The sequence below is a fragment of the Paenibacillus sp. Paensp38 genome (assembly GCF_059491915.1).
Map to the genome: position 1 here is coordinate 2,250,663 of NZ_CP168516.1, position 57,671 is coordinate 2,308,333.

The window sequence follows — 57,671 nt, forward strand, 5'->3', positions numbered from 1 at the left end:
CATCGGAACATAGCTGAATACCAGTAAAAATAAAATCCCCGGAAGCATCATCAAATGATACATGGCACCCGTGCCCAACCGACCTTTTGCTCTATCATTTCCCTGTTTCATGGATGGACCCCTTTCCTGAAGAAAGGCTGCTTATCGCAGCCCTTCTAGCAGTTCATGATTGTTTATTTTTCGGATGCAGCTTCGTCTTCAATTTCCTGAATTACCTGGTCACCACCTTGTTTCTTCCAATTGCTAACGAAAGTATCGAAGTAATCCAGAGATTCTGCACCAGTCACGATTTTGATGAAAGATTCCTGCTCCATCTTGGTCAGATTAGCCCATGTCTGTTTCATGCTTGGTGTAGTGCCAGAGAAGGCGGGTGTCATCCAAACGAATTTGTTTTCCCGTGTCAGTTTGTCGATGAGTCCCACTCCGTTGATACGCGAGTGATATTTCGCCCAGGATGTTACGTTATCCGTATCCATATCGCTCAAGTAGGTTTGAATACTTTTAATATTGTTCTTTGATTCTGTTGTCCGGACCTGTTCCAAACTAATCTCCCCTTTAATTCCGCGAACAATGTCAGAGTAATCATCCAGCAGCGAGGTAGCCGAGTTGACTTCAATATTAAAAGGTCTGGTAGAACCGTCTACGCCGTTCTCTTGATACTTGGCGGCTTCTGGCATAGATGTTTCCACATTTTTATCATTTGCCAATTTATCATAGAAAAGGTTTACTATTTTAACGGCGAGTTCCGGGTGTTCATATCCTTTTCTCACAACGATAAACTGATTAGCTGGATTGGCGTGTGCCACGTTTACCTTTCCGTCTGCATCCTCCAAAGTGTAAGCCGTGAATTTCGCATTCTTATCCATCTGCTTCACGCTACTCAGACCCCAGTCAGGAATATGCCATGGTCCAAAAGCAATACCACTTTGGCCGTTGGTGTACAGTGCCGTAATATCATCAAATGTGCGTGTTCCAAATTGCGGGTCGATGAGGCCTCTCTTGAACCAATCTGCCATGACGCCTAACATCTGCTTGGTTTCCTTTGTTGTCGAGCCATAAATAATGCTGCCGTCCTTCCCCTTCATCCAGTATTGAGGGAATGCACCCTTGGTGGAGGCAACTCCCAGCATGGTATAGGCAGAAGCATTATAGTCACTTGTATTCAGGGTGTTCACAAAGGGAATACCTACCGGTTTCCCGGATTGGCCAGGATCTCTTTTCAGGAATTCCTCAGCCGTTTTCTCCACATCATCCAGCTTGATGGCCCCGTCTCCGTCTGCGTCAAGTTGGATTCCCAGTAGATCCAGCCAATCCTGACGAACCCAGACCATGGTTGGCGCGGAATCTAGGGAAGTAGCCGGAAGTCCCATTAAACGTCCATCTATCGTTGCACTGTCTAATGCACGGCCCTCATAAGAGTCGTAAATGTTCTTGATGTTATCTGTGGCATATTGTTTGTAAATTTCCGTCATATCTTCAATCAGATCATTATCAACCAGTTCTTTGAGTTCATCCTTGGAATCAACACGCATCATGTCAGGCAGTTCCCCAGAGGCGATGGCGAGAGAAACCTGACGGCTGTAATCTTCTCCGTTGGCTTCAAATTGGTCTTTAATCTTAGCGTTAAACGTTTCTTTAACTAGCCGAGTATACGCGTTGTTCTCATACGTATCTCCAGCCGGCAGTTTCGGGTTGGCTGTAGTTACACGACCCATCGTTACGGTTATTTCGTCTTTATAGGCACTGAATGGGTCTCCCGGTGTTGCCTCATACTTGCCCGCTTCCTCCGCAGTGGGAGGGTTGGAGGAGCCCCCACAGGCTGCAAGGGTTGAAATCACCAGGGCAGACATCGACAGCGCAGCCAGACGTCTCGTCAACAATTTGCTTTTTATGAACCATTTAGTTCTCATCACATTCGATTCCCCTTCGTTCTGAATATTTCTCTATCATTGTTGTTTGCGCTTTCATTATAAAGCTCGGAGAAGACAAATCGAGATAGGGATTGAACGTCTGTTTGGATAGAGGAATGTATGCGGTTTCATTTGGGATCAAAAAGCCAATGTTGGCTTGTAAGCATTTATCCTACCTACCGACATACATTTGTCTATCCTTACTTACTAATCAAAGTGAAGAACAAAAAAACCGGCAGCTCCTGAAACAGGAATCGTCGGCTTGATTAATGGAATTATAAACGTGTCTTATAGAATTTATCGTATCACATTCATGATGGTCTTCAGCGATGGTTATGGAGTGCAGTCACCTCCACAGTCACTTGATCGCCCCCTTGTTTCTTCCATTCCTCGACAAATTGATCAAATGAATCGGTCGGTTCAGCGCCTAAAATAATTTTTAAAAATGTATCATGTTCCAGTTTTGATAGTTCACCCCAAGCCTTCTCCATCGTTGGAGTTCGTATATAGGTAAGGCTTCGAACTTTATGGATGTTTGGATCGAAAAAATTTCTTCCGCCTACTAGAAGCGAATAACCCCGCATAAAGCTGTTGCTGTGTTCATTCCAATAGGAAATACCATATTGATCATAAGGCTTCAATTTGGTTTGTTTTATTGTCGAAACCAAATTTTCCAGCAATTTGTATTCAGACTTGTCCTTGAAATCGGCGGGTGTTTTGGTTCCCATCAGAATATCCTGCGCGGCCTTTGTTTCAAATCGTGCTTCATCTGTCGGAGCTAAGAAATTGCGGCCCAGCATAAAACGCGTACCGTACTTGAACTCATCACGAAGGTACAGATTGTTAATTTTTATGATCGCTTCGGGATGAGCATATCCTTTTCGTACCACCAAGAATGAACTTGACGGATTATCCACCTTCACATGGTATGCACCGTTTGCATCCAGTGGGAGTGCGTATGCTTGCCAGTTCGCCTCCGGCTCGTTCTGCCAAGCGCTCGGAAGGGGCCAGTACCCAGCATAAAAACCTTGAAAGAACATCCCCGCCTGACCGTTAATAACTGTTTCTTCCGCTTCTTTGCGGAGACCCAGTTCTGGATCGAGAAGGCCTTTGGCGTACATTTCACGCAGTTTGACCAAGGCGTCCTTCGTTTCCGGTAGAACCGAACCGTATACAGGTTTTCCATCTTTGCTCAGCCAATATCCCGGAAAAGATCCATATGCTGCGAAGATTGGCGTTAGATCAAAAGAAAAAGCACTGTTGTTGAAATCGTTATACAGTCCAGTGCTTGAAGCAAGGCCAATCGTATCCCGCTTACTGTTTCCATCTGGGTCATTCTCCACAAAGGCCTTGGCGATAGCTTCCAGATCATCTACCGTTTTCGGCGGTTTCAGTCCAAGACGGTCCAGCCAATCCTGTCGAATCCAGAGCATGCTGAAGTCTTCCGCTGTCACAGAAGGAACAGCCATTATCTTGCCAGCGAAGGTCACTTGTTCCATAGCCAATCCGTTTGTGCTATCAATAATTTTTTTTATTTCCGGTGATGCGCTGCTATTGTATGCCTCGGTTAGATCTTCAATTTCACCAGCCTTGATCATCTCGTTCAGCTGCAGCTGATTTACAATCATGGCATCCGGCAGATCATTGCTGGCGATAGCCAGGTCGATTTTCTGACTCAGATTTTCCTTCGATACCTGCCATAATACCTGGACATCAATGTTAAGGTTTTGTTTAATCACCGTTTTCCATATATTCTTCTCAAGTGTTTCTCCTCCAGAGAGATCCGCGCCTGTTGGGTCTACCGCATATCCCAGTCGGATGGAAACGGGATGTTCATATTTCCCAAATGGATCGGCAGCGGCAGTGTCCGAGATTGTTTTCGTTGGTCCCATTGGCGATTCCCGGAAGTATGGTTTGCTGAAATATACGGTCACTGCAATTAAGCTGACGACAAGAACACATGCAGCCATCTTCTTAATCATCGCTTTCCCCTCTTTCGCCCGGTTTATTGGTCATCTGGGAGAGTACGCTATTTATCCCCTCTGCCGAGGTGTCGATATTCGCTTGGTAGCAGACCTGTCAATTCGCGAAAAATTCGGCTGAAATATTTTTCATCCGTATAACCCACTCGCTCCGCAATCCAGAAAATCGTGTTGTTTGTATTCAATAAATACTCTTTAGACTTCTCTATTCGTATAAATCGGGAGTATTCATTAAAGGTTTTCCCCATCAGATCCTTGAAGCATTGACTGAAATAGCTTCGGCTGATGTTCAGTTGCTGGGACAGACCTGAAGCTGTAAAAGCTTGGTCCAAATCATTGTGCATGATCATAATCGCTTTTTTCACGGCGTCTACAATTTCCTGTGAATACGAAGTCTGTTCATCTGACTTACGAATGCCCTCAGAGGTCTGCTTGATCCACTCTTCTACCTCGTACCAGGATTGAAAAGAATGGATCATTGAGATTCTACCCAGCGTAGTCTGGGCAAAAAGGTGATTCCATTCCATAACTATAGAGTATAGCAATCCCATCAGCTGGCCTTTATGCAGTCTTAGTGATTTGAGCTGTTCAATCAGTTGGTTGTAGTAACTATCGTTGTGGGTCCATGGTGATAGGAACCAACTTTGCTTAATACAATCCATGTCTTCATCCTTCGGTTCTATTGGAAAAGAGTCCTCCACATCCATCGAAACGGCAATGACAGGATCATAAGGGTTGTATGCATAGAATAAGGACGTTTCTGTATAATTCATAATCCAGTTTTGGATTTGCGACCATGTTCGGTCTTGTACATCGGATATAACCAGCAAGGCGCCTTGGGGAACTTGATCCAGGGATTCCTTCAGTTTATGGAACAGCTGATCCTCTACGTCCATGGGTGCCGTCCACATCCAACAGTTCCGTTCAACCTCCCATCGGATCTCGTCTACATTGGATGTCAGTTCAATCGGCCAGCTCTGTCCTGACTTGCGATCCAGTGAAACAAGTGCATACACATGGCGATAATGGACATTGGTCTCACTTAGCAGAGGCAGCTTTCGTCTTGTATTCGCCAGCTCGTCAATCCGAGCATGTATTCGATGCAGCACGTGTTCGAATTGCTCCTTCTCGAGCTGAACTTTGGCTATATAGTCGATGGCTCCAAGTCTGAGCGCTTCCTGGATATAATCGAAATCTTGATGCAGTGTTAATACGACAATATGTAGTTCTGGATAGAGCTGCCTTGCAGCTCGCATCAGTTCAATACCTGACATCACCGGCATCGCGAGATCCGTCAACATCAGATCGACCGGTTGGGCTTTCAGAAAATCCAGTGCTTTCAACCCGTTACTTGCTTCTCCTACAACCTCCATATTGAACTCGTTCCACGGCATCGCAGAGCTTATTCCTTTTCGTACTAATTTATCGTCATCCACTATCAATACCTTAATCATCCTCAAACATCTTCTCCTTTGATAGGAAGTATGAGCAGTATACTTGTCCCTGTACCCAATTCACTTTCGATCACCAGTTGTGCTTGATCTCCGTACTGTGCCCTCAACATGCGGTGGACATAATTGAGTCCAATGCCCATCCCTACTTTTTTATGTTCAGTTATACGATTATTCAGAAGTCTTTGAATCGCTTCCTCGGTCATGCCTGCTCCATTATCCTGTATTAAAATATTCAGCGTTTTAGCAAGTGTAACTTCAATTTGAATAAAACCTTCGTCACTCAGTCCATGATAAAGTGAATTTTCAACCAACGGTTGCAAAATAAAACGAGGCACAGGTATTTGAAGCACTTGATCATCCGCTGAAATACGTACGTCAAATTCAAAGTCATATCGAATTTGCTGCAAGATTAGGTACTGTCTTAGCGCATCAATTTCCTCTTCCATCGTGGATACTTGCCCTAATTTACCCAAATTGTAATACAACAGCTTGTTTAAGGATTGCACCAACTTGTCAATCTCCCCTTGTCCGTTCATGACGGCCAGCCAGTGCACAGTATCCAGCGTATTCATCAGAAAGTGAGGATTGATCTGATATAACAATTTTTCCACTTCCAAATCTGCACGAATCTTCTCTTTCTGCTGCACTTCCTTGAACAGGTCGCCGATTTGATGCTGCATATTTGAGAATTCCCCCAACAGAAAATCAAACTCGGGAATTTGAGTGCGGGTCTGGCTGCCTGCCTTTTGTGGATTCTGAGACATTCCGTTAATTTCCGAATGGAACAGACCTAATGGTTTGTAAACCATCTTCCACAGAAGCCAAGCCAGAAATACGGTAAAGCCGAGAAAAAATAAAGCGACCAGTAATATTTGAAGCAACCACTGGTTTTTCTCCTGTTGATACTTAGCCTGCGAAATTACCGATATGACGCTCCAGTTCTGACTGGAGTCCTCCTTAAACCAATGGTAATCACGGGATATTCCATCTTTTGCAGTACCTTTCGATATGCTGGAAAAATTCTCTCCGACCTTCATCGCTTCTGGAATTTCACTGTAAACAATGTTGCCCTCACCATTCAGGATTAAATGCGATAAAGCTCCTTTGTATTGATTGTAACCCAGTATATCCTGTGTAAGACGAAAGCCGGATTCGATGTAAATATATACATCGTCCCTTTGAGGCAGCTGTACCTTTCGCATAGCAGATAAAACAAGCTGATCATCAAATCGGTTCATACTCATATGGGGACCATAGTACGCAATGCCATATGATTTGGAAAGCACAGGCAAAGACTCGGGAGAAAAACGATCTTTGATGGGAAAGTTAGCGAACTGTGTAGTGCCTTCTTTCTGGAAATAGTATAAGGTCAGACCTATATTCGGATTAGTAAACGTTACGACATTTAACTCATTCTTTAATTCATCTCTAGCCTCAATCAATTCAAATATATTGGAGGAAGGCTTCAAGACTTCATCCAGTTTTTTGCCTAATGTACCACTATAGGATAATTGCTGAGTAACATGATTCAGGTTGGTAATTGAATTTTCCAGTGATGAAGTTACCTGCTGTAGATTGCTCCTAATTCCATCATTGATTTTATTCGCAAAAATGGAATCAATGGTATAGTAAGAAATTGCAAATATACTGATAAAGGGAATAAATGCGCTGAGAAAAAACAATAAAAAGATTCTTTTTTTAAGTGTCATTCCGACCCATTCTCCTTAGGTAAATGAAAGAGCAAGCCCCTGGTTATGAGCTTGCTGTTTATGAATAACAGCTCTATCAATTATCGTCTTCCTCATAGGCAGCGACCTATTTGAAAATTGGCGACATCTTAATCCGATTCAGATTGAAAAAATCAGGATACCTCCATCTCGGGGAGGTCCAATTCTGTTCATAATTATAGATTGATATTCAAATATGTCAAACGCTTTCATGGAATTCATAGAACTTATTCTCTCTTCCTCTTTGCATACAGCAACAAATAATTTCTCTCCTTCACTCAGCACTTGTAGAAATTGTTCTCTGGCCAAGTTGGGAGCAAACACCAGTAACGCGGCCTAACGATTCATATTTTTCCTTCTTACTAACGTTTAGCTGTAAACCTCTTGTTCCAGCACCCGATTTACAGCCTTGATAAAGGCAAGATAACCACCATCTGTATCGTGCCGATGAGGAAGAGCCAAAAGCATTGTCTCTTCAACCTGGTTATCGTCTAACTCATAGCTGTTTGTCAGGATTTCTCTGATCTCATCGACGGGTGTACCGAGAGCAAACTTCTGAGCTGCTTTATAGATATCATAGTTCTCATAGATATCCTTCCGTGTCACCTTCTGCAAATCGATAAAATCATATATTTTTTTAACGAAATACAGCACCGCCAGCACAATTGAGATCAGACCCGCAATTGTTAAAATTTCATTCATTCCCCATACCTCTTTCCCTTTCCACTCAGTTGACAGCTTAGCCGATGAAACAGACGAACATGGGAGTGCCCATCTCACATGCCAAACCTCCTTATCCTCTCTACTTCCGAATTCAGCGTAACATTTTCACCATTAGTTTAGGATTAGGGTTTTCATATAGGTATAAAGATCACCTTAAGATTTAGATGACAGATGAAAAATAAAGAGACCATGCTCCAAAAGAGCATGATCTCTAATTACATCATTATAATATGATTACCTAGCCATCATCTCCAACCTGAAGCATACGATAACCAACTCCGATATGTGTTTGAATAAACTTAGTTTGTGATGATGTTTTTTCTATTTTTTTTCTCAGCGTTGCCATAAACACACGCAGGGCAGGAATGTCATAGCTGTGGCTGCCCCAGATTTCATGCAGAATAAAATTATGGGTCAGTACTTTGCCTACATGTTTTGCCAGCAGGCAAAGCAGTTTATATTCGCTTGGGGTCAGGTGAATTTCTTCTTCTCCAATCCATACGCATCCTGCTGCATAATCAATTCTCAAATTTCCATTAATAAAGCTGGAAGCATCCTTCAGGAGCTTATCACTGTCATTTCGAATTCTTCGTAAACTGACTCGAAGTCTGGCCAGCAGTTCTTCTACACTGAAGGGCTTTGTTAGATAATCGTCCGCTCCGGCATCCAGCGCATCTATTTTATCCCGATCTTCGCTGCGTGCGCTGACCACGATAATAGGCATATTCGACCATGCACGAAGCTTTTTTATGATATCTACACCGTCCATATCCGGCAGCCCCAAATCCAGAATCATTAGGTCCGGCTGCTTGGATACTGCTTCTAAAATCGATGCTTCCCCTGTTTCAGCCGTATGGTATTTATAACCCTGTGTCTCCAGGGTTGTCGTAATCAGCTTGCGGATGGGTTTATCGTCCTCCACAACAAGGATAAAAGGTTTATTCATGAACATTCACTTCCTCAGCTTGCAGGGTAAAATAAAAAATCGTCCCTTTAGGGACATTGTCCTTAACACCAATAGTACCTCCATGAGCATTCACAATTGATTTGCACAGAGAAAGCCCCAGCCCTAATCCACGGCGTCCGTCCCCATGAATGTTGTCTGCCGTATAAAACATCTCAAACAGTCTGACCTTGACTTCTTCTGAAGAAATACCGGGGCCATCATCTGAGATTTCTACAACGACTATATGTCTTTCGTGTCTTGCGGAAATCGTGATGTGAGAGTCATCTTGGGTATACTTGATTGCATTATCAATCATATTGATCAATACCTGAACAATAAGTCGGGAGTCCATTCGAGCCATCATCAATTCATCATCCAATTCCGTCTGAATGACATGCTTCACACTGTTGCGATTCACATGAAGCAGAGCCTCCGAAATGACTTCCTCCATTAATTCTGCCTGAAAATTAAGATTTAGAGTACCACCTTCGATTCGACTAATGGACAGCAAATTTTCTACTAAATTGATCAGCCACATGGAATCGTCATATATATCCGTATATAGACCTTTTTTTTGTTCCTCGTTTAGTACCTCTGAGTTTCCAAGAAGAATCCCCGCATTGCCTGAGATGCTGGTAAGAGGAGTGCGTAAATCATGAGAAATGGACCGAAGCAGACTGGCACGGAGTTGCTCCTGCTGGATTTGCATGGAGATCTCTTGTTGTCTTTGGTTCAGTTTTTCTTTCTCCAGCGCCAGCGCGCATTCTCCCAGCATGGCAAGCATTAGGCTATTTTCAAAAACTTCTAAAGGTTCTTCCTTATCCATTACAATAGCTACCACCGCAAGAACCTGATCTCCTCCACGCACCGCATGATATAGACACTTAGCGCCAAAAAAAGTATCCGTCGTAGCTCCTGCACGCTTGTTGTTTTTATATACCCACTCTGCAACTGCACGTTCGTAGCCTCCTGTGTAGACCCCTGGATCAACTGCAGATTCTTTCTTTGGAAAAAACTGCGGCGCCAACAGTACCCCTTGGTCAACTGAATAGAAAATGACCATTCTGTCCAACAACTTCACCATTTGATGCGCCATTTCATTAATAATAGCCGGAGAGTCTTTGGCCTGTTGCAATTTCCGGCTTGTTTCCAGAAGCACCTCGGTACGGTAAGCTTTTTGCGCGGATTGCCGAGCCTGCTCTCTTACTCGCATAGTTAGTGTACTCGTCATGAAAGAAGCAGCCAGCATGACCAGAAAGGTGACCGGATAGCCTGAATCATAAGCCTGTAAAGAATAATAAGGCTCGGTAAAGAAATAATTAAACACAAGTACACTCATAACCGAAGAAATGGCGCTATACATTCTGCCCTTGGTCACAATTGCATTTAACAAAACCCCTAGAATGTACACGGTGATAATGTTAGCTTCTCGGAATTCCAAATACTTAAACCACAAGCCAATAATTGTGCACACAGCCAAGATAACAATGGTCTTGATAGTATCTGCCAACGACAGCATTGGGTATTTTTCGTAAAAAGGCAATCTTTTATATAAGGAGGACTGAGTATAGGGGATAATATAGATTTCAATATTAGGAAGCAAGGCCGTTAGTTTATCCATTACATTGGATTTTGCAAGCCCTCTCCTCTTGTAAGGGGAGCGTCCTAGGACAATTTTCGATACATGGCTTGTTTTGACATATTCGGCAATCTGTCCTGGAATATCGTCTCCATACATCGTTGCGATTTGTGCACCCATTTGCTCAGCCAGCCTAAGGTTTTCCCTTAACTCCGCTTTATTTTTTGATGTCAATTCTCTCACTTCTGGTGTTTCCACAAACAACGCGGTGAAATGACCATGAAAAGCTGCCGCCATTCTTGCTGCTGTTCGGATCACTTTCTTATTGGAAGCAGCCGAAGACAGGCAGACCAGAATATGTTCTTTCGTATCAGATTCATTTGTTATCGCCTGCTCACTGATTTGCTCCGCAATTCGGTTTAACTGACTTGCTGTATTACGCAAAGCAATTTCACGTAGAGCCGTCAGCTTCTCCTTGGTAAATAAATGAGCCTGTGTATTCTCCCCCTCAGGATAAATCTTTCCCCTATTCAAACGTCCTATTAAATCATCCGGTTCAATATCGACTAATTCCACCTGATCAGCACTGTCAAATACACTGTCCGGTATGCGTTCGTCAACGGAAATGCCAGTAATGGAGTAAACAATATCCGTTAGGCTTTCGAGCTGTTGAACATTCATCGTCGTATATACATGAATTCCTGCGCGAAGAAGCTCCTCGACATCTTGATATCTTTTTTTATGTCGGCATCCTGCCGCGTTGGTATGGGCCAAATCGTCCAATAATATAAGGTCAGGGCTTCTCTGGAGCGCTTGGTCCAGATCAAATTCCTTAGTTGAGGATTCTTTATTTGAAATTTTGATGTAAGGAAGAAGTTCAAGTCCTTCCAACAGCGCCGCAGTGTATGGCCGGGCATAATGTTCAATATATCCAACTACGATATCTATACCCTCTTTTTGCTCTTCGTGGGCGTCGCTAAGCATCGCACAGGTCTTCCCAACACCTGGTGCATATCCAACATAAACCTTCAATCTTCCTCTTCTTTTCCTTACCGGCAAGTCAGTAATTTGATCAAATATGGACTCGGCATCGTTCTGTTTTGCTGCCATCCTGTGCCCACCCTCTATTATATATCTCTCAATCCTTAGTATATCATGGGCAAAATCAGTACCGTATTACGAATTCGCCTACAGCATTAAGATTGTATTAAGATCCGTTCTTATGTAATAACATCCTTAAAGAAGCCTCAAAATCCTGATTCTATACTAGCTTTCTCAGTGGAAGGATAGCAGCAAAATAATATAAAAAACTTTCTCAAGCTGGCTAAGTGCGAACTTAAATAAGTTTCAGTTTTTTTGAAAAGCCTATACAACAAAAAAAGCCGCCAAAATAGCGACTTTCAATAGGACTATGTTCTTGTCCCTCGACAAATGCTGATCTGAACCGCCAAGCTCAATATTGCATTGCAAAACGACCGAGCCGTAACCTTGCATTAGCGGGTAAAAGAATTCATGCAATGAGATAGGTTTCCCAAAAGCAATTCATACAAGCCGCTCCCCTGGACCTCCCGACCAAGCTGTATTTTCTTTCTTGGAAGTCAACATCTCTTCGCCTGTGCTTTGTGCTTTGGGGAAAGTATAGCTATTGTTCGTTTTCCCTATAGCGTTGCTTGCTGTCACTTCCAGCGTATAGCGGGCACCGGGCAGATCACCCGTGCCTATCGTTAGTTTGTGGTCGGTAGTAAAAAACCGCCGTTCAGTCTCTAAGTACCACTGTCGACATCGGTGTAATTGAGCATCTCCTGACTATCCCCTTGGAATGTTCCTTCCGGTTTATCGATCGGAACCGTCGGTTTTGTCCCATTGGGATTTTGCGGAGTAATCCGTCCTTCCTTGATCCATCTCTCGCCACTTACGGCATATCCAGGCATTTGCGATCCGGGTATCTGATTTCCACTTGAGTTGAATATGACCTTCGCCTGCGTCCAGTCCGGGGCCCTATACACGAACCAGCCATTGCCTTCATCCTGCATGGCCACGCCCGGCCAAGCAGAGCCTTCCCTGAGCGGAGTCATGGAATCATCGTAGTAGTAGATGTTCGGTACTCCCCAGCCGGAAGGCTTGTAGAAATGAACGGTCATGCCCGAGCTCGGTTCCTCCTTCGTATACCTGAACATCTTCTCTGTTTGACCAGACAAATTCGCGGCGACTATTTTCAGAACAAACGTCGATCCGATTGGAGTTCCAGCGCCAATGCTGACCATATCTCCCGAACTGAACGGAGTCACCGGCCCCCCGTTCAAAGTGTAGGTTGCCGAGTCTGCATTGGAATAGTTCATTCTCACGTTAACAGAATCTGTGAAAAAGGCTCCTTCCCCAGGATCGACGGATACTGACGGAGTTTGTTGCGCTGCGCTATACAGTACGGCGATCCTGCCTCCGTCCAGATGGCCGGTAATTCTGCCGTTCGACACCGTAAACGATCCACCACCATTGGCCTTGTTCTGGTAAACGCCGTCCTCCAGTCTGGTAGGGGAGTTGATTTGAGCATTGCCTCCAAGATTCACAATCGTCATGCCTTTGGTTCCGCGTTCAACCTGCATAATTTGATTCCCTTGCGTCCTAATGTATTCGTCTTGACCTACCATGGCATTGTGGAACTTGTTAATGGCAACGACGTCCGGGTCCTTCCAGAGCGTATTCCCCGCATCGCCGAGCCGATTCGCAAATTTCCCACCTCCTGTCGGTCTGTTGAAGAACAGAGAGGTCGTCTCCGCCCGGGAGGCGATGATTGCCCAGCCCATTTTGATTTGCCAATCGTTCAACCCCGTCGATTCGCTGTTGTCGTTGGCATAAGTGTCATGCGATTCGACCCAGGTAACTAATTTGGAGGGGCTTACATTATTAGCGTTAAAAGATTTGGCCGCATCAACATTGATGCCACCGTGATAACCAACGGCGCTTCTGACACTGTCCCCATAGCTGGAGGCGGCCAAGCTGAGGTAATTGGCATAGCCGGCAAAGTTGTCAGCTCCACCTTGAAGCACTTCTCCGTAATTAAACAGTCTATCTTTATTGTTTAACGAACCCAGTACCCGGGGCCAGAAGTTGGAGCCCCCCGGATCGTTGGGCAACTCAATATGCTTGGCGGCGTCGAATCTGAAGCCGTCGGCGCCCAAGGAAATGGCGTCATTCAGGAAGCCGATAATGATATCTTGCAATTCCTGATTAGACGTGTTGAGGTCGGGCAGACCAATTCCCCACTGTGTGACTTGCCAACGGTCATTCCAGTTTTCCACACCTCTGGCCTCATGCCAGAAATAGCTGTTATTCTTGATTGCCGAATCAACATTATGCGCCGGCTGATACTGCTGATTTCCACCGCCCGCATTCCCCGTATGATTGGCGACAACATCAACAATGATACTTATGCCGTATTTATCCGCTTCCTGGCAAAGCTGTCTGAAATCATCCCTGCTTCCCAATTGAGAGTTGCCGATTTTAAAGTTGATGGGCTGGTACAAAATCCACCACTTGCTGCCTTCTGTCAACCCTTCCTTGCTGGCTTGGATTGGCGAAGTTTGCACCGCTTTAAATCCCGCCTGAGCCAGTTCCGGAAGGTTTCTGGTGATGTTGTCAAAAGACCAGTTCCACGCATGAAAAATAAGACCATCCTTCGTTCTTTCCGGGAGTTCGTAGTTTGCGACAGCCGATAGCTTCGCATCCGAACCTCCTAACTGCCGAACATCGGCATTCGCCTGTGCTTCGGGAGTAAAGCCATTCGTTTGCAACAACAATACGACAAAGAGAACGATACTCCAGGTACGCCTCAAGATGGGGCTTGTCTTCCTCCTCATACTAAACTCTCCTTTTAAATTTTATTTTACAACCAACCTCTCTTGAGAGATTAGGAGTAAATAAAAGAGGGCAAAACAACATGTATACGCTTCCAAAAAGGGCAATCGTTTGCACATAATTGAGCTCAACGACATGATTTCATTTATTTGACAATTTGTCAATGCTTATATTAAAGATAAATTTCCAACGGCCTTTTTTCCCCCTCATTATTATTCACTGTGCCTTCAAGACTTTTTGGACGTTGACTTCAATTACGAACTGGTTTTCTTAGATTTGAATAATGTCCCTGCAATTGCATTGACTAGTAAAAGTATGGTTGATATAATCATAAAAGGAAAAATCATTGGCATAGTGCCCTGTGGATGTTTTTTTCATATTTTCTTTTGTAAGCGCGTACAATGATTTATTTCCCTACATACCATGGAGGAGGCGATCAATGAATCTATTTTATCCAAATAAATGCCTTTCTTTTTTTTACTTTTAATGCAACCGGTTGCAAAATCCATTCCACTAAATATTATCAGGAGGTTGTTAACTTGCTAAGAAAAAAAACTGGGCGTTTTATTTCTTGGTTGATTATTTTATCGCTTTGCTTCAACTTCTTCGGCTTACCCGGCGTAGCTTCGAGTAACAACGATTATACAGCCACCTACACGAATTCCACAGCGACTGCTCTTCCATCGACAACCGCTTCGATCACGTCTACCGTTACCGCAACGTATGCACCTACCACAACAACTAAATCAACTCAAACTGGGTTAACGGTTCACTTTAAGAAACCTTCAAGCTGGAATTCAGCGATTCGAATCCATTACTGGAATCTGAATCCGGCAACCGTTCCGATAAGCGGGGCGTGGCCGGGAATCCTGATGAAGTCGGATGGAAATGACTGGTACAGCTACACCATTGCCGATGCCACAGGCTCAAGCCTCATTTTCAATGACAGTAGCGGCAAACAAACGGCCGACTTGTCCCGCAGTGTGAAAGAGGGCTGGTATTACACAGATAACACATGGTATGATGTCAGCCCGGAAATGCCTAAAATTCCGGCGATTTCCTCCTCTCCTGTACCCAAAACATATGATTCGTCCCAAACGGTGACGCTTTCCAGCACCAACAGTGACGATAAGATTTACTATACGATAGATGGTTCGACACCTACGACATCCTCGACCTTGTATACCTCTCCAATCCAAGTTGCTTCCTCTTTGACCATTAAGGCCTTCGGTATCAACTCAATCGGTCAAACTGGAAATGCATCCTCTTTTGATTATGTAATTGACCTGAATGCAGATCTGCAAGCTCCGACAATCACAGCGAATTTGCCTGCCGGGCATTCTGATTCCTCGGTGACTGTATCCTTTAACCTGAAAGATAACAAGGCGGCAACGACCAAGGCATACTATACGGAGGATGGTACAGAACCAACCACAAGCTCAAAAGTCTATATTCTCGGCAACGCACTGACCGGATTGACTGGACCGTCTATTCTTATCTCCAAGACTACGACATTAAAATTTCTCGTTATAGACGGCGCTGGTAATCAAACCAAGCAGAGCTTTGTTTATAATATTGGAAATAAGAAGGATTTTCGGGAAGACACCATCTATTTCGTGATTACTTCTCGGTTCTATGACGGTGATCCGAGCAACAACGTGCACGCATGGGATGATGGAAAGGCGCGCAATCCAGATTCGGACCCGGCTTGGAGAGGAGACTTTAAGGGGCTGATTCAAAAGCTCGATTATATCAAAGCCCTCGGATTCAGCGCCATCTGGATTACACCTGTTGTGCAAAATGCCAGCGGTTATGATTACCATGGTTACCATGCTTTAAATTTTGCCAAAGTAGACCCACGGTATGAATCGGCGGGAGCTTCTTATCAGGATTTGATCAATGCAGCCCATGCCAAAGGGCTGAAGGTTATTCAGGACATCGTCGTCAATCATACGGGTAATTTCGGTGAAGAGAATCTGTACCCCATGTTCAAGAAAGATCCGGCTAAACCGGATACTGCTAACAACTTGGTGAAAACTACGGATAAGCTGCCACCAAACTATGATACTATGACACCCGATCAGCAGTATCAGGCAAGGCTCGCCTTAATGAAGAACGAGGGAACGAACAATAACATTTACCATACAGAGAAAAGTCTTTCCTGGGAATCCTATACGGTTCAGACTGGTCAGATAGCGGGAGATTGCGTGGATTTGAACACGGAAAACCCTGCAGTTAACAAATATTTAATTGATACCTACAATCACTATATTGACATGGGTGTTGACGCTTTCCGTGTCGATACGGTGAAGCATGTGAGCCGGTATATTTTCAATAAATACTATATTCCTGCCTGGAAAACAAGAGGCGGCTCGGATTTCTATATTTTTGGAGAAGTAGCCACACGTTACAGAGATGTTTGGAACAGTGGAATTCCGGCGATCTCGACGCCATTCTATACTTGGAAAAGCTCGAAATCGTATCCGGGCGATGGAAAGAATGACTACGCCTCCAATAAAGCGTCAGTTGAACAAGAGTGGACGGACAACTCTACTACAGCAGGACAGCCAACCTCGAACAATGCTCTCTTAAACGGAAATACCTATCATACGCCTGACTATTCGATGAAATCGGGCATGGATGTGATTGATTTTCCAATGCATTGGGCATTCAAGACCGCGCATGAAGCATTCAATATGAGAAGTGGCGACCAATACTATAATGATGCTACGTGGAATGTAACCTATGTCGACTCGCATGACTATGCTCCTGACCAGGCTCCGGAAAATCAAAGATTCGCGGGCACACAGGACACTTGGGCTGAGAATCTCGATCTGATGTTCACCTTCCGCGGAATACCCGCTATCTTCTACGGCTCCGAAATCGAGTTTCAAAAAGGGGCAACTATTGATACAGGTCCAAACGCACCGCTAAGCAAAACGGGACGAGCATATTTCGGCGATCACGTGGAAGGCAATGTTACGGTACAAGATTACGGCAAATACACAAATGCTACTGGCACGCTTGCGGAATCGCTCAACCATCCTCTGGCGAAACATATCAGACAGCTTAATTTAATCAGAAGAGCTGTTCCCGCCTTGCAAAAAGGCCAGTATTCCACAGAGAATGTGTCGGGCAATCTGGCGTTTAAGAGAAGATATACCGACAGTGCCAAAGGCATTGACAGCTTTGCATTGGTCACGATTTCAGGAAACGCCACGTTTACCGGAATTCCGAACGGAACCTATGTGGATGCGGTGACCGGTGATTCCAAAACCGTTACTGATGGCAAGATTACCCTGACATGCTCCGGCAAAGGAAATGCAAGGGTATATGTATTGAATGGTAGAGGTGGAATTGGAGAAACGGGAACCTATCTGAAGTAAACGGTAGTATGTCTTAGATAACTGAAGCAACCTCAGTTCGGTATTGCACTGTGCTAAGGTTGCTTCCAATTAAAAAGTATATCTAAGAGAGAGAGTCAGGATATTGCTCTGAACTAAATTTTTAACGGATGGGAGTGAACCAAGATGCCCCAACGACAGCTTCTATGTGCGTAAATTCTTCCGTATATTTAATGACCAACAACCATCAAGTATTAGCGGTTATCCTGCCCCTAGAACTGATAAAGCGTGAGCACGTACCCTGCTCTCTTGTCCATTCCGTTGTTGTTTATCCCCCCTGCATTGCTCCCCGAAGGATAGAGGCTATCAGACGCTTAATGTATGAAAAAAATGATTTAGATGGTCGGCAAACAATTTAGGATTTTCCATAGCGGCGAAATGACCGCCTTTATTCGCTTTCTCCCAGTACGTAATATTATAGACGCGTTCTACCCAGCTTCGGGGAGGCGTGGGCAGCTCCTTGGGAAATAAGGAAACCCCTGTTGGAACAGTAACGCGCTGACCTTCGGTGAAATGCAGTGGCATTTGAGTACCTTCAGTATATATTCGTATGGAAGAAGCAAGCGAATTGGTAAACCAGTAAATCGATATGTTGGTGAGGATATGATCAAGTGAAAAAGACCTCTTCATATCTCCGTCACAGTCACTCCAACCTCGAAATTTTTCTACGATCCAGCTGGCAAGACCGGTCGGGGAATCACTTAATGCAAAAGCCAGGGTTTCCGGCTTCGTTCTATGAAGGGCGCTATAAGCACCTTCTCGCTCCAACCACTCATTGAGAGCATGAAGAAATCCATTCTGTACGAACTCACCCGTATGGCTCTTATTCCTTATTATTCACGCGATCCCGAGACCAACGACTGTTGGATAACAGCTTTGGTGTACGGGAAAGTTCAGTTAGTTGCACAGCATATGATCCAATTGCTACCGGATAGCCGCTGGATCGTATATCAGGGACGCATTGTATTTCTCATTTCCCTCGTTGATTCATCCTGTAAAATCATTGCTGAAGACAAACGATTTCTAGAATTTCTCCAAGTAAACGGTCTAACTGCTTCGCTGAGTAACTGCTTTAGTCATTTAACTTTTTTGCGAAAATATTATAAGCAATGCCTAACCGCCGTCGAGATTGATTTCCAACTTAATTCAAACAAGCCAGTGTATATGTATGAGGACTATCTCTGCGAGCATATTGGAAAGATCATATCGGAACAGAACGATCTCGCTGACTTCTGCCATCCAGTTATCCAAAAGTTAATTGCTTATGACAATGGCCACAAAACAAGTTTACTGCCCACCCTTGAAGCCTATCTTCAATATGTGGACACTCCAAATCTTGCTGCTAAAACACTTTTTATTCATAGAAATACTTTGTTCTATCGAATCAACAGGATACGTGAGCTTTTCGAGGTTGATCTAAGCGATGGTGATATTCGCCTGAAGCTTCAAATGACTCTTCATTTTCTAAAACTGAAAACACAACGCGGCGATCCTGAAGATCAGAGATAGAAGGCTAAGAGTATGCAAAAAAACATGCAGACAAAATTTCTTATCGATACTTTGTCTGCACGCTGGTCTTTTCTAGCTACCATAAGCATTCAGATAGTTCGCTGCTGTTCTAAGATGAGCAGCAGTTTTTCTAATTCCATCATTATTCAGCTTACCAGCTTTAGGCCAACTGCTGAACCGAGTACCATCGCGATGAACAGAATCCTCGCGGTATTACGCGGTTCACTGTAGAAGATCATGCCCAATATGGCTCCGCCAGAAGCTCCAATACCGGTCCAGACAGCGTAGGCCGTTCCCATTGGTAGTGTTTCCATGGCCAGGGATAGAAACAAAAAGCTCAATCCAAAGCCTGCAAGCAAGTAAAAAGCAGACAGGAAATTCCGGTCTTTATGGAGCTTATTAATCATGAGAACTCCCATCATCTCAAATACGCCTGCCAAAATAAGAAATACCCAGTTCATACGTCAGTGCACCTCTTTTCCTTGTTTCTTCTCTTTACTCTGTATTTTGAGTCCTACAACTCCGAGCAGAAGCACCCCGATTAGCAACAATTTAGATCCCTTTACCTCAGCACCAAACAACAAAATTTCTGCTAATACAGTGCCGGCCGTTCCCAATCCGACAAATACTGCATACACCGTACCTACCGGAAGCGTACGGGAAGTCATAATCATGAGTATGAAACTTACTAAAATGGCAACTAAAGTGCCCCCCCACTCTAACCAGCCGCTGGCATGTTTCAGGCCGATGACCCATCCAACTTCGAATAATGCCGCAACTACAACAGATAACCATGTCTTGTTCATTCTGTGCTTCCTCCTTTTAGATAATGCTGCAAATGTAGTATGAATTTATAGCAGCAATAAAAAAAAGCCTGAGAGAATACTGCATACAGCAGTTTTTCTCCCAGGCTTTTATCCCTCCGTGGCACAGTACGACGACTGTGAGTTTTCTCTCGGACCAGCCGATATTATCGCGGAACCCTAGAAAACATTTTTGAATTCAATTTTATAGTTAACATTATACATATTAGTGAATAAAACACAATATAAAATCAATAAAAATTCGTATATCTCCCTAAACTTATATCATTGTTTTGGTCATTATGAAATCAATTTGTTCTTCATCACCCATATAAAAAGAGTGTGCGCCAGTTTGAACAAACCCCATTTTCTTATAAAAAGCAATGGCGTTTTCATTTTTTTCCCATACACCGAGCCAGATTTTCTTTTTATTATGTTCCATTGCAATTTCCATAGCTTTATTTAGCAGATATTTACCAAGCCCATGTTTTTGAGATCTGTTTTTTATATAAACCCTCTCAATTTCGAGCGACTCATTACCCATTTTTTCGGATTGGGCATTGTTCATATTTACCTTTAAATATCCAGCAAGTTCTTCATTGAAATAGATGAAAAAGAATTCTGAAGAGACGTTGGACAATTCCTCCTCCAACTGTTTAAAGTTAAATGCTCTTTCCAGATAGGCCTTCATATTTTCAGGTGAATTCAGATCCTTAAAAGTATCGTTGAATGTTTCAATACTTATTTTTTGGAGTATTTGTAGATCTTCACGGCTGCACTTTATTATTTTTACAGTCACTTTAAATTATCGCTCCTTCATGTAAATCAATAATTTCTCTTGTTCCCTTTTTTTACAAATTCCCATTCATCACCTATATTTTTTCTTACTCTTTGAAGAAGATTAAAAATGGTGTTTACTTCACTTTCCGAAAATCCCGCTAATGCAACATTATCCGAATAATCATGTTCTCTTTTTATAAAAGGATAGACTTTATTCCCTTTTTCTGTTGGAAAGAGTTTATTAATTTTTTTGTTATGCTGATCCTCTTCCTTTTCAATAAATCCGTTGATAACAAGTTTTTTTATAGCACGAGATGCGGTTGTTCGATCTACTTTTATCATCTCAGCTAACTTTTCTTGAATGATTCCTGGGTTTTCACATATTCGTACAAGGTATAAATATTGTCCTTTTGTAAGGTCATATTCTTTGAATTCAATATTGCTTATAGAATCTAATGCTCTTGCGATCATTCCAATTTCACGAAGTACTTCCTTCATAATGGACTCCTTTACCCCTATTTTGTTGCAAATGCAATAAAAATGATATATATTGAATTTACCTTATTTTTATTGCATTTGCAACATAAAATTATATTAAAGAGGTCGAGTAAATTGAAATATATTTTTTTCGTATTAGGAATTTTTATATTATCCCTTGGAATTTCGTTCACTATACAATCAGACCTTGGGGCTTCACCTTTTGATGCACTTTTAGTAGGACTGTCTATAAATGTGGGGCTTACTGTGGGAAGTTGGGAAATCATAATAGCTATAATATTGATAGGTTGTAATTCGCTTTTAAAAAGACAAACACCAGAAGTTTTGGGGTTGTTAACAGCATTTATAACGGGTATTGGTATTGATATGTGGCTTTTTTTATTACACAATTTGATAACACCTGAACTATGGTACAGCAAAGTTGTTTGTTTTGGAATTGGTTTAGTTGTTGTAGGATTAGGAACTGCAACATATTTACAGACAAATTTTGCACCCATTCCAGTTGACCGATTAACATTAATCATACAAGAATTTACTAGAACAAATCTATTTTTTTCGAGAACATTCATCTACCTTATATTCTTGATCATAGCAGTCCTTTTAAACGGACCCATTGGCATTGGAACCTTGTTAACCGTTTGTTTAGGGGGGCTAATACTCAATTACTTTATGCCATTTACTAAAAAAATACTTGACCGCATATTAACACACTCTGCTACATCACCAAATCATGAGAAAGATAAAAGAGACTGAAGCTTGATGCTCATATCTCTTTGTTTCGATCTTAAGTTTGTCTTGGTCGAGCTTCAGTCATAGCATTTTTTTCGGGACTAACGCCTGCGCTTGTTATCCTGCTAGCTCCTTTGCTTTGGGAAGAGACGCCGTTTTAGTGCAGCTAGTCGGATTCTGTATCATTATCCTCTCTCTTATCGTTGTTAGATACAAGCGAGATCTGCAAGTAGGACAGTATCAAGACTGGCAATGGGGCATACTGGCCATCTTGTTTTATAGCCTTTGTAATTAAGATTAGACAAGTTCCTTCTTCAACAGATGTAACTTTTAATGAGCAAAACAAAAAAATCAAAAAAATGAAGGGACACTTTTAGAACGTGTCTCAATTCTATCTAAAAGAAAAAATGAGTCGTCAAGAGATATTCGGCTTAATTCTTGCATTGATTGGAATTATCGTAATTAAAATGATGGTTTAATCAAATTGGTCTTTAAACTGCATATGAATCAAACCAGCAATTTCTAACAAAAGAAGACCCGCGTTATTGAAACGCGGGTCAGATTGTCGAGAAACCCCGTCATTTTGAGACGTGGGTTTCTTTTTTACATCATAATGCTTTGGTCTCTGGAGAAGCAGGGGGGGTTACCCCTGTTTCTCCAGGCGATCTAGGTGGATCGCCATCTTCTTCATGTTCTGCACGGCTGCCGTCATAAGGGCTTGTTCCCTGACGTTTGGAAGACCGCGCAAACGGCAATAGCGAAACCCATGGAGCTCTTTGGCATCCGCGAAGCTTCGCTCAATCGTCTCTTTTCGTTTGCGGTACAGCTTTTTACCAGATGGGCTCAGCCGGTTGCTCCGTACCCACTCTTTGCTGTCTTCCCAGACATGCCGAGTCACCACTTTGCGGTGGTTTCGAGACTGGGTACACTGACTTAGCAGTGGGCAATGCTGGCACTGAGCTGGGTCAGAGGCATACTGCCGGTATCCCTTACGGTCCGTCGTTCGGTAGGGCAGTTCCTGTTGGGCTGGGCATCTATACGCATTGCGTTTGGCATCGTATTCAAACTTCCATTTCGGAAACAGTCCTTGTCTGGGATGGAATCTTCGGTGAGCAATCACGGCAAAAATCTTTCGGTTCTGCAACCCTCGGCAAATCGGCGTTGTTAAATAACCTGAATCTAGTGCAACAGCTTCTACTTGAAAACCAAAACGTTCTCTTTGGCGATCCAAACGGGACAAATAGGGGACAGAATCATGTACATTCCCCGGTGTCACATGCACGTCCGTAATCAGATTGTACTTCATATCCACCGTGCGGTGGTCCAGATAGAAGAAGCCTTCGGGCTTGCCATCACGGATCATATAGCCGCTGTCCGGGTCTGTTTTGCTCACTTTAATTTCTTTTTCTTCATTCACTTCCTCTCGGGATTTTAAGGCTTTTTTCCGTGGTTTCTCCGGTCATCCTTCACCGCTTCGTTCAGCTCGTCCATATAGTCTTTAGTATTCTGCGACACTTGTTCTTTGGTGTACTGGTGCCTGTTAGCATTGGCTTTGACGTGTGTGGAATCGGTGACGAGAACACGCCCACCCACCATTCGGTGAGAGATCGCCTGCAGCACAATTTCATCGAAGATATCTTGAAAGATCGTGGTGTCTTTAAAGCGAGTGCGACGATTCCAGCTCATCGTCGTATGGTCCGGAACTTTATCCGTTAAGCCCAACCCCAGAAACCAACGATAAGCTAGGTTCGTCTGAATTTCTCGCTCGAGTTGCCGTTCTGAGCGAATGCCATAGAAATAACCGAGAAAGATCATTTTAAACAATACGGTAGGATCAATGGCAGGACGCCCGTTGTCTGCACAATACAGTGGTCGAACTTTATCATCGATAAACGAAAAATCGATATACTTATCTACTTTGCGGAGCAAGTGATCTTGAGGAACCAGATCTTCGATGGAAACAAATTCGTAGGATTGTTGTTTTTCGCGGTTGGAGCGTAGCATATCAACACCATCCGTTCTACAATAGTTACCTATATTATACAACATTAACGCGGTGTCGTCTTAAACAAAATTAATATAAAATAGGCTGTCGAGACTTTCTCGACAGCCTGACCCGCGTTATTGAAACGCGGGTCTTCTTTTGTTAGAGTTCATTGAGCTTACTCAAAGTGGTACCTTTTATATAATCTAAACAATTCGGAATATAAAATGGAGCTAATCCATCTTATACTCTTCCCCTAATATATAATGTGCATAATCAACCTAAACTGACGAATTGTTTATAATACTTAAATTTTCAAAGGGAATTGTATTTTTTTTAATGTTAGTACATGAGCGTTGTGTCGGAAAAAGAATACTTTGCAGGCAAGGGCAGTCGGACAAGCCGCCACCCTCTGCACACGCAAAGTGAAATCATTGCATTTTAGAAAACGGATTTAGAAAACAAAGTCGATGGAATCCGGTGAGAAGCCTTCCGGCTGCTCGTCCGAGTTCACCTGAATATCGCTTAACAGCAAATCTGGATCGATTCCAATCTGGGACAGGATCGCTATCAAATCTCTGGTTAATCTCTCAATAGCGTCAGCCCCAAATAGCTTCGTGCAATATTCAAAGGAACCCTTCATCTCCCCATCTTCATCACTCATAGACAAAGTCAAATCGAATTTGGAAATACGATGCTCCCGAACATACGGGCTGAAGGACAGTGTTTCAAGCTTCGCTTCCGGCGACTCTGTGTTTTCCAGTACAAACATGGTGTCGAATAACGGGTTACGGCTTGCATCCCGTGTTACATCCAGCTTTTCCACCAACTCTTCCAGTGGATAATCCTGATGCTCGAAGGCTTGCAGTGTACGATCTCTGGCTTCCTGCAAGTAGCTGTGGAACGTTTGGTTGCCCTTCGGCTGATGCCGGATGGCTAGCGTATTGACGAACATTCCGATCAGTGGCTCCAGCTCAGGCAACAAGCGGCCTGCTACCGGCGTACCGATGATCAAATCGTCCTGACCGCTGTATTTGGACAGCAGAACGGTGTAGGCGCTCAACAGTACCATGTACAGTGTACTTCCGGTCTGTGCCGCAATTCGGTGCAGTTGCTCGGATACATTCGCGTCCACTGTAAATTCATACATCGCACCCTCGAAGCTGCGAACAGCAGGTCTAGGATAAGCAATTGGCAAATCCAGTACCGGCAATTCTCCGGCTAAATGCTCCAGCCAGAAGTGTTCCCGGCGTTGGTATGATTCACGCTGCATCTCCTGCTGCTGCCACACGGCGTAGTCCTTGTACTGAATTTGCAGCGGCTCCAATTCCTGCCCTTCGTACAGTTGTACCAGCTCCTGCACGATATTGTTCGACGATACACCGTCTGAAATAATATGGTGCATATCGTACATCAGGAGATGGCGCTCTGGTCCGGTTTGAAGAAGACGGACACGCAGCAGTGGTGCCTGACGAAGGTCAAAGCTGCGCACAAAGGACTCGATATAGGCATCGGCTTCGGACTCCCTGGCCTGCAGGTGCTCTACTGCAAACTCCACTTGATCGTACACCCGCTGAACGACCTCGCCTTCCACCATTTCAAAAGAAGTCCGCAGCGTTTCATGGCGGGCTATTAACTGACGGAACGCATCCTCCAGCCGATCGGCCTGAAGCGGCCCCTCCACGGTTAATACACCCGGCATATTGTAGCTGAGATCCCCACCTTCCAGATGGCTCAAAATGTACAGTCTTTTTTGAGCCGAGGAAACCGGGTAGTACGCCTGTTGCGCCGCCGCAGGAATCACCGTATAGGTGTCTGTGCCGTGCGTTGCGATGAGCTGGGCTTGCTGCTCAATCGTAAAGTGTTGGAACACCTCACGCAGCGTAATCCGGCTGTCCAGTTCCTGATGGATTTTGGCCACCAGCGTCGTTGCCCGCAGGGAGTGCCCACCCACGTCAAAGAATGAGTCGGTGACTCCTACGCTGGACAGCTTCAAAACATCCTGCCAGATTTGGGCTAGCTTGGCTTCCAGCGGCGTCCGCGGTGCAACGTACTCCAGGCCTCCTTCGAGGCGTGCTTCCGGCGCCGGCAGCGCCTTGCGGTCGATTTTCCCGTTCGGTGTCAGCGGGAAACGATCCAGTTGTACCACATACGTCGGGATCATGTAATCCGGCAGCTTCGGCTGCAGCGCATTGCGCAGCTCCGGCAAACTCAGGGACGCTGAAGCTATGATGTAGGCACACAGGTCCTTGTGTCCGTCTTCGTTTTCCCATGCTGTGACCACGGCTTTCTGAATGCCATCCACGGTCAGCAGCTGCGCTTCCACTTCGCCCAGCTCGATCCGGTACCCCCGGATTTTCACTTGGTGGTCAATCCGGCCCAAATACTCAATGCTGCCGTCTGGCAACCACCGGGCCAGGTCGCCCGTTCGGTACATTCGGTGTGCGTAAGTGCTGTCCGCTGGATCGGTTGCTGCCGCAACAGCGAACGGATTCAGGACAAACTTCTCTGCCGTCAGCTCTGGCAGATTCAGGTATCCTCGTCCGACACCTGCACCCCCGATATAGAGTTCACCTGCGATACCGATCGGTACCAGCTGTTGCTGGCTGTTCAGGATGTACACCGACTGGTTCGCGATCGGCGTTCCGATAGATACCGTATGCTCCCCTTTTTCCAGCAGTGCGTTCAGGGACTCCATATCTTCAATCGTATAAGCGGTCGCATCTACCGTCGTTTCGGTCGGACCGTACACGTTCGTAATCACCGGACGATACCCGGCCCATTTGTGTAGGAACACATGTACCAGCTGCACGGATAATGCTTCGCCACCGATCAGGTAATGCTTCACTTCCGGTGCTTCCGTCACACTGACGCTTTCGTTCAAAATATGCAGATGCGCAGGTGTGCCGTCCGACAGATCAATCCGGTGCGTGCGGTAGTAGGCGATCAAATGCTCTCCGCTCAGGCTGACGTCACGGGACACCACATGCAGGGTGTGGCCTAACAGCAAGCTGGCAAAGATTTGCTTCACCGAAGCGTCAAATACAAATGCTGACAGCCATGCGACATGAAGCGGCTGTTCGTAACGACTGTATACTCGTTTCCATAAAGCATCTACCAGATTGCTAACACTGCTCTGCTCAATCATGACCCCTTTCGGCTGACCGGTGGTGCCTGACGTATAAATCATATAGGCCAGGTTATGCGGGCCGGCGATAGGGATCAGGTTGCTCGCATCCTGTGCTCCCAGTTGAGCTTGAGCGTCCTCGTCATCCAAGACTACAGCTCGAACTGTGGATGGCAAGCTGAGCGACAGGTTGGCAACTCTACTTGTAATCACGACCTTGGCCCCACTGTTTTGGAGCATGTAGTCGATGCGCTCCTGTGGATACATCGTATCCATCGGCACATACGCGCCTCCGGCCTTCAGTACCCCCAGAATGCTCACCAGAATATCCGCAGAACGTTCCAGCAATACGCCCACCGGTTGATCTGCTTCGACCCCTTCCGCTCGTAACACACGAGCCAATTGGTTCGCACGCTCATTTAGCTCAGTGTAGGTCAGCGCGGTGGCCCCAGACACAACGGCTATCCGCTCAGGGTTGCGCTCAGCTTGCTCTTCAAAGCGTTCGCTGAGCGAATGGCCTTGCACCTGTCTGTGTTCAGCACAACGCACGCTATGTGCATTCGGATCATTGAACACCTTCAGAATCTGCTCGGTTTCTTCCGCCGTAATCAACTCCAGCTCTCCCAGCTTCGCATCCGGATTCGCCGCCACGGCTTCGACCAAGCGAACAAAGTGACGCGTCATCCGTTCTACCGTTTCGCGCTCGTACAACGCAGTTGCATACTGCAATCCAAACTGGATGCCTGCCTCTTCCTCTCTAGCTTCCATCATCAAATCAAACTTGACTGGCGTTTGTTCCAGGCCGTATGGACGGAAGCTCAGGTTTGCCAGTTGCAGTTCGCCTTCCTCAGTCGTTTGCAGCGTAAACATCGTATCGAACAGCGGATGGCGGCTCATATCCCGCTTCACGTTCAGCTTTTCCACTAGCTCCTCAAACGGATAGTCCTGGTGCTCGTAAGCTTGCAGGGCACGCGTCTTCACATCCTCCACATAGCTTCGGAAGCTTTGCTCTGACGTCGGATAGTTCCGCAATGCCAGCGTTCCGACGAACATCCCAATCATCGGCTCCAGATCGGCATGCGGTCGTCCGGCAATTGGTGTGCCGACTACGATATCTTCTTGCCCGCTGTATTGGTGTAGGAGTGCAGTGTACGCTGCCAGCAGCACCATATACAGCGTGGAGCCTGTGTACGCCGCCAGTTCTTTCAGCCGTTCGCTGACTTCACGTTCCAATCCGAACACCACCGTATCGCCTGCCGTACTTCGCACCGCCGGACGGGCAAAGTCCGTAGGTACATCCAGCACTGGCAGCTCACCCTGGAAGGTGCCCAGCCAGTACGCTTCCTGACGTTGCATCCACTCTTGATGGGCTTCGCTTTGCTGCCATACCGCATAATCCTTGTATTGTATCCGCAATGGTAATAGCTCTTCACCGTCGTACAAGCGGACAAATTCATCGGTCAGTACACCCATGGACACGCCATCCGAAACGATGTGGTGCATATCGAGCATGAGTAAATGCTGCGGTTCCTGCTCGGTTCCTTGTACGCCCAAATCTACCAAGCCTACTCGCAGCAGCGGAGCAGCTTGCAGATCGAACGGTCGTACAAACTGCCGCACCCGTTCTTGTACTTCCTGGCTGACCATCGTGTCCGCATCCGTGGTTGTGTCCTGGTCTGTACCCATAGTCGCAGCTTCTGCCTGTACCTTTGTATATTCCAATTCAAACGGCACAGTGTCCTCAATCCATTGCATTGGCTCACTGTCCACTAGTGCAAAGCGGGTACGCAAGGTCGCATGACGGGCGATTAATTGATGGAACGCGTTTTCTACCCGCTTCACATCCAGGGGTCCGCTCACTTGCAGCACCGACGGCATGTTGTAGTTCACATCATACGGGTCGAACTGATGCAGCACATACAGTCGTTTTTGCGCCGACGATAACGGGTAGAAGTTGCGTTCTTCCGTTACTGGAATGGACGCATATGTTACTTGATCCAGATATTCCAGTACGACTGCCAATTGCTCAATCGTTGGTGCTTCAAAAATACTGCGCAATGGAAGCGGCTTGTTCAGCTCCTTGTGAATCCTCGAGGCGAGCGTCGTCGCCCGCAGTGAATGTCCACCAATCTCGAAGAAGTTTTCCTTCACGCCGACCTGCGCCAGGCCCAGCACATCCTGCCAGATTTGCGCCAACTTCACTTCCACCCACGTCCGCGGTGCGACATAGTCGGCTACGCTTTGCAGGCTGTCTTCTGGTGCTGGTAGAGCCTTGCGGTCGATTTTACCGTTCGGTGTCAGCGGCATTTGTTCCAGCTGTACCAGATAGGAAGGGATCATGTAACCCGGCAGCTTCTGGCTCAAATCGCTGCGTAGCTCACTTGCGACAACTTCCTCATCGGCGACCACATAAGCGCAGAGCTGCTTCTGCCCTTGCTCATCTTCCCGTGCGATGACCACAGCTTCTCGCACTGCCTCCAGCTTCAACAGCTGCGTTTCTACCTCGCCCAGTTCGATCCGGTAGCCCCGAATTTTCACCTGCGCATCGATCCGCCCCTTATATTCAAGCGTACCGTCCACATTTAAGCGTACCGTGTCACCTGTGCGATAGCAGCGTTCTCCGCTGCGGAACGGGCTATCAATGAACTTTTCGGATGTCAGGTCCGGACGGTTGCGGTATCCACGTGCCACCCCGTCACCGCCTACCAGCAGTTCACCCCATACCCCGACGGGTTGAAGCCGCATCGAACGGTCCACGACGTACGCTGTTGAATTATGGATCGGTCTACCAATTGGCACCGATTCCGATTGCACACCGGTGATCGCATGCACTGTGGAAAAAGTCGTATTTTCAGTCGGGCCATAGATGTTACTGATTCGAAGGGACGGATGGGCCTCCAGCACCCGGTTCATATGTGGTACGGACATCACATCACCGCCGACCAGCAGTTCCCGTATCCCCTCGAACAGCGCCAAATCCTGCTGAGACAACTGGTTAAAGAGCGGTGTGGTCAGAAACATCGTGGTAATACCGTGACTGCGCACTGCTTCCTTAAGCTTGAGCACGTCCAAAATGATATCCTGACTCACTAGCACCAGCTGTCCACCGTTTAATAGAGCGCCCCAAATTTCGAAGGTGGATGCGTCGAAAACAATAGCCCCTGTCTGCAAAATGCGCGTGTCAGCATCCAACTGCGCGTAGTTTGTATTTTTCACCAAACGTACGACATTACGATGCTCTACCATGACACCCTTCGGCTGCCCCGTCGTACCTGACGTATAAATGACATACGTTAGATCGTTCGGACCGGACAACGGCTCCAGGTTGGAACCATCCTCGTGATACACACTTTGTGCTCCATTCAGCACCAGTACCTGACCATCAAAAGCTACTTTGTCCACCAGATGGCTTTGCGTTAACAACAGCTCTACTCCCGAGTCGTCCAGCATGTAGCGGATACGCTCCTCCGGATACGTCGGATCGATGGGGACATATGCGCCCCCAGCTTTCAAAATGCCTAAGATCCCCACGATCAAGTCTACCGAACGCTCGGTCATCAGTCCCACCAAACGATCCTTCGTCACACCTTGACTACGCAAGGTGCGCGCCAGACGATTCGCACGTTCATTCAGCTCGCGATAGGTCAGCTGTTCTCCTTCAAAGAACAATGCTGGCTGTTCCGGTGTGTGTGCCGTTTGTGTCTCGAACAGGCCATGGATCGTTTGCTCGCTCGGATACTCGGCGGCTGTATTGCCCCATACGCGGAGAATTTGCTCGCGCTCCTGCGTACTTACCATATCCAGCTCCTGCACCCGAGTGTCCGGCTTCGCTACCACCTGCTCCAATAGCTGTATCAGATGGCCCTGAGTCCGCTTCACGGCTTCACGATCATATAACTTCGCATTGTATTCAAATCGGATTTTCATCGCTTCCTGCGGCATGACAACCAGATTGAAATCATAGTTGGTTTGTTCAATCATGCCGGCATTGCGAATTTCAAAGTCCGACGCTGCCCCTTCGCCAAGTTGCTCGACCTGCTCCTCCACCGGATAGTTTTCAAACACGATAATGTGGTTGATCAGGTCTTGCTTTTGCTCGGTCAAGGCTTGAATTTCATACAGCGGATACGTTTCATAATCTTGAGAAGTCAGCGCCTGTTTCTGATTCGTTCTGATCAGGTCGGCAAAGGTGTCCTCAGCCCCACTGCGGATACGTATTGGAATGGTGTTAATGAACAAGCCCACCATGTTTTCGATCCCCGAAATATCCGCTGGACGACCCGACACTACACCACCAAAAACAGCGTCATCACTACCGTTGTACTTTTGGAGCAGCAAGCCCCAAGCTGTTTGCAGCAATGTATTCGGGGTCACGTGGTGCTGCTTGGCCACCATTTCCATACGTCCAGTCAAATCCTTGCCCAGATCACACAGGATATGCTCAAATTGGGCATCGTCCGCTTTCACGCCTACTTTTCCGGTCGGAATCGAAGTTTGCTGATCATAGCCGAGCAAATAATCCTTCCAGTAGGAAGCTGCTGCTTCTTCATCCTGTGCTTCAAGCCACTCAATATACTGACTGTATGGAGTCACGGGGGCAAGCTTCGGCTGTCTATGCTCCACGGCTGCAAAATAAGCCTCAAACACCTCATCCGTGACTAACGCCACACACCAGCCATCCATCAAGATGTGATGAGAGCTCCACACAAAATAATAATCCTCATCACCTGTTCGTAAAATCGCCACGCGCATCAACGCATCCCGGGACAAATCGAATCCGGCTGCCTTGTCCTTGCGAATAAATTCCTGCACATACGCGTCACGTTCCTGCTCATTCAGATGACGCAAATCTTCACATCTGAAACCAACCTCCTTGCGGCGGAAAATCACCTGCACAGGCTCATCCTGCCAACCGCTGATGAAATTAGCTCTAAAGATCTCATGCCGCTGCGCCAAATGATTCAAGCTATCTTGGAAAATATCCGCTTGGAAGCGTCCGTGCAAATCAAAGGTCGTTTGTTCAAAATAAGCTCCTGACGCTGCATCCATCAGACTATGGAACAGCATGCCTTTTTGCATCGGCGTCAACGCATATACATTTTCCAGTTCCCCGATGTCACGAGTCCGCTCTACCAACTGATCCAGCTCGGCCATGGTTACATGTTTAAGCATGACATCGCTTGGCGTCAGTTCTTGCTGTTTGCGGCCTACACAATGCGCAATGATTTCCTGCAAACTGATTTTGAACTCTTCAGCTAACTGCTCCATCGTTTCATGACGATATTCCTGCTTGCTGTAGCTGATTGTCAATTGCAGTTCGCCTTCCGAAATCAGTCCGTTCATATCCAGCGTGTGCGATCTGGCTGCATGGGCGCTAAGCTCTGCACCGCTAGCGTAAGGAGATACGCCAATGGACTGACTTTGCATATCTTGATCAAATTGTCCCAGATAGTTAAAGCTGATTTCAGGTTCGGTCACAAAACGCTCTTGCTCACGGGCTGCGGACAGGTATCTCAACATCCCGTAGCCAATGCCCTTTTGCGGAATGCGGCGGAGTCCTTCTTTCACCTGTTTGATGCGCTGTGAAAGGTCTTGCCCCACGCTCATATCCAGCACCACCGGGAATTGGGTCGTAAACCAGCCCACCGTCCGCGTAATATCCAGTTCTGGCAAAATGGACTCCCGTCCATGGCCTTCCAGGCTCACGAGCACTCGTTCCAAGCCCGCCCAGCGATGAATAGTCAGTCCTAAGGCGGTAAGCAGCAAATCATTCATCTCCGTGTTGTAGGCACGATGCGCCTGTTTTAACAACTGCTCCGTTTCCTGAGCTGTCCACGTAACTGTCATGTTCTCGCTGTCCCTATTCAAGGAATGAGAATGGGATTCGTCTTTTGGAAGCGGCTGATATACGCCCTGTTCCATTTCCTGCCAGAATGCGAGTTCTGCTGCCATGGCCGGACTGTTCGCATATTGAGACTGTCCATCCGCCCAGGTGCGGAACGAATCCGTTTTGTGCGGAAGACGAGCCGTTTGTCCGTTCAATGCCTGCTCGTAGGCGGTTGTAATATCCTCGAACAAAATTCGCCAAGATACGGTATCCACCACCAAGTGATGAATCGCCATCAGCAAATGATCACCATCTGGGCAATGGAACAGCCCCAGTTTCACCAGCGGTCCTTCGCTTAACTGAATACCCGCTTGAATTTCATTCACTTTAGCCTCGATCGCCGCTGACACCTCAGTCTCATGGCTGAGGTCTATACGTTCCAGCGTATACAGCTCGCCCTCCCCAATTGCGCGGTTCCAGGCTTCATATCCGTGCTCCGTAGGACGGAAAACGATCCGCAGTGCGTCGTGATGGCTAACGATTTGATCCATCGCCGTGCGCAGGGCCGGTTCATCAAAACCGTCCTTGCTATGCAGCATGATGGACTGGTTATGATGATGAGCATCCGTCAGGTTCTGCTCAAAGAACCAGTGTTGCACCGGTGTCAGTTTCACAGCGCTCACCACTTCGCTCTGATCCGCCAATCGGGTCACCGATTGGACTTTCAGTGCCAAGGCAGACACGGTTGGATGACTGAACAGGTCTTTCATCTCCAGTCGATAACCTGCTTGCAGCAATCGGGAGGATACTTGTAAGGCTTTGATCGAATCGCCACCCAGCTCAAAGAAGTTATCCTGCGTGCCTACCGCTTCCACGCCGAGCACCCCGGCCCATACCGCAGCCAGTACTTGCTCCACCGTGGTACGCGGTGCCACATAGGCTGCACCCGTATGGATGCTTCCTTCCGGTTCCGGCAAGGCCTTACGGTCGATTTTACCGTTGCTGGTCAGCGGGATCGTCTCCAGTTGCATCAAACGTGCAGGCACCATGTGCGTTGGCAGTCCGGCTTCCAGTTCGGCCTGTACCTCCTCGATCCGCAGCTCAGCTTCTCCTGTGATGTATCCGCACAAGTACTTGTGTCCACGCTCATCCGTCCGGTCGATGACTACCGCTTGACGTACACCCGGCACCCGCTGGATCGCCGTTTCGATCTCGCCCAGCTCGATCCGATAGCCCCGGATTTTCACTTGATAGTCCATCCGGCCGATAAAGTCCACATTGCCGTCCGGCATCCATCGCGCCAAGTCACCTGTGCGGTATAATCGTTCACCTGGCACGAACGGATTGGCTACGAATTTCTCGGCCGTCAGGTCCGCACGGTTCAGGTAGCCTCGTGCTACCCCAGCTCCGCCAATGCACAGCTCACCCAGTACGCCGATCGGCACCGGATTCAGCTGGCTGTCCACGATGTAGAAGCGTGCGTTCAGCCATGCCTGTCCAATCGGCACATTACCGCTGCTTGGCAGCTTCGACAGTTCTTCGTCGTAGAAGCTGGAGTCGATCGCCGCTTCCGTAACACCATAGCTGTTCATAATGCGAATATCTGCGCCAAATCGTTCTTGCAACACCCGATAATCCGTCACGCTGCAGCTATCCGAGCTGGTAATCAGCAATTCCAGACTGCTCATGTCCAGTCCCTGCTCATATACATGCTGCATAAACGGTACGATCAGGGCTGGAGTCGATTCGAACACGGTAATCTGATAGTCGCGAATCCAGCCATACAGACGGCTCGGATCAATGCGGTCGTCTTTCGGACAGATAACCATTGTGCCGCCGTTATAAAGCGTCCGGGCGATATCACCGACGAACACGTCGAAGGAGAAGCTCGCCAGTTGCAGCAGTCGTACCGGGAACTGGTTCAGACGGTAATCCCGGCGATAGGCCGCAGCCGTATTCACCAAGCTGCGATGCTCAATCATGACGCCCTTCGGACGTCCCGTTGTCCCTGAGGTGTAGATCACATACGCCAGATCCTGCGGTTCGTTGATGTGATTGACGTCTGTGGTATCTCCGGTGTACAGCGACTCATCGTCCAGTGCCAGTACGGTGTGCAGACGCAGCCCTGTTGCGGGTTCGGATGTAGGTTGGCTTTCCTCGAGCCATGCCTGTGCACGCTCCTGCAAGCCGATTTGGGTCAACAGTACCGTCGCACCACTGTCCTCCAGCATGAAACGAATACGTTCGGACGGATAATCTGCATCCAGCGGCACATAGGCGCCTCCAGCCTTCCACACCGCCAGTACGCCAACCAGCATGTCGACCGAACGTTCACTCAAAATGCCAACAATCGACTCGCGTCCAATGCCTTCATTTCGCAGTCTACGGGCTAATTGGTTCGCACGCTCGTTCAGTGTGCGGTACGTCAATTGTTGTTCCTCGTACACCACCGCCACATGATCTGGTATAAGCTGCGCTTGTTCTTCCACATAGGTATGGAACAAGGCTCCTACTTCAACAGCAGCAACATCCGATACCCCCACATCTCCAAAACCGTAGATGATTTGTGCCTTCTCCTCGACAGTTACCATATCCAAAGCTGCCAGTGGCTGCTGCGGATGAAGAGTAATCGCACGTACAAGTTCGGTAAAATGCTGTGCCAATCGCGCGATGGTCTCAGGCTTGTACAGCGCCGTGCTGTATTCCAGACTGCACAGAATGCCTTCCGGCTGCTCCACGGCATCCAAGGTCAGATCAAATTTGGCCGTATGATTGTCTGTCGGATACGTTTTAAAGGTCAGACCTTCCAGCTCGAACTCCTGCTGCTCAAATGTTTTCAACTCAAACATCGTGTCAAACAGCGCATTCCGGCTCGTATCCCGCGTTAAATTCAGCTTTTCAACCAGCTCTTCAAAAGGATATTCCTGATGTTCGTAAGCACTGAGCGCATGCTCTTTGACCTCTTGCAAGTAGTCTAGGAACGTTTTGTCACCAGACGGATAATTGCGGATTGCCAGCGTGTTGAGGAATACGCCTACCAAGCTCTCCAGTTCCGCATGTGGTCTTCCGGCAATCGGCGTGCCGACGATAATGTCTTCCTGTCCCGAATATTTATGCAAAAGCGTGCTATACGCGGCCAGCAATACCATGTACAAGGTGGAGCCGGTTTGCGCGGCCAGCTGTTTCAACTGTTCGCTGTCCTCCAGGCTGATCGCAAATTCCAATCGCGCTCCTTCCAGACGCTGTACGGCTGGTCTTGCAAAATCCGTAGGCATATCCAGCACCGGAATGTCACCAGCCATCGTGTTCAGCCAGTAGCTTTCCTGCTCACGAAGACGCTCACTTTGCATATCGGCATGCTGCCAAACCGCATAGTCCTTGTACTGGATGCGCAGTGGCGGCAGTTCCTTGCCTTCATACAATTGAGAGAACTCCTGCACGATAATTCCTTCCGTGACGCCATCCGAAATAATATGGTGCATGTCATAGAGCATGACGTGTCGCTCCGGTCCGGTTTCCACCAGCTGAACTCGCAGCAATGGTGCTTGTGCGAGATCAAATGCACGTACAAAGTCCTGTGCGTACTGCGGTGTCTCTTCTTCGCTTGCCTGCACATGCTCCACGCTGAATGCGACGCCCGATTCAATCCGTTGAATCACCTCACCATCCACCATCTCGAATCGGGTTCGCAGGGCTTCATGACGGGCAATCAGCTGGCGGAAGGCTTGTTCCAGTCGCATTTTATCCAAGGAACCTTCGATAATCAACGCTCCTGGCATGTTGTAGCTAACCTCTCCACCTTCCAGGTGACTCAGCACGTACATCCGTTTTTGCGCCGAGGAAACAGGATAATATTCACGCTCCTCCGCCACAGGAATAGATACATACGTTTGCTGGGTCTGATCTTCACCCATCACCTGCACCAATTGTTCAATCGTCGGATATTGGAAAATATCTCGCAGAGCCAGCTTGTAATTCAGCTCCTGATGGATTTTCGCCATCAGTGTTGTCGCGCGCAAAGAATGTCCTCCGACTTCAAAGAAATGGTCCTTAATACCGATCTGCGGATGATTCAGAACGCTTTGCCAAATACGTACCAACTGCTCTTCCAGCGGTGTGCGCGGTGCCACGTACGCCGTGCCTCCTTCGAGGCGCGCTTCTGGCGCAGGCAACGCTTTGCGGTCAATTTTTCCGTTCGGTGTCAGCGGGAAACGATCCAGTTGTACGACATAGGTCGGGATCATATAGCCCGGCAGTTTGGGCTGGAGTGTGCTGCGCAGATCCGGCAAATTCAGCGCCTCCGAGGCTACGACATACGCACACAGATCCTTGTCTCCGTCTTCGTTTTCCCAGGCGGTGACGATGGCTTTCTGAATGCCGTCCACGGTCAGCAGCTGCGCTTCCACCTCGCCCAGTTCAATCCGGAAGCCCCGGATTTTGACTTGATCATCCATCCGGCCGATAAAGTCTACATTGCCGTCCGGCATCCATCGCGCCAAATCGCCTGTACGGTACAACCGTTCACCTGGTACATACGGATTCGCTACGAATTTCTCGGCTGTCAGGTCTGCACGATTCAGGTAGCCTCGTGCCACCCCGGCTCCGCCAATGCACAGCTCACCCAGTACGCCGATCGGCACCGGATTCAGCTGGCTGTCCACAATGTAGAAGCGTGCGTTCAGCCACGCCTGACCAATCGGCACATGGCCGCTGCTTGGCAGCTTCGACAGCTCTTCGTCGTAGAAGCTGGAGTCAATCGCCGCTTCGGTGACGCCGTAGCTGTTCATAATGCGGATATCCGCACCAAACCGCTCTTGCAGCACTCGGTAGTCCGTCACGCTGCAACTATCCGAGCTCGTGATCAGCAGCTCCAGACTGCTCATGTCCAGCCCCTGTTCATGCACATGCTGCATAAACGGTACGATCAGGGCCGGAGTCGATTCGAACACGGTAATCTGGACATCGCGAATCCATCCGTGCAGACGGCTAAAATCAATCCGGTCGTCTTTCGGACAAATGACCATCGTGCCGCCGTTATAGAGCGTCCGCGCGATATCCCCGACGAATACGTCGAAAGAGAAGCTCGCCAGTTGCAGCAGTCGGACTGGGAATTGGTTCAGGCGATAATCCCGGCGATACGCCGTAGCCGTATTCACCAGGCTGCGATGCTCGATCATGACGCCCTTCGGCCGTCCGGTTGTCCCGGATGTATAGATCACATACGCCAAATCGTGCGGTTCGTTGATGTGATCGACGTCTGTCGTATCTCCGGTGTACAGTGACTCATCGTCCAATGCCAATACGGTATGCAGACGCAGCCCTGTTGCCGGTTCGGATGCTGCTTCGCTGTCAGACTTCGAATCTGATTTTGAGCCTAAGTTTTCATTTAGGCTGTCTCTTTCCATCGTTTCAGCACCAGCCGCTGTTTCCAACTCACCCTCAGTCTGCCCTCCGGCCAAGGCCTGTCGGCTTTCCCCAAGCCATATCTGTGCTTGCTCCTGTAAGCCGATTTGGGTCAACAATACCGTCGCACCACTGTCCTCCAGCATGAAACGAATCCGTTCAGACGGATAGTCTGCATCCAGCGGCACATAGGCGCCTCCCGCCTTCCACACCGCCAGTACGCCGACCAGCATGTCTACCGAGCGTTCACTCAAAATGCCGACAATCGACTCGCGTCCAACGCCTTCATTCCGCAATCTCCGCGCCAATTGGTTCGCGCGCTCGTTCAGTTTCCGGTAAGTGAGCTGCTCCTCCTCGTATACCACCGCCACATGATCTGGTACAAGCTGTGCCTGTTCTTCCACATAGGTATGGAACAGGGCTCCTGCTTCAACTGCCGCACCATCCGATACTCCCACTTCTCCAAAACCGTAGATGAGTTGCTCCTTTTCCTCAACGGTTACCATATTCAAAGTTGCCAGGGGCTGTTGTGGATGGTATGCAATAGCTCGAACGATTTCCGCAAAATGCTGTGCCAATCGCGTCATGGTCTCAGGCTTGTACAACGCCGTGCTATATTCCAGACTGCACAGAATGCCTTCTGGCTGCTCCACTGCATCTAAAGTCAGATCAAACTTGGCCGTATGATTTTCCAGCGGATACGAATTCAGGGTCAGACCTTCCAACTGCAACGCCTGCTGCTCCAAGGTTTTCAACTCAAACATCGTGTCAAACAGCGCATTTCGGCTCGTATCTCTCGTCAAATTCAGCTGTTCAACCAGTTCTTCAAAAGGATAGTCCTGATGCTCATAAGCACTGAGCGCATGCTCCTTCACCTCTTGCAGATAATCCAGAAACGTTTTGTCGCTGGACGGATAATTGCGAATCGCCAGCGTGTTAATGAAGACACCCACCAGATTACTGAGCTCCGCATGCGGTCGTCCTGCAATCGGCGTGCCGACGACAATGTCCTCTTGGCCCGTGTATTTGTGCAAGAGCGTAGTGTACGCCGCCAGCAGCACCATGTATAGGGTAGCGCCTGTTTGCGAAGCCAGTTCTTTCAGGCGTTCACTAACCTCACGCTCCAATGCAAATTCGATCGTATCCCCTGCCGTACTCTGCACCGCCGGACGGGCAAAGTCGGTTGACAGATCCAGTACAGGCACTCCGCCCCGGAAGGTGCCCAGCCAGTACGCTTCCTGACGCTGCATCCACTCCTGATGGGTTTCGCTTTGATGCCATACGGCATAGTCTTTGTACTGAATCCGCAATGGCGACAGTTCTTCACCGCCATACAAGCGGACAAACTCATCGGTCAGTACCTCCATCGACACGCCATCCGAAACGATATGGTGCATGTCGAGCATGAGTAAATGCTGGGATTCTTGCTCTACTCCTTGGACACCCAGATCCACCAAGCCTACCCGCAGCAGCGGTGCAGCTTTTAGATCAAACGGACGGATAAACTGCCGTACCCGTTCTTGTGCTTCCTCGCTAATCCTCGTGTACGTAGCCGTAGTCGTACTCTCTACCTGTACCTTCGTATATTCCACCTCGAATGGCACGGTATCCTCAATCCATTGCATCGGCTCATTGTCTACCAGCTCAAAGCGGGTACGCAAGGTTGCATGACGATCAATTAGTTGACGGAACACGTCTTCTACTCGTTTCACATCCAGCGGACCGCTCACTTGCAGCACTGACGGCATGTTGTAGTTCACATCACTTGGATCAAACTGATGCAGTACATACAGTCGTTTTTGTGCTGAAGATAACGGGTAGAAGCTGCGTTCTTCTGTTACCGGAATGGACGCGTACACCACTTGATCCAGACCTTCCAGAACGGCTGCCAGTTGTTCAATCGTGGGTGCTTCAAAAATACTGCGCAGGGGAAGCGGCTTGTTCAACTCCTTGTGAATCTTCGAGGCCAGTGTCGTCGCCCGCAGCGAGTGTCCACCAATCTCAAAGAAGTTTTCCTTCACGCCGACCTGCGCCAGGCCCAGCACATCCTGCCAAATTTGCGCCAGCTTCACTTCCACCCACGTCCGCGGTGCGACATAATCGGCTCCGCTTTGCAGGCTGCCTTCCGGTGCTGGCAGGGCCTTACGGTCAATTTTGCCATTGGGACTCAGCGGCATTTGCTCCAGTTGTACAAAGTAGGACGGCACCATATAGCTTGGCAGCTCTCGGCCCAGCTCACTTCTCAGCTCGCTGGCTCCTAGCTCTTGCCCGGCGACATAGTACGCCACCATGTGTTTTTGTCCCGTTTCGTCTGCACGCGCCATGACAACCGCTTCTCGCACGGACGCTACTTGGAGCAGCTGCGTTTCGACCTCGCCCAGCTCAATCCGGTAACCGCGGATCTTCACCTGATGGTCGATCCGGCCCAGATATTCAATGTTGCCGTCCGGCATCCATCTTGCCAAATCGCCAGTGCGGTACATCCGTTCATAGCCTGCTTCCCCGCCGGCAAACGGGTCGGCTACGAATTTCTCGGCCGTCAGCTCCGGACGGTTCAGATACCCACGTGCCACACCGACACCACCGATGCACAACTCCCCTGCAACCCCAATCGGCTGCAATTGCTCCGTGCCTTCCTTCACGATGTACAGGCGAATGTTTTGAATCGGTTTTCCGATCGGAATGACTGCATATTCTTCCGTCGGCTCGCAATCAAAGTACGATACGTCCACCGTCGCTTCGGTTGGTCCATACAGGTTGATCAGCTTCGCTCCGGTCAGGCCCGACACGAGCCGTTGGAAGCGAGCCACATGCTGTGGCGGCAAGGCTTCACCACTGGCAAAGACATGACGCAGCGTTGCCAGTTTCACTTGCATCACTTCCCGTGGCTGCTGCTCCACATACTCTAGGAACGCATGCAGCATGGCAGGTACAAAGTGCATCGTGCTCACTCCATCGCGGGCAATCGTGTCCACGATGTCTTCCGGGTTCTTTTCCCCGCCTACCGACAGCAAGCTCACCTTCGAGCCGACCAGCGACCACCAGAACAGCTCCCACACCGACACGTCGAACGTAAAGGCGGTCTTTTGCAGGATCGTATCTTCCGCACTCAAGCCGTACCGATCATGCATCCACAAAATCCGATTCAGCACAGAATGGTGCTCCACCATCACGCCCTTCGGTTTTCCCGTGGAGCCAGAGGTATAAATGACATAGGCGACATGGTGCGGTCCGGCCAGTGGCTCCAGATTCGAGCCGTCTTCGTGGTAAATGTCTTGGCCAGCCTGCTCCTGACGATCCAGCACCAGCACCTGGCCGTCGAAACTCAGCGATGCTTGCTCCGCCAGATGCGATTGCGTCAGCACCAGCTTCGCGCCCGAGTCCTCCAGCATAAAGCGGATACGATCAGCCGGATATTCTGGATCAATTGGCACGTAGGCTCCGCCTGCCTTGAGGATCGCGTAGATGCCTACGATCATCTCTAGCGAGCGCTGAACCAGTATGCCTACCGGCTGATCCGGTTCAACACCTTCCGCACGCAACGTCCGAGCCAAACGGTTCGCGCGCTCATTCAGCTCCGCGTAGGTCAACGATTCCGATCCGCACAACACTGCCACTTGCTCCGGTGTGCTCGCTACCTGCTGCTCGAACAGTGAACTTAACGTCTGATCTTGCGGATAATCTGCCGCCGTATCTCCCCACACCTGAATGATCTGTGCCTGTTCTTCTGGTGTCACCAATTCCAGCTCATTCACACGGATATGTGGATTATCGATAATTTGCTCGATGACATGCAGTACATGTCCCCGCATCCGCTCGATCGTAGACCGATCATATACATTCGCGTTGTATCTAAACATGATGCGGAAAAGCTCATCTGGCATCACAATCAAGTCCAGATCATAATTCGTTTGCTCAACAACCTCTACATTCGTAATTTCAAAAGCGGATGGACGAACTTCACCCAACTGCTCGACTTGCTCCTCAACCGGATAGTTCTCAAATACCATAATGTGGTTAATCAGATTTTGCTTCTGCTCGGTCAGCGCCTGAATTTCATATAGCGGGAAGCTGTCATATACCCCCGAAGCCAACGCTTGCTCCTGCGTTTTCCGCATGATGTCCACAAACGTGGCATTCCGTTTACTTTGAATCCGAACCGGGATCGTATTAATGAACAGACCGATCATATGCTCTACACCCGCAATATCCGTCGGACGTCCAGATACGACACTGCCGAATACAACATCCTCATTGTTGTTATATTTCTGCAAAATAAGGCCCCACACGCTCTGCATCAGTGTATTAATCGTGACCTGCTGCTGCTTTGCAATCCGATACATGGCTTCGCTCCGCGTTGAATCCAGATCTACCGTTATTTTTCCAGAAATATATTCGCTGGTTTCACTTGCTGTAGTGGACACCGTATGATCCCTGCTGTCCGCCACGTGGTCTTTTGATGCGGTATCCGATCCAGGTAACAACGTCTGCTGTTCAAAGCCCGCCAAATAGCTGCTCCAATACTCTTTTGCCGCACGTTCATCCTGACGCTCCAGCCATTCAATATATTGACCATATGATGTAACAGGAGCAAGCTCCGGCTGCTTCTGCTCCAGCAGTGCAAAGTACGTACCAAACACTTCGCCTGTAACAAGCGATAAGCACCAGCCATCCATGACAATGTGATGGAAGCTCCAGACCAAGTGATACGTTTCTTCATCGGTTTGCAATACCTGTACGCGCATGAGCGCATCCGTACCCAGATTAAAACCTCTAGCTTGGTCTTCCTGCTTAAACGCCTGGATATACGCCTGTTGCTCCGCTTTCGGCATTTCGCGTATATCCTGGAAGGAAAGGTCGCTATCTTTGTGACGGAACACGATCTGCAATGGCTCCTGACTGTGCCCTGTCTCAAACCGATGGAAATTCGTCCGCAGTGCTTCATGACGCTGTGTCAGCAGATCCAGGCTCTTACGGAAAATAGCAACATCAAAGCTGCCTTTTTGATCAAACGATGCTTGCTGGAAGTATGCAGCTGAGTCTGGCTCCATCAAGCTATGGAACAGCATCCCCTTCTGCATCGGCGAAAGAGCATACACATTTTCCAGTTCGCCCACAGAAGCCGTTTGCTCCGTCAATTGCTCCAGTTGTTCCAACGACAAGCCTTTGAACAAGACATCGCTTGGGGTTAGTTCGCTCCGCTCTTGGGAGGCACAATGCGCGATCACTTCCTGCAGGCTTTCCTGCAGCAACTGCGCAAAGTTCTCTACATTTTGCTGTTGATATACCTTACTGTCATAGCGAATGTCCAGTGTCAGCCCGCCTGCTGTAATCATGCCGTTCACATTCAGCGGCTGCTCCAGAACGGTATGATCACTCATCGGCTCTCCACCTGGATGCGAAGACAGCCTGATATCCCCATTTTCCAAGTCCTGATCAAACTGTCCCAAATAGTTAAAGCTAATTTCAGGCTGCAAGGTCAAGGAAGGATGGACATCATGCTGAGACATATATTTCAAAATGCCGTAGCCAATGCCCTTATGCGGTACATGGCGCAGGTCTTCCTTCACCCGCTTGATTCGCTGCCCTACTTCTGCCTTCCCATCCACATCAAGCAGCACCGGATATTGGCTCGTAAACCAGCCCACGGTACGTGTGATGTCGATATCTGGAACAATGGCTTCCCGGCCATGGCCCTCCAGATTGACCAGTACGCGCTCCTGACCGCTCCAGTTATATAACGCGGTGCCGAGTGCAGTTAACAGCAGATCATTGACCTCGGTGTTGTACGCACGATGCGATTCCAGCAGCAGTAGCCGGGTTTCCTGTTCGCTCCAAGCCACGCTCACCGTCGCAGTGTCTCTGATTAGAGAATGTTGTCCCTCCGCTCTCTCTTGATCCTTAGGCAACGATGCAACTTCCATTTGGGCAAGATGCTGCCAATATTCGCGTTCGTTGTCGATCGCCGGACTGTTCGCATATTGAGACAACTGCTCTGCCCAAGCAGAGAAAGAGTCCGTTTTATATGGCAAGCGAATCGCTTCTCCCCGCACGGCCTGCTCATACCCCGTGGCAAAATCCTCAAACACAATCCGCCATGAAATCCCGTCTACGACCAAATGGTGGATCGCAATCAGTAAATGATCTCCATCCATGCAGCGGAAAAGTCCCAGCTTCACCAGCGGTCCTTCATCTAGACGAATAGAACTTTGGATGGCATTGGCTTTCATTTCAATCGCCACCGTCACATCTGCCGCGTCTTCGACACCCGTCAAATCAACAACGTCCAGACTGTACAGCTGACCTTCGTTCAAACCACGATTCCACGCTTCATAGCCCTGTTCGGTCTGACGGAAGACCATACGCAGCGCATCATGATGCTCCGTCACCTGGGTCACCGTTTGATGCAATGCGGCTTCATCGAATCCTTGTGCTCTATACAGCATCACCGATTGGTTGAAATAATGTGGCTCTGCTGAGGATTGTCCAAAGAACCATTGCTGTATTGGGGTCAATTTAACTGCTCCCGAGACCACCCGCTGATCGGCTGTGCGGCTAACTTTGTGTACATGACTGCTCAGCAGTGAAATGGACGGATATTGGAACAAATCCTTCATCTCCAGCTTGTAGCCCGCTTGCAGCAAGCGGGACGATACCTGGATCGCTTTGATCGAATCGCCGCCCAGATCAAAGAAATTATCCAAAATGCCGACTCTCTTTGCTCCTAATACAGACTGCCAAATGGACACTAACGTCTGCTCCAGTGCTGTGCGCGGCTCTACATAATCCGCTCCGCTTTGCAAGCTGCCCTCCGGTGCTGGCAGTGCCTTGCGGTCGATTTTACCGTTCGGTGTCAGTGGCATCTGCTCCAGCTGGATGAAATACGAAGGCACCATATAGTTGGGCAGATCCTCACCCAGTAAGCTACGCAGCTCCCCAGCGCTTACGTCTCTTTCAGCGACATAGTACGCCACCAGTTGGTTTTGCCCCTGTTCGTCCGCTTGGGCCAGTACGATGACCTCTTGCACGTCTTCCACTTTCAAGATTTGTGCCTCGACCTCACCCAGCTCGATCCGGTAGCCCCGGATTTTCACCTGATGGTCAATCCGGCCCAAATATTCGATGTTGCCGTCTGGCATCCATCTCGCCAAGTCACCCGTACGGTACATTCGTTCATAGCCTGCTTCACCAACCGCAAACGGGTTCGCTACAAATTTCTCCGCCGTCAGCTCTGGACGATCCAGATATCCACGCGCCAGACCTGGACCAGACACGCACAGCTCACCTGCTACGCCTACCGGAGCCAAATGTCCATGCCCATCCACCATGTATACCCGATGATTCGGCACAGGACGTCCAATGGAAATGAGTTGTCCAGCCCTTGCATCCTCGGACACCGGCCAGATGGACGTTGCAACTGAGTTTTCAGTTGGACCGTAGCCGTTGTAGTACGCCACTTGATCCTTCCACTTGTATACCAGTTCGGTGGAAGATGCTGAACCCGCAGTGAACAGAATACGCAGGTGTGGCATCCGCTCTGGCTCCAGATACACCGCATAGGTCGGCGGCAAAGCGGCCACCGTGATGTGGTGATCCGCCATATATTGCTCAAACCGCTCGTAATTCAAAATCGTCTCTGTCGTTGGCACATATAACGTGGCTCCGCAGAACAGCGCTTGGAAGATTTCCCAGCAAGCCGCATCAAACGAATAGCTAGCGAACAGCAACGCATGATCCGATGTGCTCATCCGAAGCGTCTGATCAAAATACGTTTTCAGATTGCACAGCCCGTGATGCTCCAGCATAACGCCCTTCGGCTGCCCTGTTGTACCCGATGTATAAATCACATACGCCAAATCATTTGGACTGGACCACGGCTCCAGGTTGGAACCATCCTCGTGATACACCGTTTGCGTTCCATCCAGCACCAGCACTTGGCCATCGATAACTGCTTTGTCCACCAGATGACTTTGTGTCAACAGTAGCTTCGCCCCCGAGTCGTCCAGCATATAGCGGATACGCTCTTCCGGGTAGGTTGGATCGATGGGGACATATGCGCCTCCGGCTTTTAAAATCCCGAAGATGCCCACGATCATATCCACCGACCGCTCGGTCATCAGACCCACCAAACGATCTTTCGTCACGCCTTGACTGCGCAAGGTACGAGCTAATCGATTGGCGCGTTCATTCAACTCGCAATAAGTCAGCGCTTCTCCTTCAAAGAACAAGGCTGTCTGCTCCGGTGTCTGCGCGGTTTGCACCTCGAACAAACCATGAATCGTTTGCTCGCTTGGATACTCGGTCGCCGTATCTCCCCATGCGCTGAGAATTTGCTCGCGCTCCTGCTCGCTTAACATATCCAGCTCATGTACACGGATGTCCGGATTCGCTGTCACCTGCTCCAGCAGTTGCACCAGATGGCCTCGGACTTGCTCTACACTTTCCCGTTCAAAGGCCAGGGCATTATAGCCAAAGCTCATGTGAATGGTGTTCCCGGGCAGTACCACCAGGTTAAAGTCATAGTTGGTCTGCTCGACAGACTCGGCTCCGGTGATCGTGAAGCTGGACTCATCACCGCTGCCTAATTGCTCGATTTGTTCCTCGACCGGATAGTTCTCAAAAATAAGAATATGATTGATCAAATCCTGCTTAAGCTCCGACAGTCCCTGAATTTCATACAACGGATACGTATCATAGGTATGGGAAGCAATCGATTGCTCCTGGGTTTGCTTCATCACATCGGAGAATAAACTGTCCACTTGACTGCGGATACGCACCGGAATCGTATTGATAAACAGACCAATGATGTGCTCCACATTCGGAATGTCTGCCGGACGTCCAGATACCACGCTGCCAAACACGACATCATCGGTGCCATTATATTTTTGCAGCAAAATACCCCAAACGGTCTGCATCAACGTATTGATCGTCACCTGATAACGCTTGGCTATGCGCTGAATACCAACTGTGAGATCCGCGCCCAAATCAAAATCTAAACGCTCCGACTGATACCCCGTTTTGCCCTGAATTTTAGCCTGTGGCAAACGAGACTGCTCCTCATATCCTTCCAGAACCTTGCTCCAGTAGCTTGATGCGGCCTGACGATCCTGCTGCTCCAGCCATTCGATATATTGACTGTACGGCGTTACAGGGGCCAGTTCCGGTTGTTTATGGGCCAGGATCGCAAAATAGCTCGCAAACACTTCGTTTGTCACCAGCGACAAGCACCAGCCATCCATCACGATATGATGGAAACTCCATACAAAACGGTACGTCTCCTCACCTGTGCGCAACACAGCGACACGCATCAAGGCGTCTTGTGCTAGGTCAAAGCCTCTTTGCTTGTCTTTACGCGTAAATTCGAGCATGTATTCGTTTTGCTGCTCGTCCTTCATATCCCGCAAATCTTCCACATACAGTTCACTGCGCTTATTGCGGTACACAACCTGAAGCGGTTCATCCTGCCAGCCGCTGTAGAAGTTCGTGCGCAGTACCGTATGCCGCTGCATTAAAACATCCAAACTGGCCGCAAATGCAGCGATATTAAAATGTCCTCGCAGATCAAAGGAGGCCTGTTCAAAATAAGCTCCCGATTGCGAATCCATCAGATTATAAAAGAGCATCCCCTTTTGCATCGGCGTCAGTGCGTATACATTTTCCAAATCACCGGTATGTGCCGCCTGTTTCGCAATTTGTTCCAGTTCTCTAGTCGTCAGACCTTTGAAGGATACATCACTCGGGGTCAGTTCCGGCTGTTCCTGAGCGACGCAATGCGTAATCACCTCTTGCAAAGCGGATTGAAGCAGTCCTGCCACACGTTCCAGCGTTTCTTTACGATACTGCTTACGGCTGTAAGCAATCGTCAAGCGCAGCGTGCCTTCCGAGATCATCGCGTTTAAATCCAGCGTATATTGCAGCGGTGAATGTGCATCCTCTGTCTCCCCTGCACTATAGGGTGACAATGCGATTCCACTGTTTTGTAGATCCTGATCGACCTGACCCAAATAGTTAAAGCTGATTTCCGGTTCTGCTGCAATCGTATGCGCTTCATCCGATGCAGACGCAGGAGACAAGTAGCGCCAAGTTCCATAGGTCAGCCCTTTATGTGGAATCCGGCGCAGACCTTCCTTCGTTTCTTTAATCCGCTGAGCCAGTGTCATTTCCTTGCCGGTCTCCAGCAGCACTGGATACAAGCTCGTAAACCAACCTACGGTACGTGTAATATCCACCTCTTGCAGGATCGCTTCCCGGCCATGGCCCTCCAGATTCACCAGTACCTGTCCGGCGCCTGTCCAATTGTGCACCGCCAGTCCCAGCGCGGTCAGCAGCAAATCATTGACCTCGGTGTTGTAGGCGCGATGGACCTGCTTTAACAGTTGCTGCGTTTCAGCTTCGGTCCACTCTACCGTCAGCACTTCGCTGTCTGCGTTTAAGGAGCCCTCGTAGGTAAAATCCTTAGGCAGCGGTGCGGCTTCCGCTTTGGCCTGTTCCAGCTGCTTCCAATAAACTTCATCCGAGGCAGCCTCAGGACGGTTGGCGTAAGACGACAACTCCCGTGCCCATGCTTGGAAGGAATCCGTTTTATAGGGCAATCGTACAGGCTCGCCTTTGCTCGCTTGCTCGTAGCCAGTAGAGAAATCCTCAAACAGAATCCGCCACGACACCCCGTCTATCACCAAATGGTGAATAGCTATGAGCAAATGATCGCCCTCGGCTGTGCGGAACCATCCGAGTTTGACTAAAGGTCCTGCGGACAGGTCCATTCTGCTTTGAATTTCCGTTACCTTCGCTTCCAGCGCTTCTGCATAAGTTTCCTGTTCACGGTAATCCACCGTTTCCAGCGTATACAGCGTGCCTTCCTCTACAGGGCGTGTCCAAGCCGTATAACCTGCGGGAGCCTGATGGAAAACCGTACGAAGCGCATCATGATGCTTCACAAGGTGATCCATGACTTGCCGAACCACTGCCTCGTTAAAGCCCTCAGCGCGATAGAGCATGACCGCTTGATTAAAGTGCTGCGGACGCTCGCGCTCCTGCGCAAAGAACCAATGCTGGATCGGTAGCAACGCGGTTTCCCCGCTCACTTCTCCTTGATCTGCCATACGGCTGACCTCATGCATATGCGGTGCCAGTGTTGCAACCGTTGGATACTGGAACAAATCCTTCATGTCCAGCTTATAACCGGCCTGGAACGTACGCGATGCGATTTGGATGGCTTTGATGGAATCGCCACCCAGATCAAAGAAATTGTCCAAAATACCGACCGTCTGTAGTCCCAGTACCGACTGCCAGACCGCTACCAAAGCGCGTTCTGGCGTGGTACGCGGCTCTGCATAATCAGCTCCAGTTTGCAGGCTGCCTTCCGGTGCCGGCAGGGCCTTGCGGTCAATTTTGCCGTTGGGACTCAGCGGCATTTGCTCCAGCTGTACAAAGTACGATGGCACCATATAGCTTGGCAGCTCCCGGCCCAGCTCACTTCTCAGCTCACTGGCTCCTAGCTCTTGCCCCGCAACATAGTAGGCCACCATTTGTTTTTGTCCCGTTTCATCCGCACGAGCCATGACGACGGCTTCGCGTACCGATTCTACTTGGAGCAGCTGCGATTCGACCTCGCCCAGCTCAATCCGGTAGCCCCGGATTTTGACTTGATGGTCGATCCGGCCCAGATATTCAATGTTGCCGTCCGGCATCCATCTCGCCAAATCGCCGGTGCGATACATCCGTTCATACCCGGCTTCCCCTCCGGCAAACGGGTCTTTCACAAATTTCTCGGCCGTCAGCTCTGGACGGTTCAGATAACCTCGGGCTACGCCGACACCGCCGATACACAGCTCACCCGCAACCCCAATCGGCTGCATTTGTTCCGTGCCTTCCTTCACAATGTATAGACGAATATTCTGAATCGGTTTCCCGATGGGAATCACCGCATATTCCTCATCCGGCTCGCAATCGAAGTACGATACGTCCACCGTCGCTTCGGTTGGTCCATACAGGTTGATCAGCTTCGCTCCGGTCAGGCTCGACACGAGTCGTTGGAACCGGGCCACATGCTGTGGCGGTAAAGCTTCACCACTGACAAAGACATGGCGCAGCGTGCCCAGCTTCGCTTGCATCACTTCCCGAGGCTGCTGCTCCACGTACTCCAGAAACGCATGCAGCATAGCGGGTACAAAGTGCATCGTGGTTACGCCATCGCGGGCAATCGTGTCCACGATCTCTTCCGGGTTCTTTTCCCCGCCCACGGACAACAGGCTTACCTTCGAGCCGACCATTGACCACCAGAACAGCTCCCACACCGACACGTCGAACGTGAAGGCGGTCTTTTGCAGGATCGTATCCTCCGCACTCAAGCCGTAACGATCATGCATCCACAAAATCCGGTTCAGCACGGAATGATGCTCCACCATCACGCCCTTCGGTTTTCCTGTGGAGCCGGAGGTATAGATGACATAGGCTACATGATGCGGCCCGGCCAGTGGCTCCAAATTCGAACCGTCTTTGTGGTAAATGTCTTGGCCATCCTGCTCCTGACGATCCAGCACCAGCACCTGGCCGTCGAAACTCAGTGAGGCTTGCTCCGCCAGATGCGATTGCGTCAGCACCAGCTTCGCGCCCGAGTCCTCCAGCATAAAGCGGATGCGGTCGGCCGGATATTCCGGATCGATTGGCACATAGGCTCCGCCTGCCTTGAGGATCGCGTAGATGCCTACGATCATCTCCAGCGAACGGCGGACCAGAATACCGACTGGTTGATCCGGTTCAACACCTTCCGCACGCAGCGTCCGAGCCAAACGGTTCGCTCGCTCATTCAACTCCGCGTAGGTCAACGATTCCGATCCGCACAACACTGCCACCTGATCCGGCGTGTTCGTGGCCTGCTGCTCGAACAGTGCACTTAGCGTCTGATCCTGTGGATAGGCTACCGCCGTATCCCCCCAAACCTGAACGATCTGTGCCTGTTCTTCTGGTGTTACCAATTCCAGCTCATTCACACGGATATTCGGATTGTCCACAATTTGCCTGATGACATGGTCGATATGGCCCTGGATACGCTCCATAGCAGACCGGTTATACACCAGAGCATTGTATTCAAGCAGGATAGAGATATCCTCGTCAGGCACGACAATCAGGTTAAAATCGTAGTTGGTTTGCTCGGCAAGTGCCACATTGGCAATCGAGAAGCCTGTTTGTGCCTTTGTCTCGCCGGAACCGCCCATCTGCTTCATCTGCTGCCCAATCGGGTAGTTTTCAAAGACCATGATGTGATGAATCAGGTCTTGTTTTTGTTCAGTCCGTGCCTGAATATCGTAGAGCGGAAACGTATCATAGACACTGGAGGCCAAAGCCTGTTCCTGTGTGCGCTGCAATACTTCAGCAAATGTAGCATTCCGTTCACTTTGAATCCGAACCGGTATGGTATTGATAAACAATCCAATCATGTTCTCCACACCTGGAATGTCTGCCGGACGACCGGATACCACACCACCAAACACAACATCCTGATTGTTATTGTATTGCTGTAAAATAACGCCCCACACGCTTTGCAGCAAGGTGTTAATCGTGACATGTTGTTGCTTGGCTATTTGCTTTAATGCGGCACTTCGTTCTTTGCCCAACATAAATGGCAGTTTTTCCAAAACATAGCCGGAATTTGAACTTTGACCGCTTCTGTTTGTGTCGTCATCTCGTTCTGCCACAGAAACATGCGTATTCTCACCAGGCAACAAGGTTTGCTGCTCAAAACCCGCCAAATAGTCACTCCAATAACGGGTCGCTTCCTGTGCATCTTGATGTTCCAACCATTCGATATAGTCACTATACGGCTTGACAGGTGCGAGCTCTGGCTGCTTATTCTCCAGCAAGGCAGCATAGGCACCAAACACTTCGTCCGTCATCAGGGACAGGCACCAGCCGTCCATCACAATATGATGGAAGCTCCATACAAAACGGTATGAGCGATCACCCGTGCGGAAGACAGCTACTCGCATAAGCGCATCCTTGCTTAAATCAAAGCCTCGAGCTTTGTCCTGGGCCACAAATTCAGCTACAGCCTGTTCACACCCTCTGACATCCTCATAAAAGAAGCTCGGATTTTTATGACGATAAACAATCTGCAACGGTTGACCATGCCAGCCACTATAGAAATTCGTCCGTAATATCGCATGTCGACTAACCAGCAGCTTCAAGCTTTCCTCGAATATAGATGGCGCAAAGTTGCCCTCCAGATCAAAGGTCGCCTGCTCAAAATACACGCCTGTTTCTGCATTCATCAAACTGTGGAACAGCATACCCTTTTGCATGGGGGTTAACGGATATACATTTTCCAATTCCCCAACCGTCTGGGTCTGCTCCTTAATCGTATCTAATTGCTCCAGGGTCAGACCTTTGAACAGTACATCACTTGGAGTTAATTCGATCCGATCTCGTGTGACACAATGCTCGATAATCTCAAGCAGATTGGATTTCAACAGATTAGCCAGCATTTGGACGGTGTCCTTACGGAAGGCTTTGCTGTTATACCGAATGTCCAGTTCCAGGATGCCGTTCGTTACGATCCCGCTCACATCGAGCGCATATTTCATCTTCGTCCGGTCACTAACGACCGATCCCATCGAGTAAGGAGACATACGAATATCGCTGTTTTGCAAGTCCTGATCCAGCTGTCCGAGATAGTTAAAGCTCACTTGTGGCTCGGCAAAAGCTTGATGTTGACCAAGATGCAGTGCATCTGCTTGCTGAGCCATGGCTTGGCCGGATTCACTCAAATATCTCCAGATTCCGTAGCCCATTCCTTGATTCGGAATATGACGCAGACTTTCTTTTACCTGTTTGATGCATCCCGACAAAGCCTGATCACGACCGATGTCTAGCCATACCGGATATGGTCTCGTAAACCAGCCTACCGTACGAGAAATGTCCGTATCCGGCAAAATGTTCTCACGTCCGTGTCCCTCTAAATGAATCAGACTGCGTTCATGACCCGTCCACGTATACAGCGTCATGCCCAAAGCCGTCAGAAGCAGATCGTTCATTTCCGTGTTATACGCACGGTGTGCTTGCTTCAATAATCTTTCTGTCTCTTCTTCCGTAAGCTGGAAGGCCACTGTATCCGTGTCAGCTAAGGTAAATGTTTCGGCCTGCGCTTGATCCTCAGGCAAACGTACTTGGTCAGCCAAAGCAGCTGCGTTCCATTGTTCCCAGTAGGCGTGTTCACTGTCCATGGCTGCGCTATTCGCATACTCGGAAAGTTTTTGTGACCAGGAACGGAATGAATCCGTTTTGTCCGGCAGCTGAAGCACTTTCTGATGAACGGCCTGTTCATAGGCAGTAGCCAAATCCTCAAACAAGATACGCCAGGATACCCCGTCCACGACCAAATGGTGAATCGCCATCAGGAGATGATCGCCATCTACACAGTGGAACAAACCTGCTTTAAACAGCGGCCCTTCATGCAGTTGGATACTCCTTTGAATTTCACTGGCTTTCGCCTCAATGGCTGCGCTGAGCGTGGCTTTATCCGTCAAGTTCGTAAAGTCCACCACATCCAGATGATACAGCTCACCTTCCTGTATTCCGCGATTCCATGCTTGATAGCCTTGTTCTGTCTTGCTGAACACCATCCGCAAAGCATCATGATGCTTTGTCAGCTTGCCAAGCGCCTGACGCAGAGCCGACTCGTCAAACCCCTGCTCCCGGTGCAGCATAACCGCCTGATTAAAATGATACGCATCCACTTGCTCCTGCGCAAAGAACTCGTGCTGGATCGGAAGCAACGCCGTTTCTCCGCTTACTTCTCCCTGATCTGCCATACGACTGACCTCATGCATATGCGATGCCAGGGTTGCGACGATGGGATAGCGGAACAAATCCTTCATGTCCAGCTTGTAGCCGGCCTGGAATGCACGCGATACGATTTGAATCGCCTTGATCGAATCGCCACCCAGATCAAAGAAATTGTCCAACATACCGACGGTTGGCACACCCAGGACGGACTGCCAGACCGCTACAAGCGCTCGTTCCGGTGCAGTGCGCGGCTCTACATAATCCGCACCGCTGTGCAGATTGCCTTCCGGTGCTGGCAGGGACTTGCGGTCGATTTTACCGTTCGGTGTCAGCGGCATCTGCTCCAACCAGATGAAATACGACGGCATCATATAGCTTGGCAGTTCTTGTCCCAGCTCATGTCTCAGCTCACCGGCTCCCAGTTCTTGACTCGCCACATAGTACGCCACGAGCTGTGTTTGACCCGTTTCGTCCGTGCGTGCCATGATGACCGCTTCTTGCACCGACTCCACCTGCAACAGCTGCGATTCGATCTCGCCCAGTTCGATTCGGTAGCCCCGAATTTTCACCTGATGGTCCATCCGCCCCAAATATTCAATGTTGCCGTCCGGCGTCCATCTCGCCAAATCGCCTGTATGGTACATCCGCTCATGGCCTGCCTTACCCCCAGCAAACGGATTAATCACAAATTTCTCGGCCGTCAGTTCTTCACGTTTCCAATACCCACGGGCCAATCCTTCCCCGGCAATACATAACTCGCCCGGCACACCGACGGGCTGCAATTCTCCACTCGCATTCATGATATAGATTTGGGTATTCGCGATAGGACGTCCGATATTAATCTCTTGAGCATGGGTCAGTTCCTGCACGGCCGACCACACCGTCGTTTCTGTAGGTCCGTACATGTTATAAATACGGGGACCGTTTATTGCTTGCAGTGCCGCGAGCAGCTTGGACGGAAGGGCTTCGCCCCCGACCATAATTGCCTTCACGCTTTGCAGCGCGCGCGAGCCTGCTTCATGACCCAACAGCATTTGTAACCGGGATGGGGTCATTTGCAACATCTCAATATGATGATGAGCAATCAATTCACCCAGCGCCTGAGGATTCACCTGATGCTGGCTGTCGCCAAGCACAACCGTCATTCCACCCAACAGGGGGAGAATGGTTTCCAATACGAAAATATCGAATGAAATGGTCGTGAGTGACAACATGGTTTGGCTCGCTTCAAAATCAATGACTTCGCGCATCCCAGTAATAAAGTTGAGGACCGAGCGATGCTGGAGCATAACTCCTTTCGGATTTCCAGTCGAACCCGACGTATAGATGACATAAGCCAAATGCTCTGGGCGGGCAATCGTCTCCAGGTTGCTGCTCTCTCCCTGATACAATGCGGCATCCTCAAGAAACAGGGTATTGGCATGGCAATGGTGTTCTTCTGCCAGATCACGACGGGTTAGAAGCACTGCAGCCTCGCTGTCTTCCAGCATGTATGCAATACGAGAGGATGGAAATTCGGGATCAATCGGCACATAAGCACCGCCTGCTTTTAGCACAGCCAGCAGACCTACGATCATTTCCACGGAACGCTGCACCATCAGACCGACCAGCTTGTCTGTTCCTACTCCCTGTGCTCGAAGCATTCGTGCCAATGAATTGGCACGTTCATTCAGCTCCCGATACGTCAGACGCTGATGTCCAAACACCAATGCTACCTGATCCGGCGTACACTCCACCTGCTCCTCGAACAGCTGATGGATCGTCTGATGGGACGGAAATGCACAAGCGGTATCATTAAAGGCCGCTGTAATCTGTTGTTTTTCTGCTGCTGTGAGTAGTTCCAGCTCTTCCACCCGAACATGCGGGTTGAGCGAAATTTGCTCCAGCAAACGTGCAAAATGTCCATACAAACGCTCAATGCCTGCTTGATCAAAGCTGAGCGTGTTATACATAAAACGAATCTTGATGCCTTCACCCGGCATCACGACGACGTTCAGATCATAGTTGGTTGCCTCTGTAGACACCACGTTCGAAATCGTAAATTTATCCTGCCCATCGCTGCCTAACTTTTCTACCTGCTGCTCCACCGGATAATTTTCAAAAATCATAATATGATTGATTAAATCCTGCTTCTGTTCGGTCAGTGCTTGAATTTCATACAGCGGGAACGCATCGTAAGCATTGGAAGCCAGCGCCTGCCGCTGTGTTCGTTTCATCAGCTCGACAAAGGTTTCACCTGGTTCAGACTGCACGCGCACTGGAATCGTGTTAATAAATAGCCCGATCATGTGTTCCACGCCTGGAATATCCCCCGGGCGACCGGATACAACGCTGCCGAACACGACATCCGTACTGTTGTTATATTTTTGCAACAGAACGCCCCATACGGTTTGAATTAGCGTATTGATCGTGACCTGATTTTGTTTTGCCATCCGTTCGATCTGCGCAACCAACTCTGGCTGGAATTCGCAATCCAGATCTTCAGCGACATATTCCCCGGTGTGCATCGATTTCGGCTGTGCTTTTTGCTGTGGAAGCGTAATTTGCTGCTCATAGTCCGCCAGATACCCACGCCAGTATTGCAAGGCTGCCTCACGGTCTTGACGTTCCAGCCATTCAATAAATCGACTGAACGGCGTGACAGGCTCCAGTGCTGGCTCATGACCCGCGCGCAGTGCCAGATAGCTGCCAAATACCTCCTGTGTCATAAAGGACAAACACCAGCCATCCATCAAAATGTGATGGAAGCTCCAAATAAAGTGATACGTTTCATCCCCGGTTTGTAGGATCGAGATACGAATGAGCGCGTCCTCCGCCAGGCGGAATCCTTTGGCTTTATCTGCAAGGGTAAAAGCTTCCACACGCGCTTTACGTTCTTCTTTTTTCAGTCCGCGCAGGTCTTCATAGTACAACTCTCCGCTGCGGTTGCGGAAAACGACCTGTACAGGCTCATCCTTCCATGAACTGATAAAGTTCGTCCGCAATGCCTCATGACGCTGTACGAGCAGATCCAAGCTCTTGCCGAAAGTAACCACATCAAAACGCCCGTTCAATTCAAAGGTGGCCTGCTCAAAATACGCCGCCGAATTCTCATCCATCAGGCTGAAGAAGAGCATGCCCTTTTGCATCGGTGTCAAAGCATACACATTTTCCAGTTCACCCATATCTCGCGTATCCTTCACCAATTGCTCCAGCTCGTCCAGCGTTACATGGTTTAACAGCACATCACTTGGGGTCAAAACCGTTCTCTCTTGGGCGACACAATGATGAATGACTTCACGCAAGCTGGATGCCAGCAGCTCTCCAAGCCGTGCAATCGTCTCATGGCGGAATTGCGTTGTACCGTAGCGAATCGTGAAAATCAGTTCTCCATCCTCGATGACTCCATTGATATCCAGTGCAAAATCCATAGCCGCATTCGTGCTGACAGGCACACCGATGGAATAGGAGGAAGGCTCCAGATCATTGCCTTTATAATCCTGATCGAATTGGCCCAAATAGTTAAAACTGATCTCAGGCTGAGCCTTTAACTGCACGCCTGCTTTCTCCAGAACATTCGTATCCGACAGGTATCGTAAAATACCATAGCCGATGCCTTTCTGCGGAATATGACGCAGCCCTTCCTTGACCCGTTTGACCAGACGAGCC

The 57,671-nt window shown here is 48.7% G+C and carries 19 protein-coding genes, 1 pseudogene and 1 riboswitch (2 of these 21 cut by a window edge); of the genes and pseudogenes, 3 read left to right on the forward strand and 17 right to left on the reverse strand.

The features are described from left to right. From ACEN8J_RS10120 to ACEN8J_RS10165, 10 genes and pseudogenes are all read right to left on the reverse strand, one after another. On the reverse strand, positions 1 to 111 hold the start of the coding sequence (locus ACEN8J_RS10120) for an ABC transporter permease (RefSeq protein ID WP_029515318.1). It extends 804 nt beyond the left edge of the window; the window shows 111 of its 915 coding nt (coding positions 1-111); it begins with the start codon at positions 109 to 111; its stop codon lies off the left edge, out of view. Between the two features lie 62 nt (positions 112 to 173). Next, positions 174 to 1,910 carry a type 2 periplasmic-binding domain-containing protein gene (locus tag ACEN8J_RS10125; protein WP_430025837.1) on the reverse strand — a complete coding sequence of 579 codons (1,737 nt, stop codon included), beginning with the start codon at positions 1,908 to 1,910 and terminating at the stop codon, positions 174 to 176. A gap of 323 nt (positions 1,911 to 2,233) precedes the next feature. Then, positions 2,234 to 3,892: an extracellular solute-binding protein gene (locus ACEN8J_RS10130; protein ID WP_318628318.1), complete on the reverse strand. Its 1,659-nt coding sequence runs from the start codon at positions 3,890 to 3,892 to the stop codon at positions 2,234 to 2,236. A 47-nt stretch (positions 3,893 to 3,939) separates the two neighbouring features. Continuing rightward, positions 3,940 to 5,346, reverse strand: coding sequence for a response regulator transcription factor (locus ACEN8J_RS10135; protein WP_029515321.1), 1,407 nt, complete (start codon positions 5,344 to 5,346; stop codon positions 3,940 to 3,942). 2 nt (positions 5,347 to 5,348) lie between these two features. After that, positions 5,349 to 7,055 (reverse strand): sensor histidine kinase, encoded by a 1,707-nt coding sequence (locus tag ACEN8J_RS10140; protein ID WP_029515322.1) that lies wholly within the window; start codon positions 7,053 to 7,055, stop codon positions 5,349 to 5,351. Between the two features lie 387 nt (positions 7,056 to 7,442). Then, positions 7,443 to 7,775, reverse strand: a complete 333-nt coding sequence (locus ACEN8J_RS10145; protein WP_029515324.1) for a hypothetical protein — start codon at positions 7,773 to 7,775, stop codon at positions 7,443 to 7,445. A 259-nt stretch (positions 7,776 to 8,034) separates the two neighbouring features. Next, positions 8,035 to 8,742, reverse strand: coding sequence for a response regulator (locus tag ACEN8J_RS10150; protein ID WP_029515325.1), 708 nt, complete (start codon positions 8,740 to 8,742; stop codon positions 8,035 to 8,037). After that, complete coding sequence (locus ACEN8J_RS10155) at positions 8,735 to 11,431, reverse strand: DUF4118 domain-containing protein (RefSeq protein ID WP_341070830.1); 2,697 nt, start codon at positions 11,429 to 11,431, stop codon at positions 8,735 to 8,737. The genes ACEN8J_RS10150 and ACEN8J_RS10155 overlap by 8 nt, the downstream gene beginning before the upstream one ends. 315 nt (positions 11,432 to 11,746) lie before the next feature. Further along, positions 11,747 to 11,863, reverse strand: a pseudogene (locus ACEN8J_RS10160) (hypothetical protein); the annotation flags it as partial. Between the two features lie 221 nt (positions 11,864 to 12,084). After that, positions 12,085 to 14,178, reverse strand: a complete 2,094-nt coding sequence (locus ACEN8J_RS10165) for a starch-binding protein (RefSeq protein WP_318628322.1) — start codon at positions 14,176 to 14,178, stop codon at positions 12,085 to 12,087. Between the two features lie 537 nt (positions 14,179 to 14,715). Here ACEN8J_RS10165 and ACEN8J_RS10170 point away from each other — a divergent pair. Continuing rightward, positions 14,716 to 17,562, forward strand: coding sequence for an alpha-amylase family glycosyl hydrolase (locus ACEN8J_RS10170; RefSeq protein ID WP_459760461.1), 2,847 nt, complete (start codon positions 14,716 to 14,718; stop codon positions 17,560 to 17,562). A gap of 324 nt (positions 17,563 to 17,886) precedes the next feature. Here ACEN8J_RS10170 and ACEN8J_RS10175 read toward each other — a convergent pair whose 3' ends face one another. Next, positions 17,887 to 18,348, reverse strand: a complete 462-nt coding sequence (locus ACEN8J_RS10175; RefSeq protein ID WP_165181879.1) for a hypothetical protein — start codon at positions 18,346 to 18,348, stop codon at positions 17,887 to 17,889. Between the two features lie 15 nt (positions 18,349 to 18,363). Here ACEN8J_RS10175 and ACEN8J_RS10180 point away from each other — a divergent pair, with 15 nt between their 5' ends. Next, positions 18,364 to 19,089, forward strand: a complete 726-nt coding sequence (locus ACEN8J_RS10180) for a helix-turn-helix domain-containing protein (protein WP_165150631.1) — start codon at positions 18,364 to 18,366, stop codon at positions 19,087 to 19,089. Between the two features lie 146 nt (positions 19,090 to 19,235). Here ACEN8J_RS10180 and ACEN8J_RS10185 read toward each other — a convergent pair whose 3' ends face one another. The 4 genes from ACEN8J_RS10185 to ACEN8J_RS10200 form a co-directional block, all read right to left on the reverse strand. Then, on the reverse strand, positions 19,236 to 19,550 hold the full coding sequence (locus tag ACEN8J_RS10185; RefSeq protein ID WP_023988641.1) for a DMT family transporter: 315 nt from the start codon (positions 19,548 to 19,550) through the stop codon (positions 19,236 to 19,238). Between the two features lie 3 nt (positions 19,551 to 19,553). Then, entirely contained in the window at positions 19,554 to 19,895 is a 342-nt protein-coding gene (locus tag ACEN8J_RS10190; RefSeq protein WP_069011472.1) for a DMT family transporter, read from the reverse strand. Positions 19,896 to 19,990: 95 nt separating this feature from the next. Then, positions 19,991 to 20,087: riboswitch (guanidine-I (ykkC/yxkD leader) on the reverse strand. Positions 20,088 to 20,172: 85 nt separating this feature from the next. Further along, complete coding sequence (gene paiA, locus ACEN8J_RS10195; protein ID WP_495594462.1) at positions 20,173 to 20,691, reverse strand: spermidine/spermine N(1)-acetyltransferase; 519 nt, start codon at positions 20,689 to 20,691, stop codon at positions 20,173 to 20,175. Between the two features lie 26 nt (positions 20,692 to 20,717). Next, on the reverse strand, positions 20,718 to 21,170 hold the full coding sequence (locus ACEN8J_RS10200) for a MarR family winged helix-turn-helix transcriptional regulator (RefSeq protein WP_029515334.1): 453 nt from the start codon (positions 21,168 to 21,170) through the stop codon (positions 20,718 to 20,720). 114 nt (positions 21,171 to 21,284) lie between these two features. On the opposite strand from ACEN8J_RS10200, the gene ACEN8J_RS10205 reads away from it, so the two are divergent. Next, positions 21,285 to 21,923: a YczE/YyaS/YitT family protein gene (locus ACEN8J_RS10205; protein WP_165150629.1), complete on the forward strand. Its 639-nt coding sequence runs from the start codon at positions 21,285 to 21,287 to the stop codon at positions 21,921 to 21,923. Between the two features lie 619 nt (positions 21,924 to 22,542). Here the strand turns inward: ACEN8J_RS10205 and ACEN8J_RS10210 are convergent. Beyond that, positions 22,543 to 23,903, reverse strand: a protein-coding gene (locus ACEN8J_RS10210; protein ID WP_495594142.1) for an IS1182 family transposase whose coding sequence is annotated in 2 segments (ribosomal slippage) — positions 22,543 to 23,336 and positions 23,336 to 23,903 — 1,362 coding nt in all. Because the reading frame shifts where the segments join, the coding sequence is not laid out codon by codon here. 434 nt (positions 23,904 to 24,337) lie between these two features. Then, a protein-coding gene (locus ACEN8J_RS10215) for a non-ribosomal peptide synthase/polyketide synthase (RefSeq protein ID WP_495594463.1) crosses the window boundary here: on the reverse strand, positions 24,338 to 57,671 show its 3' portion. The gene runs 8,852 nt beyond the window's last position; the window shows 33,334 of its 42,186 coding nt (coding positions 8,853-42,186); its start codon lies beyond the right edge, outside the window; its stop codon occupies positions 24,338 to 24,340.

Bases quoted from the DNA above. Each gene is read 5' to 3' on its own strand.
- ACEN8J_RS10125 (WP_430025837.1), bottom strand. From the start codon at position 1,910: ATGAGAACTAAATGGTTCATAAAAAGCAAATTGTTGACGAGACGTCTG.
- ACEN8J_RS10130 (WP_318628318.1), bottom strand. From the start codon at position 3,892: ATGATTAAGAAGATGGCTGCATGTGTTCTTGTCGTCAGCTTAATTGCA.
- ACEN8J_RS10135 (WP_029515321.1), bottom strand. From the start codon at position 5,346: ATGATTAAGGTATTGATAGTGGATGACGATAAATTAGTACGAAAAGGA.
- ACEN8J_RS10140 (WP_029515322.1), bottom strand. From the start codon at position 7,055: ATGACACTTAAAAAAAGAATCTTTTTATTGTTTTTTCTCAGCGCATTT.
- ACEN8J_RS10145 (WP_029515324.1), bottom strand. From the start codon at position 7,775: ATGAATGAAATTTTAACAATTGCGGGTCTGATCTCAATTGTGCTGGCG.
- ACEN8J_RS10150 (WP_029515325.1), bottom strand. From the start codon at position 8,742: ATGAATAAACCTTTTATCCTTGTTGTGGAGGACGATAAACCCATCCGC.
- ACEN8J_RS10155 (WP_341070830.1), bottom strand. From the start codon at position 11,431: ATGGCAGCAAAACAGAACGATGCCGAGTCCATATTTGATCAAATTACT.
- ACEN8J_RS10165 (WP_318628322.1), bottom strand. From the start codon at position 14,178: ATGAGGAGGAAGACAAGCCCCATCTTGAGGCGTACCTGGAGTATCGTT.
- ACEN8J_RS10180 (WP_165150631.1), top strand. From the start codon at position 18,364: ATGAAGAAATCCATTCTGTACGAACTCACCCGTATGGCTCTTATTCCT.
- ACEN8J_RS10185 (WP_023988641.1), bottom strand. From the start codon at position 19,550: ATGAACTGGGTATTTCTTATTTTGGCAGGCGTATTTGAGATGATGGGA.
- ACEN8J_RS10190 (WP_069011472.1), bottom strand. From the start codon at position 19,895: ATGAACAAGACATGGTTATCTGTTGTAGTTGCGGCATTATTCGAAGTT.
- ACEN8J_RS10200 (WP_029515334.1), bottom strand. From the start codon at position 21,170: ATGAAGGAAGTACTTCGTGAAATTGGAATGATCGCAAGAGCATTAGAT.